This window comes from Pseudarthrobacter sp. TE3704, from assembly GCF_056279405.1.
In genome coordinates this window covers 57,672-115,342 of sequence record NZ_JBWCCJ010000005.1, presented here as the reverse complement: position 1 = coordinate 115,342, position 57,671 = coordinate 57,672, and the positions used below count along the sequence as shown (strand labels likewise).

Annotated in this window: 43 protein-coding genes and 1 pseudogene (2 of these 44 cut by a window edge); 16 read left to right on the top strand and 28 right to left on the bottom strand. The window is 60.6% G+C overall.

Going from position 1 to position 57,671, the window contains the following annotated elements; genetic code table 11:
- The 6 genes from ACZ9BC_RS14730 to tkt all read right to left on the bottom strand — a co-directional run.
- Positions 1-2,244, bottom strand: the 5' portion of a protein-coding gene (locus tag ACZ9BC_RS14730; protein WP_476246811.1) for a UxaA family hydrolase. It extends 483 nt beyond the left edge of the window; 2,244 of the gene's 2,727 nt are visible here — the first part of the coding sequence; its start codon is at positions 2,242-2,244; its stop codon lies off the left edge, out of view.
- Between the two features lie 189 nt (positions 2,245-2,433).
- On the bottom strand, positions 2,434-3,180 hold the full coding sequence (locus ACZ9BC_RS14725) for a GntR family transcriptional regulator (RefSeq protein ID WP_476246588.1): 747 nt from the start codon (positions 3,178-3,180) through the stop codon (positions 2,434-2,436).
- A gap of 1,067 nt (positions 3,181-4,247) precedes the next feature.
- Positions 4,248-5,060: a triose-phosphate isomerase gene (gene tpiA, locus ACZ9BC_RS14720; RefSeq protein ID WP_476246587.1), complete on the bottom strand. Its 813-nt coding sequence runs from the start codon at positions 5,058-5,060 to the stop codon at positions 4,248-4,250.
- A gap of 84 nt (positions 5,061-5,144) precedes the next feature.
- Complete coding sequence (locus ACZ9BC_RS14715; protein WP_476246586.1) at positions 5,145-5,381, bottom strand: hypothetical protein; 237 nt, start codon at positions 5,379-5,381, stop codon at positions 5,145-5,147.
- Positions 5,378-6,487 (bottom strand): transaldolase, encoded by a 1,110-nt coding sequence (gene tal / locus ACZ9BC_RS14710; RefSeq protein WP_476246585.1) that lies wholly within the window; start codon positions 6,485-6,487, stop codon positions 5,378-5,380. The genes ACZ9BC_RS14715 and tal overlap by 4 nt, the downstream gene beginning before the upstream one ends.
- A gap of 29 nt (positions 6,488-6,516) precedes the next feature.
- Entirely contained in the window at positions 6,517-8,664 is a 2,148-nt protein-coding gene (gene tkt / locus ACZ9BC_RS14705; protein WP_476246584.1) for a transketolase, read from the bottom strand.
- Positions 8,665-8,863: 199 nt separating this feature from the next.
- On the opposite strand from tkt, the pseudogene ribB reads away from it, so the two are divergent.
- Positions 8,864-9,451: pseudogene (gene ribB, locus ACZ9BC_RS14700) on the top strand (3,4-dihydroxy-2-butanone-4-phosphate synthase); the annotation flags it as partial.
- Positions 9,452-9,522: 71 nt separating this feature from the next.
- Here the strand turns inward: ribB and ACZ9BC_RS14695 are convergent.
- The 9 genes from ACZ9BC_RS14695 to ACZ9BC_RS14655 all read right to left on the bottom strand — a co-directional run bounded on the left by ACZ9BC_RS14695 (position 9,523) and on the right by ACZ9BC_RS14655 (position 19,197).
- The gene (locus ACZ9BC_RS14695) at positions 9,523-10,293 is read right to left on the bottom strand and encodes an SDR family oxidoreductase (RefSeq protein WP_476246583.1); all 771 of its coding nucleotides are present in this window, start codon (positions 10,291-10,293) and stop codon (positions 9,523-9,525) included.
- Entirely contained in the window at positions 10,265-11,296 is a 1,032-nt protein-coding gene (locus ACZ9BC_RS14690) for a sugar-binding transcriptional regulator (RefSeq protein ID WP_476246582.1), read from the bottom strand. Before ACZ9BC_RS14690 ends, ACZ9BC_RS14695 begins: the two co-directional genes overlap by 29 nt.
- 62 nt (positions 11,297-11,358) lie before the next feature.
- Complete coding sequence (locus ACZ9BC_RS14685; protein ID WP_476246581.1) at positions 11,359-12,849, bottom strand: sugar ABC transporter ATP-binding protein; 1,491 nt, start codon at positions 12,847-12,849, stop codon at positions 11,359-11,361.
- Positions 12,850-12,917: 68 nt separating this feature from the next.
- Positions 12,918-13,874, bottom strand: a complete 957-nt coding sequence (locus ACZ9BC_RS14680; RefSeq protein ID WP_476246580.1) for a substrate-binding domain-containing protein — start codon at positions 13,872-13,874, stop codon at positions 12,918-12,920.
- 76 nt (positions 13,875-13,950) lie between these two features.
- The gene (locus ACZ9BC_RS14675; protein ID WP_476246579.1) at positions 13,951-14,967 is read right to left on the bottom strand and encodes an ABC transporter permease; all 1,017 of its coding nucleotides are present in this window, start codon (positions 14,965-14,967) and stop codon (positions 13,951-13,953) included.
- A gap of 28 nt (positions 14,968-14,995) precedes the next feature.
- Positions 14,996-15,805, bottom strand: coding sequence for an SDR family NAD(P)-dependent oxidoreductase (locus ACZ9BC_RS14670; protein ID WP_476246578.1), 810 nt, complete (start codon positions 15,803-15,805; stop codon positions 14,996-14,998).
- A complete protein-coding gene (locus ACZ9BC_RS14665) occupies positions 15,802-17,361 on the bottom strand; it encodes an FGGY-family carbohydrate kinase (RefSeq protein WP_476246577.1) in 1,560 nt (519 codons plus the stop codon). Before ACZ9BC_RS14665 ends, ACZ9BC_RS14670 begins: the two co-directional genes overlap by 4 nt.
- Positions 17,354-18,322 carry a transketolase family protein gene (locus ACZ9BC_RS14660; RefSeq protein ID WP_476246576.1) on the bottom strand — a complete coding sequence of 323 codons (969 nt, stop codon included), beginning with the start codon at positions 18,320-18,322 and terminating at the stop codon, positions 17,354-17,356. Before ACZ9BC_RS14660 ends, ACZ9BC_RS14665 begins: the two co-directional genes overlap by 8 nt.
- Complete coding sequence (locus ACZ9BC_RS14655) at positions 18,319-19,197, bottom strand: transketolase (RefSeq protein WP_430228549.1); 879 nt, start codon at positions 19,195-19,197, stop codon at positions 18,319-18,321. The genes ACZ9BC_RS14660 and ACZ9BC_RS14655 overlap by 4 nt, the downstream gene beginning before the upstream one ends.
- A 147-nt stretch (positions 19,198-19,344) precedes the next feature.
- Here ACZ9BC_RS14655 and ACZ9BC_RS14650 point away from each other — a divergent pair, with 147 nt between their 5' ends.
- The 3 genes from ACZ9BC_RS14650 to ACZ9BC_RS14640 all read left to right on the top strand — a co-directional run bounded on the left by ACZ9BC_RS14650 (position 19,345) and on the right by ACZ9BC_RS14640 (position 20,950).
- On the top strand, positions 19,345-19,839 hold the full coding sequence (locus tag ACZ9BC_RS14650; protein WP_476246575.1) for a ribose-5-phosphate isomerase: 495 nt from the start codon (positions 19,345-19,347) through the stop codon (positions 19,837-19,839).
- A 34-nt stretch (positions 19,840-19,873) separates the two neighbouring features.
- Complete coding sequence (locus ACZ9BC_RS14645; protein ID WP_476246574.1) at positions 19,874-20,359, top strand: 6,7-dimethyl-8-ribityllumazine synthase; 486 nt, start codon at positions 19,874-19,876, stop codon at positions 20,357-20,359.
- A gap of 162 nt (positions 20,360-20,521) precedes the next feature.
- The gene (locus ACZ9BC_RS14640) at positions 20,522-20,950 is read left to right on the top strand and encodes a universal stress protein (RefSeq protein WP_476246573.1); all 429 of its coding nucleotides are present in this window, start codon (positions 20,522-20,524) and stop codon (positions 20,948-20,950) included.
- Between the two features lie 221 nt (positions 20,951-21,171).
- On the opposite strand, the gene ACZ9BC_RS14635 is transcribed toward ACZ9BC_RS14640, so the two are convergent.
- From ACZ9BC_RS14635 to ACZ9BC_RS14585, 11 genes are all read right to left on the bottom strand, one after another.
- Positions 21,172-21,471: a hypothetical protein gene (locus ACZ9BC_RS14635; RefSeq protein WP_476246572.1), complete on the bottom strand. Its 300-nt coding sequence runs from the start codon at positions 21,469-21,471 to the stop codon at positions 21,172-21,174.
- Positions 21,472-21,520: 49 nt separating this feature from the next.
- A complete protein-coding gene (locus ACZ9BC_RS14630; protein ID WP_476246571.1) occupies positions 21,521-21,943 on the bottom strand; it encodes a hypothetical protein in 423 nt (140 codons plus the stop codon).
- Between the two features lie 550 nt (positions 21,944-22,493).
- Entirely contained in the window at positions 22,494-24,647 is a 2,154-nt protein-coding gene (locus tag ACZ9BC_RS14625; RefSeq protein WP_476246570.1) for an amylo-alpha-1,6-glucosidase, read from the bottom strand.
- A 576-nt stretch (positions 24,648-25,223) separates the two neighbouring features.
- Positions 25,224-26,405 (bottom strand): aspartate aminotransferase family protein, encoded by a 1,182-nt coding sequence (locus ACZ9BC_RS14620; protein ID WP_476246569.1) that lies wholly within the window; start codon positions 26,403-26,405, stop codon positions 25,224-25,226.
- 70 nt (positions 26,406-26,475) lie between these two features.
- Positions 26,476-26,871: a RidA family protein gene (locus tag ACZ9BC_RS14615; protein ID WP_476246568.1), complete on the bottom strand. Its 396-nt coding sequence runs from the start codon at positions 26,869-26,871 to the stop codon at positions 26,476-26,478.
- Positions 26,868-28,196 carry an aspartate aminotransferase family protein gene (locus ACZ9BC_RS14610; protein WP_476246567.1) on the bottom strand — a complete coding sequence of 443 codons (1,329 nt, stop codon included), beginning with the start codon at positions 28,194-28,196 and terminating at the stop codon, positions 26,868-26,870. Before ACZ9BC_RS14610 ends, ACZ9BC_RS14615 begins: the two co-directional genes overlap by 4 nt.
- Before the next feature lie 40 nt (positions 28,197-28,236).
- Positions 28,237-29,580 (bottom strand): MFS transporter, encoded by a 1,344-nt coding sequence (locus tag ACZ9BC_RS14605; protein WP_476246566.1) that lies wholly within the window; start codon positions 29,578-29,580, stop codon positions 28,237-28,239.
- A gap of 53 nt (positions 29,581-29,633) precedes the next feature.
- Complete coding sequence (locus tag ACZ9BC_RS14600; protein WP_476246565.1) at positions 29,634-31,289, bottom strand: hydantoinase B/oxoprolinase family protein; 1,656 nt, start codon at positions 31,287-31,289, stop codon at positions 29,634-29,636.
- A complete protein-coding gene (locus ACZ9BC_RS14595) occupies positions 31,286-33,319 on the bottom strand; it encodes a hydantoinase/oxoprolinase family protein (RefSeq protein WP_476246564.1) in 2,034 nt (677 codons plus the stop codon). Before ACZ9BC_RS14595 ends, ACZ9BC_RS14600 begins: the two co-directional genes overlap by 4 nt.
- Positions 33,320-33,357: 38 nt before the next feature.
- Positions 33,358-34,083, bottom strand: a complete 726-nt coding sequence (locus ACZ9BC_RS14590; RefSeq protein WP_476246563.1) for an IclR family transcriptional regulator — start codon at positions 34,081-34,083, stop codon at positions 33,358-33,360.
- 2,185 nt (positions 34,084-36,268) lie between these two features.
- Positions 36,269-36,949: a TetR/AcrR family transcriptional regulator gene (locus ACZ9BC_RS14585; RefSeq protein WP_476246562.1), complete on the bottom strand. Its 681-nt coding sequence runs from the start codon at positions 36,947-36,949 to the stop codon at positions 36,269-36,271.
- A 393-nt stretch (positions 36,950-37,342) separates the two neighbouring features.
- Here ACZ9BC_RS14585 and ACZ9BC_RS14580 point away from each other — a divergent pair, with 393 nt between their 5' ends.
- The 10 genes from ACZ9BC_RS14580 to trpB all read left to right on the top strand — a co-directional run bounded on the left by ACZ9BC_RS14580 (position 37,343) and on the right by trpB (position 52,631).
- Positions 37,343-39,139: a sigma-54-dependent Fis family transcriptional regulator gene (locus ACZ9BC_RS14580; protein WP_476246561.1), complete on the top strand. Its 1,797-nt coding sequence runs from the start codon at positions 37,343-37,345 to the stop codon at positions 39,137-39,139.
- Between the two features lie 223 nt (positions 39,140-39,362).
- A complete protein-coding gene (locus ACZ9BC_RS14575; protein WP_476246560.1) occupies positions 39,363-40,310 on the top strand; it encodes a C-terminal binding protein in 948 nt (315 codons plus the stop codon).
- Between the two features lie 19 nt (positions 40,311-40,329).
- On the top strand, positions 40,330-41,622 hold the full coding sequence (locus ACZ9BC_RS14570; protein WP_476246559.1) for an aspartate aminotransferase family protein: 1,293 nt from the start codon (positions 40,330-40,332) through the stop codon (positions 41,620-41,622).
- A 2-nt stretch (positions 41,623-41,624) separates the two neighbouring features.
- Positions 41,625-42,524, top strand: a complete 900-nt coding sequence (locus ACZ9BC_RS14565) for a fumarylacetoacetate hydrolase family protein (RefSeq protein WP_476246558.1) — start codon at positions 41,625-41,627, stop codon at positions 42,522-42,524.
- Between the two features lie 33 nt (positions 42,525-42,557).
- Positions 42,558-44,648: a hydantoinase/oxoprolinase family protein gene (locus ACZ9BC_RS14560; RefSeq protein ID WP_476246557.1), complete on the top strand. Its 2,091-nt coding sequence runs from the start codon at positions 42,558-42,560 to the stop codon at positions 44,646-44,648.
- A 2-nt stretch (positions 44,649-44,650) separates the two neighbouring features.
- Positions 44,651-46,411 carry a hydantoinase B/oxoprolinase family protein gene (locus ACZ9BC_RS14555; protein WP_476246556.1) on the top strand — a complete coding sequence of 587 codons (1,761 nt, stop codon included), beginning with the start codon at positions 44,651-44,653 and terminating at the stop codon, positions 46,409-46,411.
- Between the two features lie 84 nt (positions 46,412-46,495).
- Positions 46,496-47,629 (top strand): Gfo/Idh/MocA family protein, encoded by a 1,134-nt coding sequence (locus tag ACZ9BC_RS14550; RefSeq protein WP_476246555.1) that lies wholly within the window; start codon positions 46,496-46,498, stop codon positions 47,627-47,629.
- Positions 47,630-47,817: 188 nt separating this feature from the next.
- Positions 47,818-49,767 carry a 3D-(3,5/4)-trihydroxycyclohexane-1,2-dione acylhydrolase (decyclizing) gene (gene iolD, locus ACZ9BC_RS14545; protein ID WP_476246554.1) on the top strand — a complete coding sequence of 650 codons (1,950 nt, stop codon included), beginning with the start codon at positions 47,818-47,820 and terminating at the stop codon, positions 49,765-49,767.
- A 94-nt stretch (positions 49,768-49,861) separates the two neighbouring features.
- Positions 49,862-51,217, top strand: a complete 1,356-nt coding sequence (locus ACZ9BC_RS14540) for an aldehyde dehydrogenase family protein (RefSeq protein ID WP_476246553.1) — start codon at positions 49,862-49,864, stop codon at positions 51,215-51,217.
- 133 nt (positions 51,218-51,350) lie between these two features.
- Positions 51,351-52,631: a tryptophan synthase subunit beta gene (gene trpB, locus ACZ9BC_RS14535; RefSeq protein ID WP_476246552.1), complete on the top strand. Its 1,281-nt coding sequence runs from the start codon at positions 51,351-51,353 to the stop codon at positions 52,629-52,631.
- A 91-nt stretch (positions 52,632-52,722) separates the two neighbouring features.
- On the opposite strand, the gene ACZ9BC_RS14530 is transcribed toward trpB, so the two are convergent.
- Both ACZ9BC_RS14530 and ACZ9BC_RS14525 read right to left on the bottom strand, forming a co-directional pair.
- Positions 52,723-54,540 carry a flavin-containing monooxygenase gene (locus tag ACZ9BC_RS14530; RefSeq protein WP_476246551.1) on the bottom strand — a complete coding sequence of 606 codons (1,818 nt, stop codon included), beginning with the start codon at positions 54,538-54,540 and terminating at the stop codon, positions 52,723-52,725.
- 44 nt (positions 54,541-54,584) lie between these two features.
- Positions 54,585-55,373 (bottom strand): SDR family NAD(P)-dependent oxidoreductase, encoded by a 789-nt coding sequence (locus tag ACZ9BC_RS14525; RefSeq protein WP_476246550.1) that lies wholly within the window; start codon positions 55,371-55,373, stop codon positions 54,585-54,587.
- A 129-nt stretch (positions 55,374-55,502) separates the two neighbouring features.
- On the opposite strand from ACZ9BC_RS14525, the gene ACZ9BC_RS14520 reads away from it, so the two are divergent.
- On the top strand, positions 55,503-56,249 hold the full coding sequence (locus ACZ9BC_RS14520; protein ID WP_476246549.1) for an SDR family NAD(P)-dependent oxidoreductase: 747 nt from the start codon (positions 55,503-55,505) through the stop codon (positions 56,247-56,249).
- A 105-nt stretch (positions 56,250-56,354) separates the two neighbouring features.
- A protein-coding gene (locus ACZ9BC_RS14515; protein WP_476246548.1) for an aldehyde dehydrogenase family protein crosses the window boundary here: on the top strand, positions 56,355-57,671 show its 5' portion. Its footprint extends 213 nt past the window's final position; only the first 1,317 of its 1,530 coding nucleotides appear in the window; the start codon lies at positions 56,355-56,357; its stop codon lies off the right edge, out of view.

Genomic DNA, 57,671 nt, shown 5'->3' with positions numbered 1-57,671 from the left:
CATTCCAACGACGGATTCGCTGGGTGCGGCCGCTGTAGCTATGCCGATAATGCGGCCGGCCGGTTCACCTGGCATGTCGCTGCTGGCTGCATGGATATGATCCTGAATAAGGTCACCGACTATGTTCGACACTGCCGTGATGCCTCCGGAATTCTGGATCCCTGCCCATCCGAAATGTTTTGTATCAACGCCACGGTTCCTCAAACTGTCTTTGAAGAAGTCGTTGTGGGTCTTCTCGCATCCATGCTCAAGGAAAATGGTGTGAGAGACAGCCGGATGCATCGCGTAGCCAAGTATGGTCCGGGTGTAGATCTCCTCCGCGTCACCTCCAGAGACGCCGCATCCCTCCGTATGAGGCAGGGCGACCACTTGCCATGCGTTTGATGACCCGGCGTCCGTGAGCGAGGCGTTCATTTTGGCGGCGATCTGCTCGGCGACCTGGCCCGAACACAGGCTCGTCGGCAGAATCTCGATAGTCCTCCTGCGCTCCGCGCCGGAGTCGTAATCCTTCGAGAAATGTGCTGGTACTGCGCTTCGTTGCGCTGCGGGGAGCAGGGGTTTCCCGGAGCAGATGGTGGAATGGCCGAGATTTGCGTCCGTGCTCCGGGTGCCATCCTGGCGCCAATCTCTCCAAATCTGGACTTGAGACTGTCCGGTGTACTCGCCTTTGCTCTTTTCACCGGAGGCGATGCGGCAAGTGAGCTCCAGCAACTGTTGCGCGCTGTCTTCTTGTCCCAGCCCATCAAGGAGCAGGCCAGCGTTGAAGTCCATGTCCGTTTCGAGCAGTGCGAAGCGTTCGTTCGTGGTCACGATCTTGATCGTTGGAACGAACGGAAAGTTAGTGATCGAACCGTTCCCCGTGGTGAAAAGGATCAGGTTTGCTCCCGCTGCCACCTGACCTGCGATGCTTTCCAAGTCGTTGCCGGGGCTGTCCATGAAGTAGTAACCGGGCAGCTCCATGCGTTCTCCGTACGCGATGACGTGCTCAAGTGCGGTGTTGGGGTCCTTTTTTCGTCCAGCGCCCAGCGATTTCAGCGTGATGTTATAGAGACCGCGGTAGAGGTTGCCTCCTGAAACATTTCCTTCAGCGGTCTGGCCGTGGCGTTGAGCATAGTTTTTGAAGGCATTGAGCTTGGCCAGGAATTCTTCTGCGATGCTTGGCTCAGCTACCTTGGCCAGCACGTGCTCTTCGGCGCCGATAAGTTCGTCGGTCTCGGCTAGATTTGCCGTCGCGCCGCCCTGCAGCAGCTTCTCGACCACGGCGCCGAGCAGCGGATTGGCCGTTACCCCGGAGAACGCATCTGAACCGCCGCACTGCAGCCCCACCTTCAGTCCTTCAAGCGGCGCCGGCTCACGCACGCACTTTGCGGCACCATCCAGGAGCGGCCGGACGAGTGCTGTCAGCGCCGAAACCGATTCACCGGAATCACCGCCGCTGACGAAGTACCGGATTTTGCTTTCAAGATGGGCATTCCCGAGAGAATTCAGCTGGTTAAGCAGTTCGCCGTTTGAAACGGGTGAGTCCGGGTCGTTCACGAATACAGCTGCTGCGATATTCGGGTTTACAGCAAACCCTGCCAACGTCCTGAGCAGCAGGGCCTTGTTGTGCATGGCTCCGGAGCTGCCGCCTTCAGTGTGGACGACGGGCGTAAGGGCATCGACATTCTCCAGGCCGCGCACGTACCGCTGAAGATCCTCCGTAGCCGCCAGTACCAGGGACCGGGCGCGGGAAGTGACGCCAATAATTGCGACGTCATTCCTGGTGCCCCAACCGCGAGCTGGGCCTCGGTAGTATCCCATGAATGCCGGACCGGAATCCTGCTTGCGCTCGTTCTTGGCGAGGGTCTGCCTTTGCGGGAGCGCCTGTTCCTTGGTGCTGTCCCGATCTATGAAATTTACGCTTAGACCGCGGGGGTAGTCCTGGGGGTTTCGCATCGTCAGGACATCTTTCATCCGTTCGTTGCAGAGATAATCTCCAGGGTTGATATCAACGGATGCGTAGCCGAACGGATAACCCCAGGAAAGCACCTCTTCATCCTTCTGGATCCTCTTCACGCACAAGCGGTGGCCCTTGGGAATGGCCGTCTTGACGGCGAGCAGCTGACCTTCAATCTCGATGAGATCGCCGGCTTCAATTCGTTCAGTTGCGATGGCTGCGTTGTCCCCGGGCGCGGGCAGAAGGAACCGCGGCGTGGTGTTCTTCTGCTGGGCGTTTGTGGGGCCTGACTGGCCGCACGTATTCATGCTCACGCTTCCTCCATTGGAATGTCATCGCGTTGTCTTAGCTGGCCCGGCTCGGGCCCTCGTCCTGAGGGCAGGAATGAGGGGGTAAACCTAGACGCTTGGTAATCACTGGAAAATTGGCTTGCCGACCCTGATCGCTGTTGCGCTGGTGAACCAGTTGCGTAGTTCTGACCCGGCTGTGGGGTGTTGTTACTGCTGGAATCGGAGGCTGATAGCCATCGTCACGGCGGCATTCATCAACTCAGGGGTGTATCCGGCGTCGATGGCCGCGAGCACGCCCTTGGCCGTGTGTGAATAGTGCGCGGCGAGTAGTTCTGCTGCACCTGCAGGGCTTCCCTCGACTAGGGCATCAAAAATGCTCTGGTGATCCACCTGGCTTTGGTTCCAGTTTGTATCAGACTCATTGACGTAGATCCTGCGGTATCGCTCAGCATGGTCGAAATTCTGACGAATGGACTTGCAGAACCGATCACTTACGCCATCGACCAAGCTCATGTGAAAGATGCGGTGATGCTTGGCCCAACGCATATAGTCGTGGTCGCCAATTGCAGACTGCATGCCCTCCAAGTGCTCGCGCGAACGGTCAAGGCGGTCCTGGTCGGCTTTCTGTACGGACTTGAAAATTGCAAGTGATTCCTGCTGGATCCGCAGCGCATAGAGGGCATCCAAATCCTCGGGCGAAACCTTGGCCACCGTCACCTTCTTATTCACTTCCACGGTGGCGAGGCCCTCATGCTCCAACAGCCGGAGCGCCTCACGCAGCGGAGTCCGGCTCACCCCAAGATGCTTGGCAAGCTGGACCTGGCTAATCGTTGAGTCCGCCGGAATCGCATTGGTAAGAATCGCCTCCCTTAGCTGGCGGTGGGCGAACGAAACCAGCTTCCGGGGTTCAGCAGCCGTGTCATCGGCTACTGCTTCTATTGGTGTTTCAACCATCTCGACCTCGCCACATCCCGACGAAAGCCGCATACCATGCGAGCCGTCCGTCTAAACTGTATACACTTTCTATGCTTCGAAGTGTGGCACATCACTTCTCGAGGCGCAAGCCCTGGCTGCTGCAGCAGCTGGGGCACCGTCACGACTAGGGTAGTCGGGGACGCAACAGGCCAGCAGCGTAGGCCAATGGGTCGGCTATCGCGAGAAGGTCCCGGAGGTTGGGGTAGGCGTGACAGCCGCTATCTTCCTCGCGCACCGTTTCGCAAATAGAAGTCGAGAAAGTACCGTTTTGACCGGTAACAGCTCGATGATCGGCTTCCTTTCCGTAGTTGGCAGTCGAGGTCATGACCCCCTGATATTCCCGGGCCGCGGTAGATGGAGCGATGGGCGTGTCAAGGAGAAGCTGCTGCTAATACCTCGGTCTATTGGCAGCTCGTTCTCGGACTAATCGCTAGATGCAGCCAGCATCATCTAATCAATCAAAGTGTATGCAGTTTTCCTGCTTCAAGGTGCAGACGAGGACCTGCTCGCCGACGTGAAGGTGCGCCTTCGCCTGTTTCCGGGCCGGCAGTTAATCAACGAATTCCCCGGCCTTAGCTGTTGGAGCTTGCTTTTGATGTTGTTTCACTGGACCGGGCGTTTCCGCCGTTCCGCGAGTTGGACGCTGACGCCGTCGTCACCGGTATGGATGTGCAGTAGCTGTTGCTGACGGTCCTGCGTTCTGGATGAAGCAGGCCCGCGACCTGCTGACCCGGAGCAAGGACTTGGACCAGACGCTTGGGGATTCAAACCGTCGGTCGCGAATTGTTCTGTATGCGGAGAGGTTGGTGCTGCGTATAGGGCGCTGGACCGGGGCCTGGGGAACGACCGCAGCTATCCGGTGGCGATCGAATTCGAAGGCGAGCCTTGGGGATACCCGCACCTACAACTATGCCAGTTGACCGAGAGGTGCAGAAGTTGGCCAATGTCTTCGATTTCATCGGCGTTGTAAAGGGTGGTGCAGCGTGAGGCTGGCTGCACCACCCTCGAGGTGCGACGGGTCAGGTGCGCGGGGTAACTTAGTTGGGTCAGTTAGCTGGCTGACGTTCGAAACCTGCAATGTTTGCAAATTCAACTGCATCCAGGCTGGCGCCGCCTACCAGGACACCGTCAACATCAGGCTCGTTGAGAATGGCGGCGGCATTGTTTGCTTTGACGGAGCCTCCGTAGAGGAGCCGCGCTGTCGCTGCCACGTCGGCGTCGAAGAGTTCTGCCAGTTCGGCGCGGATAGCGGCGCACATCTCCTGGGCGTCCTGCGGGCCAGCGACTTCCCCGGTGCCGATGGCCCAAACGGGTTCGTACGCGACCACCAGCCGGGATGCCTGTTCTTTCGTCAGCCCTTCAACGCCTGCCCGCAGCTGGGCCAGCGTATGATCAATGTGCGTTCCGGCTTGCCGGATTTCCAGGCCTTCACCGACGCAAAGCACCGGGACGATGGAGTGACGGTAGGCGGCCTTGACCTTGGCATTTAGGATGTCGTCGGTCTCGTTGTGGATGGTCCGGCGTTCGCTGTGTCCAACGAGAACGTACCTACAACCGAGCTTTGCCAGGAACTGGGCGCTGGTGTCGCCGGTGTACGCGCCGGAGTCGAAGGGAGAAAGGTCCTGACCGCCACAGACCAGATTCAAACTATCGTCCTGGATAAGAGCCTGAACGGTGCTAAGAGTCGTGAACGTCGGGAAAACGGCAACCTCAACCCGCTTTGGATCATGCTTGGCTTCGGACAGGGCCTCAGCCAGATGCTGCAGCAGGTCTGTGCCCTGAACATGGTCCATGTTCATCTTCCAGTTCCCAGCAATCAGGGGTTTGCGCGGGCTGGAACTGTTGGTAGATGTGGTCATGACTTCCTCTGCTTCTTTTTGCTAGATGCTGATGGTGCTTTTTGTGGTCTGTCTTTACCGGACTGTTCCCGGGCAGGGGATTGCCTAGGGCTTTTCCCGGCGGTGCAGCTGGGTTCCGTCGAGTTCGTGCAGCAGATGCCGTGTTCCGAAACCCCATGCCTTGATCCAGACGATGTCCGATTTTTCGCTCATGGTCTCGATGCAGGCCGTATAGGTGTAGCCTCCTGGCTCGATAACATCAACGAAGTCGCCGGCCTGAAGTGAGGTCCAGTCCTGGGCGATTGCCTGGTCGCCATCCCTAAGCTGCTTGGCGCGTTTCATTGCCGTGCTGAGGCGAGGGCGCCTTCGACGTCGGCCAGGAGTTCCTTCCAGCTGGCCACGAACTTGTCCAGGCCCTCGGATTCCAGGATTGCGACGACGTCGTTGTAGGAGACGCCGAGCTTTTCGAGCGCGTCCAAAGTGTTGTTGGCTTCGGTGTAGGTCCCGGTGACGGTGTCCCCGGTGACCACGCCGTGGTCGAAGGTGGCGTCGAGGGTCTTTTCCGGCATGGTGTTCACGACGCCGGGGGCAACGAGCTCGGTGACGTAAAGGGTGTCCGGGTAGGCCGGGTCCTTCACGCCGGTGGAGGCCCAGAGCGGGCGCTGGGGGAGTGCGCCGGCGTCAGCCAGCAGGGCCCAGCGTTCGGTGGAGAAGAGCTCTTCGTAGACCTGGTAGGCCAGGCGGGCGTTGGCGACGCCTGCCTTGCCCTTGAGGGCCTTGGCTTCGTCGGTGCCGATGGCGTCAAGGCGCTTGTCGATCTCGGAGTCCACACGGGAGACGAAGAATGATGCCACGGAGTGGATCTTGGAGAGGTCGTGGCCGTTCTCCTTGGCCTGTTCCAGGCCGGCCTGGAAGGCGTTGATGACGTCGCGGTAGCGCTCCAGGGAGAAGATCAGGGTCACGTTGACGCTGATACCCTCGGCCAGGGTGGCGGTGATCGCTTCGAGGCCTTCGAGGGTGGCCGGGATTTTGATCAGGACGTTGTCCTTGTTGACCTTCTTGTACAGGTGCTTGGCCTCGGCGATGGTGCCGGCGGTGTCCCAGGCGAGGCGCGGATCAACTTCGATGGACACACGCCCGTCCACGCCGTTGGTTGCTGCTGCCACGGGGGCGAACAGGTCGCAGGCGTCGGCGACGTCGGTGGTGGTGATTTCGAAGATGGTGTCTTCGACGGACGCGCCGGCTGCTGCCTGCTTGGCGATCGTGGCGTCGTAGTCGGTGCCGGTGGTGATGGCGGCGTGGAAGATGGAGGGGTTGGTGGTCACACCAACCACGTTCTTCTCTTCGATGAGCTTGGCCAGGGTACCGGTTTCCAGGCGTCCGCGGGAAAGGTCATCAAGCCAGATGGAAACTCCGGCGTCGGAGAGCTGCTGGGTGGGAGTAGTCATTGTCTTTTTCTCCTGGAAATTTTGGGTTTTCAGGCCTGAAGGCCGGCGAGGGAGTCCTTGGCAGCGGCCGCTACTGCTTCTGCCGTGATGCCGAACTCCTGGAAGAGGCGCTTGTAGTCAGCGGAAGCGCCGTAGTGCTCGAGGCTGATGGAACGGCCGGAGTCGCCGACGAATTCCTTCCAGCCCAGGGCCAGCCCTGCTTCGACGGAGACGCGGGCCTTGACCGCGGACGGGAGGACCGATTCGCGGTAGGCAGCGTCCTGCTTGGTGAACCATTCGACGCAGGGCATGGACACAACCCTGGTGGCGATGCCTTCGGCCTGCAGGGCTTCACGGGCCTTGACGGCCAGCTGGACCTCGGAGCCGGTGCCGATCAGGATCACATCCGCCGGGACGGTCGCGCCGTCCTTGGAAGCCTCCGCCAGGACGTACCCGCCCTTGGCGACGCCCGCGACGGAACCGAACGTGTCGCCGTCGGCCGCTCCCTCGCCGCGTTCCCACGTGGGGATGTTCTGGCGGGTCAGGACGATGCCGGCCGGGTTGGCGTGGTTTTCGAGCATGGTCTTCCAGGCAACGGCAACTTCGTTGGCGTCACCGGGGCGGACCACGTCCAGGCCCACGATGGCGCGCAGCGAGGCGAGCTGCTCCACCGGCTGGTGGGTGGGGCCGTCTTCGCCCAGGCCGATGGAGTCGTGCGTCCAGACGTACAGGGACGGGACACCCATCAGTGCACCGAGGCGGATGGCGGGGCGCTGGTAGTCGCTGAAGATCAGGAACGTGCCGGAGAACGCGCGGGTCCGGCCGTGCAGGCTGATGCCGTTCACGATCGACGCGGCGGCGTGCTCGCGGATACCGAAGTGCAGGACACGGCCGTAGGGGTTGCCCTTCCACGCGTCGGTCTGCTTGGACGCCGGAACGAACGACGGCGAGCCCTCGATGGTGGTGTTGTTCGACTCGGCGAGGTCAGCAGAGCCGCCCCAGAGCTCGGGCAGGACCGGGCCCAGGGCGTTCAGGACCTTGCCGGACGCGGCGCGGGTGGAGACGTCCTTACCGGCGGGGAAGACCGGAAGGGCCGCGTCAACATCATTGGGCAGTTCCTTGGCCTCGATGCGCTGCAGCAGTGCCGAGCCCTCGGGGTTGGCAGCCTGCCAGGCGTTGAAGGACTCTTCCCACTCCTTGCGGGCAGCAGCTCCCCGATCCACCACGGAGCGGGCGTGGGCCAGGACGTCCTGGTCCACCTCGAAGGACTTGGCCGGATCGAAGCCCAGCACTTCCTTCAACGCCGCGACTTCCTCTGCACCAAGGGCCGAACCGTGGATCTTGCCGGTGTTCTGCTTCTTCGGGGCAGGGTAGCCGATGATGGTGCGCAGCGACACGATGGACGGCTTGGACGTCTCGGCCTTGGCAGCAAGCAGTGCCGAGTAGAGCTCCTGCACGTCTTCCTTGTACTCGCCGGTCTTGGTCCAGTCCACGCGCTGGACGTGCCAGCCGTAGGCCTCGTAGCGCTTCAGGACATCCTCGGTGAACGCGATGTCGGTGTCGTCCTCGATGGAGATGTGGTTCTCGTCGTACACAACAACGAGGTTGCCCAGTTCCTGGTGGCCGGCCAGCGAGGAAGCCTCGGCCGTGACGCCTTCCTGCAGGTCGCCGTCGGACGCGATGACCCAGATGGTGTGGTCAAATGGGCTCTCGCCGGCGGCAGCATCGGCGTCGAACAGGCCGCGCATCCGGCGCTGGGAATACGCGAAACCTACCGAGGAGGCCAGGCCCTGGCCCAGCGGGCCGGTGGTGATCTCCACGCCTGACGTGTGCTTGTACTCAGGGTGGCCCGGGGTCAGCGAACCCCAGGTCCGCAGCGCCTGCAGGTCCTTCAGCTCCAGGCCGTAGCCGGAAAGGAACAGCTGGATGTACAGCGTCAGCGACGTATGCCCGGGGGACAGGATGAACCGGTCACGGCCCAGCCACTCCGGGTTGCGGGGATCATGGCGCATCAGCTTCTGGAAAAGAAGGTACGCAGCCGGCGCCAGGCTCATGGCCGTTCCGGGGTGGCCGTTGCCCACCTTCTCCACGGCGTCCGCAGCCAGCACGCGGATAGTATCCACGGCGCGCTGGTCCAGGTCGGTCCAAGGGAGTACTGGCGTGGGCGTTGCGGCGATCTTGTTGGCCGATGTCGACATCTGAGGTCACTTTCTGAGCTGGTGGTTCTGTGGAAAGAGGCCAGCTTGCAGGTCGCTGGCAACGGTGTCCGTGCAAATGCGTTGTGGGGGAGTTGCAAGGGTACGATCGAGTCGGGAAGACACTGCCTGAATAAACATTCAGTACTGCATTATCATGAAATTATATATCGGCTTCCCCTCCGAAGAATCTAGGATTGACATGTCTCTTGCTGAAATTGATGCCGCCGTTGAAGCCCTGAAGGCTGGCCTGCCTGTCATCGCCGTCGACGATGAAGATCGTGAGAACGAAGGTGACATCATCATGGCGGCCGAGCATGCTACCCCTGAGTGGTTGGCCTGGATCATTCGGGTGTCCAGCGGTTTCGTGTGTGCTCCCATGACTAACGAGCGGGCTGATGCGTTGTCGCTGCCATTGATGACTGAGGACAATAAGGATTCCCTGCGTACCGCCTACACGATCACGGTGGATGCCGCCGGGCAATCCTCTACTGGTATTAGTGCCACAGACCGGGCCCGGACTCTAAGGGTTCTTGCCGACCCGGCCTCTGGCCCGTTGGATCTCATTCGCCCTGGACACATCCTGCCGCTGCGTGCAGTGGACGGGGGAGTGCGCCAGCGGCCGGGCCATACCGAGGCTGCTGTGGATTTGCTGAAGCTGGCCGGTCTGGTACCGGTCGGCGTCATCGCCGAGGTTGTGGCTGATGATGGGGAGATGATGCGTCTGCCGGGGCTTCTGGAGCTGGGCCGGGAGAAGGGGCTCCCGGTGATCAGCATCGCGCAGCTCATTGATGCTTTGAACTAAAGATGCGTAGTCTGCTGGAGCCCCGGGGTTTCCGGGGGCTCCAGCAGGGCTTTGTGTTACTGGGCGCAGAATCCGCCGTCAACAAGCAGGTCGATCCCCGTGATGAACGAGGCGGCGTCCGAGAGCAGGAACACGGCCGGTCCGGCCATTTCTGAAGGGTCTGCGATGCGTTTCATGGGGGTCTCCTGGGCGAAGACCTCCATCTGGTCGACCATCTCGGGACGGGAGTTCATTTTGGTCATGGTGTAACCGGGGCTTAGGGCGTTGACGCGGATGCCTCGCTCGGCCCATTCCATGGCAAGGGACTTGCTGAGGTGGATGACGGCAGCTTTGGCACTGTTGTAGTGAACCTGCAGAAGTCCCCGGTTGACGATGGACCCGGACATGGAGGCGATGTTCACGATGGACCCGCCCCCGTTTTTGAGCATGGCACGGCCTTCAGCCTGACAGCTAAGGAACACACCGGTGACGTCAATGTCGTACACCTTCTGCCACTGCGCCAGAGGCATCTCCTCGGCGGGGGCGGCGTTGGCGATTCCGGCGGAATTAACGGCCATGGTGAGCGGTCCCAGGTCGGCCTGGATCTTCGCGACGGCCTCTTCCATCTGTTCTGCACTGGTGACATCAGCCTGAACGAAGGTAGCCTTCGCACCAGCTGACCGAATCAGGTGCAGGGTCTCTTCCGGGCCGTCTCCTGGCAGATCAACGATGCCGACGGATCCGTTCTGCTGGGCAATGCCCAGGGCGATGGCTTGCCCGATGCCCGATCCGCCTCCGGTGATCAGTGCGGTGCGGCCGTCAAGAGAGTAGGACAGTGCGTTGTTCATTGTGTTCCTCTGCGAATGGTCTTGTGGGCGCTTTTTCTGATTCCAGTTTCTGCGCAGTGTCTTTGTCTGTAATGAGTACGTTGACCCAGCTGCCTTCAACTGCAGCCTTGATGGCCGGGTATTTCCTGCTGCCGCCTGCAACGCCGATCCGGCGGCCGATTTTCAGCATCTGCTCCGGGCTGATCCCCAGGACGCGGTCATTCAAGCCGGACTGGATAAGGGAGCCGTGTTCATCGAAGAATCTCAGGCAGACATCTCCGACGGCTCCTGCCTTGGCGAGGCTCCTGAGGTCTTCTTCGCCCAGTGAGTTCCCCGAGTCACGCAGCAGGGGCGAGGGCTGGATGCTGCCGATGCCCAGCAACAGGGTGTCCAGCCGTTCCCATTCGGCTGCAACTTCCGCAACGAACGGGTCAGCGAAGAGCGCGTCCCTGCCTTCCCTGCTGGACACGATGCCCGGGGCGGCAAGATAACGGGGAGTTGCCTTGGTGACGCTTGCGAGCCTGTCAGCCAGATGCGTCGCCCGCACTTGGACGGTGGGGTTGCCCACCCCGCCGATGACCTGGATGACGCTTTCGGCGGTTTTGACGTTCTTGGGCGTCATGGCATCAACGGTGGCCAGCAAGGTCGATGACCAGGAGGACAGTCCCACCCTGTTCGCACCTGTGAGAGTGACTTCGAGGTAACCTGCTGCGGCTGCGCCCAGTGACCTGATGACCGACGCTTCGTCGTCGGTGCCGGGATCGGCCACGATGACGGCCTGTAGTCCGTACTTGGCTGCCACGGCTTCTTCCAGGTCTGACTCTGTACCTGGAGGGGCCACAACGATGGTTCGGACAATCCCCTGCTTGATAGCGTCAGACAGCCACCGGGACACCCGTGACTGGGACACGTGCAGCTGCTCGGCGATCTCTGCCTGGCTGAGTTTCTGCTCGTGGTACATCCGGGCGGACTTGACCACCAGTCCGAGCTGCTCGGAGGAAAGGGGCTTGTTTCTCGAGACCAACGACTGTCCTTCGGTAGGGCTGCAGGCTAGGGATCGAATTATTTCACGTCCTCCTTAATCTTCTACCTTGTTGCCAGTTCCATGACCCTGGTGGGGGAGGCCTCGTGCGCGTCGAGGATGCCCTGGTTTTGCCCGCGGGCCAGGACCATCACCCGGTGTGCCAGGCCGAGGACTTCTTCCAGGTCGGAGCTGACGACGATGACGGCATCACCGTTGCGTGCCAGCTCCGCAATGACCTCATAAATTGAGGCGCGCGCCCCGACGTCGATACCGCGAGTGGGCTCGTCCAGGATGACCAGACGCGGGTTGCGTTCGAGCCATTTACCAATGACAACCTTTTGCTGGTTGCCGCCGGACAGGGACCCTACGGGCAAAGCGACATTGCCTTTCATCCCGACGCTCTTGGCAACGCCGGTGGCGAGTTTGCGGACCTTCGCCGGAGCAATCCAACCGCCGGAGCTGATTTTGGCCATGTTGGGCAAGGCGATGTTGTTCTCGATGGTGTCAGACACCACCAGCCCCTGCTGTTTACGGTCCTCAGGAATCAGGACGATGCCAGCTTTGATGGCCGCCATCGGATCGTCGGCCTTCAGGGTTTTCCCGTCCAGGACGACGCTGCCGTTATGACGGTGCTGGGCACCGGCAATGGCACGGACGAGTTCGGTGCGTCCAGCACCGACGATTCCGGCGATCCCGAAGATTTCGCCTTCGCGGACGTTGAAGGACACGTCAGTAAAGTTGCCGTCCTTGTCGTGCAGGTCCTTGACCTCCAGCACGACTTTATCCCTGGGAGGGGGAACCTCGGGGAACAGCCGCTCTACGGGGCGGCCCACCATTTCCTCGACCAGCTGCTTCGGCGAAACTTCCCCGGAGGCATGCTCGGTGATCTTCTGTCCGTCGCGCAGGACGACGATGCGGGTCGCGATCTTGGCAATTTCGGCAAGCCGGTGGCTGACGTAGATGAACGAGACGCCTTCGGCCTGAAGCGAGCGGACGCATTCGAACAAGGCGTCAGTTTCAGACTGGCCCAGCGCCGCCGTCGGTTCATCGAGGATGAGTAGGGAGGCATTCAACATCAAGGCCTTGGCGATCTCCACTTGCTGTTGCCCGGCTACGCTGAGGTCCCGGACAAGTGAGTCAACGCTGCCCTTGAAACCGAGGCGCTGAAGCTGGGCTTTGGCTTTTTCGCGCATGGTCCGTGCATCAAGCATGCCGCTGCGCATGGGCCAGCGTCCGATCATGACGTTTTCGGCGACGGTCAGATCAGGCAGGAGGCGCATTTCCTGGTGAATAAGCCCGATGCCGGCGGCAATGGCATCACCAGGAGTCGCGGGCGCATAGGGCTCGCCGTTCCACGTCATTGTCCCGGTGGTGGGCTGGGTAACGCCGGCGATGATGCTGGAGAGGGTGGACTTTCCTGCACCGTTTTCTCCCAGAAGTGCTACGACCTCTCCTGGGTAGATGTCCAGGTCTACGTCCTGGACAGCGATGGTGCCGGGGTATTTCTTGGTGACGCCGCTGACTCGAAGGCCGCGATTGTCCTCGGTAGGCATTTTAGGCTCCATTGACTAGGGAATGGCCGGGCGGGCGGCGCCGTTGTCAGGCGCCGCCCGCTGTTGGGTTAGGGGTGGTTGGCGATGAAGCCGTCGACGTTTTCCTTGGTTGTCAGGACGCCCTCCTGAAGCTGCTCGGAGGGAACTTCTTCACCGTTTGCCAGCTTGATTGCAGATTCCAGGGCGAGTTTGCCCATTGCCTGGGTGGGCTGGGTGATGGTGGCTGCCAGTGTTCCGTTCTTGACAGCTTCCAGGCCTGCCTTGTCGCCGTCGAACCCGACGATGGTCGCACCTTCGACGCCCGCGTTGCGGACCGCCTGGGCAGCTCCCAGGGCAAGCGCGTCGGCGCGGCCGAAGAAGATGTTGATGCCGGGGTTGGCCTGAATCATGTCGGTAGCGATTTGGTAGCCCTCATCCTGTGCCCACTGCTGCGAGGCCTGGCGTGCTACTTCCTGGATTCCCGGGAACTGGGCGACGCCGGCCTTGAAGCCCTCGTCACGGGCCTGTTCGGGGGTGGTACCGATCTGGCCCTGAATCACGCCCAGTTTGCCCTGGCCGTTGACCGTCTTTCCTACCCATTCGCCCAGTTCCTTGGCGGCGGCGACGCTGTCGGTTGCGATGAAGGTGTTACCGGGTGCTCCTTCCGGGTTGCGGTCCACGGCCACGATCGGGATGTTAGCGGACTTTGCGGCACGGACCGGGACGGTGGCCGCGGTGGCGCCGGCGGGAATGTAGATGATCGCGTCGACCTGCTGGGTGATGAAGTCCTGGATCTGGGATACCTGGGTGTTGGAATCGCCCTTGGCGTCAGCGACGACAACCTTAACGTTTTGTTCCTTGGCTGCTGCTTCGACTGACTGGCGGATCTGGTTGAAGAAGTCTGCCTGCTGGTTGGCTACCGCCAGGCCGATCGTCTTCTGCTCGTTTCCGCCGCCTCCGCCGGCTCCTGCATCCCCGCCGCCGCAGGCGGCCAGGGAAACGCTGGTCGCGACGGTCACGGCCATGAGTGCTATTTTTTTGAACATTTTGAATATCTCCTTTGATAAAACAGGGTGTTTGGGCCCTCCGGGGCGTCTGACGACAGGGCGCCCCGGAGGGGGACTAGGAGCGCTTGCGGCGGAGCACGTCTGCCATCACGGCGATGGCGATGACGAGGCCGATGACAATCTGCTGGATGAACGGTGAAACCCCCAGGAGGTTCAGGCCGTTGCGCAGCACGCCGATCAGCAGCACGCCGATGATTGTTCCGCCGATGCGCCCGACGCCGCCGTTGAGGCTCGCGCCGCCGATAACGACGGCGGCGATGACGTCCAGCTCATAGCCGACTCCGGCACTGGGCTGGGAGGAGTCAAGTCGGCTGGCCAGGGCGATGCCGCCGAGGCCGGCCAGGGCGCCTGCAAAGACATAGACCCAGATGGTGACCTTCTTGACATGGATTCCTGCCAGGCGAGCCACTTCGGCACCGCCGCCAATGGCGTAGATCGAACGTCCCGATGCACGGTACTTCAACCAGGCCCAGGCCGCGAGGTATAGGGCTGCGACGACTATCAGGGTCACCGAGAAGAAGCCGAGGTACCGTTCGGAGGAGAGGTTGAAGAACCATTCGGGGTATCCGACGATCTGCTGGCCATCGGTGATCAGGTTCGCCAGACCGCGGGCTATGGAGAGCATGGCCAACGTGGCGATGAACGGCGGCAGTTTGGCGTAGGTAATGCCCAGGCCGTTAAGGGAACCGGCGAGGGCACCCACTGCGATGGCTGCCAGCATGGAGGCCCACATCGGCCAGCCGCCCTGGTGGGAGAGCCAGCCCAGGACCATTGTCGAGAGTCCAAGGATGGCACCCACAGACAGGTCGATGCCACCAGTGATGATGACCGCAGTTGCTCCGACGGACAGGATGCCAAGAACGGTCACCTGGTCCAGGATGTTGATGAGGTTGCGGCTGGTCAGGAAGAAGGGCGAGGCGAAGCTCAGGACGATGAACAGGGCGATCAGGCCGAGCAGGGCGCCGCCGCTTCCGGAGAACAGACGTGCGCTGAGGTTGGAGAAAAGAGGTGCTTTGGCGTCGGTTCCCGCAGGATCCACTCCGCCCGGGCGGTGTGCTACTTGTTGACTCATGATTGACTCCGTTGGCAGTTGAGATGGGCTAGTTCATGAACATTCCGCCATCAATATTGATGGCCTGTCCGGTGATGTAGCTTCCTGCGTCGGAAGCCAAGAAAAGCAAAAGGTTTGCCACGTCGGTGGCTTCGGCGGGCCGTTTCAGTGGAATACCGTCAATCCATTCCTGAATGAGCTCACCAGGCTTGTAGTTGCCCAGCCGGCTGCCCCATTCGCGGTCGTTGTACTCCCACATCTCGGTCTTGACGATGCCGGGGCAGTAGCTGTTGACCCGGACCCCGGACGGAGCGAGCTCCTTGGCCAGGGACTGGCTTAGTCCTATGACTCCGAACTTGCTCGCTGCGTAGTGCGGAGTGAAGATGAAGCCCTGACGTCCCTGCCCGCTGGAAGCGTTGAGGATTACGCCGTTGCTGCTTGCCTTCAGCAGTGGGGCTGCTTCCCTGCAGCACAGGAAGACGGCCGTGGTGTTCACGTTGAGCACCCTGTTGAATTCATCAACGCTGAGATCTTCGAGGTTGGAGATCGTAATGATCCCGGCGTTGTTGACCAGGATGTCCAACCCGTCCCATAGTTCGACGACCCGTGCGAACGCTCCCTTAACTTGTTCCTCGTTGGTGACGTCGGCTACTGCGTGTTCAACGTCGTATCCTGCCTCGCGGAGCGCCGCGGCTGAGTCAGCGACTTTCGGGCTGCGGTCAACCAGGAGCACGGACGCGCCGGCCTCGGCGAACGCCTGGGCGATTCCCAGGCCGATGCCGCTGCCTCCGCCCGTGACCAAGGCGCGGCGGCCTTTGAAGTGTCCGGCGAATATTTCCGACCCAATCAGGTTTGTCACTTACCTGCTCCTTTCACTGTGGCCACTAACGTGGCGTCCTGCCGTTCATCCCCGCCGGTTTCGGCAGGAGGAGTCCAGCGGGCGCGTGCGACAGCTCGTGACCAGCTCAGTTTCCGTGCAGCGGCCTCTCCGGCAGTTATCTCCGGGCGGACCTCCGTTCGATTGCGTGGCACGGCCTTAATATCCTCAGCGGTGCACAGGCCGCTTTGAATGGCTGCCATGTGGGCGACACCCAAAGCGGAAAGGTCAGGTACCGTACTGCGCAAGACGGTGCGCTGGCTCAGATCCGACTGCAACTGCATCAACCAGCTGTTTGACGTAGGGCCGCCATCGGCGAGAACGGACCGGATCGGTGTGGAGATCGACTTCTCCGCCGCCGTCAAAACATCTTCAATCTGCAGGGCAATCGACTCGAATGCCGCCCTCGCCAGGTGAGCGGTTGATGTACCGAGATTGAAGCCGCTGATCGCAGCTTCGGCACGTTCGTCCCACCATGGCGCTCCCAGCCCAGCGAAGGCAGGAACGATGTTCACCCCGCCGCTGCTCTCCACGGTCCTGGCCAGGGAGTCCAGGTGCGCGACGTCGGCATCGAGCACCTGAGCGAGCCACATGGCGGTGGCTCCAGTGGCCAGAATGTTGCCCTCGAAGGCGTACCGTGGGGATCCGTCGTGCCATGCCAGCGTCCTGACCAGCCCGGCCAACGGCGCCGACTGTGCAGCTTCCGTCAACAGACCCATGATGGAACTGCCCGTACCGTAGGTGGCCTTCACCGTTCCGGGCTCCCGTACGCCGTGGGCGTACAGCGCGGAATGGGAGTCACCCAGTACTGCGCAGACGGGTGCACCGGCAGCGTCGGAGACGGTCAGCGGAGAGCTTGGCTCGTTGGAAGCCACGATCTCCGGCAGTACCTGCGCCGGGATGCGGAAGAGATCGAGGAGTTCGGTGTCCCAGTCCACGCTGTCCAGGTTCATGAGCTGGGTGCGGCTGGCGTTACCAGCTTCGATGCGGTGCTGGCCCGTGAGGGAGAAGACGAGCCATGAATCGACCGTGCCCGCCGCGATCTTACCGCCCAGGCTAAGCCGGCGATCGGGGTCAACGCTGTCCAGCAGCCACTGAAGTTTCAGGGCCGAGAACATCGGGTCAATCGGCAGTCCGCTGACACGCTGCACCAACGGGCCGGCACCATCGTTGATCAGTTCCTTCGCCCGCTGGGCGGTCCGGCGGTCCTGCCAGCCAAGGATCGGACCAAGCGGCTGTCCGGTGGCCCTGTCCCAGATCATGATTGACTCGCGCTGGGTGCTCAGACCGATACCCAGCACCGACTTTGAATCAAGGGGCTTCAGGCTCTGACCAATGGCGGAGAAGACGCTGTCCTTGATGGCCAGCGGGTCCTGCTCCACCCAACCCGGCTGCGGGTGCTGCTGGGTCAGGCTCACATGGGCGCGGCCGAGGATGTCACCGGCCGCGTCCATGATGAGTGCCTTGGTTGCGCTCGTACCCTGGTCCACTGCAACGACGACACAGGACCCGGCGGCGGCACGGTTCTGGCTAGACACGGTTCAAAGCTCCACGTACTGCTTTGGCAATGTCATCAGCCTCGAGACCGAAGTGTCCCAGCAGGTACTGGGTGCTGCCGGTAGGAGCGAAGTCCTTGAGCCCCAGGATACGGAGGGGCACACGGGCGCCGTCCTCAAGCTGACCGACTACGCTGGCAACTGCCGCGCCCAGGCCGCCGGCGACATTGGCTTCCTCCGCGGTGACAATCGCACCTGTTTCACGGGCCGCAGTGACAATGGCTTCCTCATCGAGCGGGCTCAGGTAGGTAGCGTTCAGCACACGGGTCGAGATACCCTCTGCATCCAGCGAAGCTGCTGCCCACAGGGCGCGGGAAACTTCGGTGCCGGTGGCAATGATGGTCGCGTCTGAACCTTCGCGGGCGGTGACGAACTTGCCGCGTTCAAAGCTCGAATCATGGTCCGATACCTTGGGGACCTTGAAGCGGCCGACACGGATGTAGGTGGGGCGCGGGTTGGTGACGGCGTTGCGCACAGCAGCGCGGGTTTGGTCACCGTCGGCCGGGACGACAATATCCAGACCCGGGAGGGCGCGGAGCCAGGAGAAGTCCTCAACGGAGTGGTGGGTGGGGCCGAGTTCGCCGTAGGCCATGCCTGGGCTCATCCCGCAAAGGATGACGTGGTGCTGGCTGTATGCGACATCAGCTTTGATCTGCTCCAGGGACCGCCCGGTTAGGAAGGGGCCGGCAGCGCAAACGAAGGGGATGAGTCCGGCGTTAGCCAGGCCGGCGCCGACGCCGACCATGTTCTGCTCGGCGATGCCGACGTTAATCAGCCGGTCCGGGAATTCGTCCCGGAACTTCGTGAGGTTGCTCGACCCGACCGAATCGTTGCAGACCGCGACGACGCGTTCATCCGTCCGGGCCAGCCGGATCAGCTCATCGGCGAAATCCTGCCGGTTGTCGAAAGTGGGTGCTTCTTTGAGCACAGTGGTCGTGGTCATGAGAGCTCCTGGAATGCCTGGGTGGTCTGTTCTGCGGACGGCACCTTGTGGTGCCATTCAACGCGGTCCTCGATGAAGGACACGCCTTTGCCCTTGGTCGTATTGGCGATGACACCGACCGGGGAACCGGTGGTCGAAGGAGCCATTGCCTCAATGAGGGCGTTGTAGTCGTGGCCGTCGATAACCCTGACCTCTAAACCGAAAGAGGCGAGGCGGGCATCGAGCGGATCAAGTCCGTTGGTGTCCTCGGTCCGTGCGCCCTGCTGGAGCCGGTTGCGGTCAACGATGACGTGAAGGTTGTCCAGTTTCTGGTGTGACGCGGACATCAGCGCCTCCCAGTTGCTGCCTTCCTGCATCTCACCGTCGCCCAGGACGACGTAGACGTTGGCGCCGTTCCCGCGGAGCTTGGCGCCGATGGCAGCACCCACAGCTACGGGAAGGCCGTGGCCCAGGGGTCCGGTGTTGGTCTCAACACCAGGGACCTTGACGCGGTTTGGGTGCCCGTTCAAAGCCGAGAGAGGTTCCATGAACGTCTTCAGCTCATCGGCGGAGAAGAAGCCGCAGTGGGCAAGGGTGGAGTACAGCGCTGCTGCGCAGTGGCCCTTACTGAGAACGAACTGGTCGCGGCCGTCCTTGCGGGGATCTTCGGGATCAACATTGAGAACCGCATCGAAAAGGACCGTGAGGATATCGGTAACGGAGAAGTCTCCACCGATGTGACCCTGACCGGCCGTGGCAATCATCTCAAGGATGGAGCGCCGCGTTGCCTGCGCCCGCTCGTGCAGTTTCTCGGCGCGGAAGGAGGCGTCACCCGCCAGTAGATCTTCTCGAAGAGACCGCCACGCCGCGGCCTGTGAAGCATCTGCAGTAAGCATTGTGCATATCCATTCAGTAGTGACTGTATGTGAATATGTTACGGATGCCACAGTTGCAAAGTCAACCCCTCGCGCTTGTAGGGTGGGGACATCCTGCTCTTAGATCCCTCTGCACCAGGGGGGGCAACTACTGAACGGAATTCTCCTATGTCCTCAAATACCTCTCTGCTGCGCGTCCATATAGCTACCGATCACGCGGGGATGGAGCTGAGTGCCCACCTTGTTGGCCATTTGAAGTCGCAGGGCTATGAGGTGATTGATCACGGGCCCAAGGAGTACGACCCCTTGGACGACTACCCCCTCTTTTGCATCAATGCTGCCCAGGCTGTGGTAACGGATCAGGCAGCTGGTCGTGCGGCTTTGGGCATTGTTCTGGGAGGGTCAGGAAACGGCGAGCAGATAGCGGCCAACAAGGTCAGGGGCATCAGGGCGGCCCTTGCCTGGAATCCGTCCACGGCGAAGTTGGCCCGGCAGCATAATGACGCCAACGTGGTAGCAGTTGGAGGCCGCCAGCACAGCGTGGACGACGCAACCGCCCTTATTGACGCCTTCCTGCAGGAGCCCTTCTCAGAAGACGAGAGGCACTTGCGCCGCATTGCGAAGATCGCCCAGTACGAAACCACGGGCACTGTCCACGAATAAACCAAGGCCAGTATTAGCGTGAAAGAATCCTCCAATGACTTCCCAAAGAAAGGACCTTTCCGTGTCACCTCAGGCCACCTCCTCCTCCCGCGTAGCGATCGTCAGTGCCCGCTGGCATGCTGACATCGTTGATCGTGCCGTCGAGAGCTTCCAGGCGCGTCTCCAAGAGCTCGGGATTACCAACGTGGATGTGCACCAAGTTCCTGGTGCCTTCGAAATTCCGCTGCTCGTCCGACGGCTGGCAACGTCCGGTCAATACGACGCTGTTGCTACCTCCGCCCTCGTAGTAGACGGTGGAATTTATCGCCACGAATTTGTCGCACAAAGCGTCGTGGACGCCCTCATGAGGGTGCAATTGGAAACGGATGTGCCGGTATTTTCCGGTGTCCTGACTCCCCACAATTTTCACGAGCACGAAGAGCACCGCAACTACTTTTCCCAGCATTTCGTGACCAAGGGGAAGGAATTGGCAGACGCTCTCGCCTCAACTCTCACGACGCTGGGCTCCCTTCACGCCTGACACTCATCTCCTCGCCGCCTTCCGAGAGCCACTGATAACTCTTCGTCAAGTGATTTTCGCGAAGCAGGAGAGAAGGGGCCGTTGGCAGGTACACGAACCAGAAGCACTAAAGCCTTGTTTTGTCTTACTAATGCCGCAGAAACTGAGCAAAGGAACATGCACATGAGTGGAATCATCGTTGTAGGGGTCGACGAGAGCGGGACAGCAAAGAAGGCAGCCGAGTCGGCGCGTGACCTGGCAGCGGCCCTAAACGCATCGCTCCACGTGGTGTCGGCCTTTGACACTGACCGGACCGAAGTGGTCGGCAGTGGCAGTGACAGATTGACCGTCACCGCTTTCGATGCAGCCGAGCACATTGCAAGGACTGTCGCAGAGTCCCTCGGCGAACACGTCAAAGTGACCTACTCCGCGGCCAGGGGCCGGCCCGCGGATGCCCTCATCCAAGAGGCCATCCGCGTGGAGGCCCGCGTTATCGTTGTTGGCAACCGCAGGATGCAGGGAATAGGACGCGTCCTGGGCAGTGTGGCAAACAGCGTGGCGCACAACGCACCATGCGACGTTTACATAGCCAACACCTACGACGCCGACTAACAGTCACCAGCCGGCATTCCTTAACTTTTGGCGGCGCGCTCCCGGTGCTGGGGTGACGGCGCCAGCGACGCCGAAAGTGAAGGCCTGCAACCGCCCCACTCACAGGGGATATAAAGCGCCGATACCGGATATGCCGTCAACCTGCCTCGGCCGGCAAACCCGTTGCTGATCACGAGGCCGGAACTGGGGGCGGCTCTGATCCGGCAGGGCCGGGGTTCAATTCAGGTTATCCACGGCTTGAAATCAGCCTTCACGGCTTGGCTCCATTCCCGGCGAATAGGACGAACCTGCCAGCCGGCTTCCCGGCGGTATGTTCGTTCACTTCTCCCATAGGAGAGCCTGAGCCGGATGATCCCTTGATCGGAAGCCAACTCTTCGATTACTCCACGTGCAATGACCAGACCACCATCGAGCGCCTCAACCTCATCACCGGGTCTAAGCCTGTTCCAGTCGAAGATTTCGAAAGACATTGGCGTCAGGGAGCCCTTCCTTGTTTCCTTCGGTGGGGACTTGTTGGTCAAGGAGAGTTTTAAGTAACATCCGAGAATGATGGCAGTCGAGAGCAAGCGACTACTCGCGTTTTCTCCACGAAAGCAACGCCAGATCGCGGGCAACAGCGTTCTGGGCCTGGGTGGGATTTGCGTAACCATCGCCCTTGGACTTCCTTCGATACTTCACGGCTAGGGGTACCTCGTCACCGTTCCAACTAGAAGACAGCGGGTCGTAAAAGACAACGTCCGTGCTTTGCCGGCCGGCGGTCAAGCCGGGAGGTAGAAGTACCAGGTCAAGGTGGGTGCTAACAGCGACAAGCTGTGGGAGGACATTTGGATACAGCACGCCAAGGACAACCACTACACTTTCCGACTGGAAGGGCTGCGCCGGTCCAACCATGACGAAGCAGCCTTCCGGCTCTCCCCACTCCCTGATTGGAAGATCGTCGCCTTTCTTTGAGCTGCGGGGCATGGACTTCCTCGCCTCAAGCTGCTGCTTCATCGTGGTGGTTAGACACAAAGGTTCCGTTTCGTCAGGTTGGGTGTGCCCTAGCAGGAGGAACACTCGACCACGCGTGCAAGTATCCGACCATTGATCGTTCCAGCTACTCGTGGGGGTGCAGCAACGAGTGACTTCAGCGCGTGTTATCGGCAGACTCAATAGCCCATGCTGCCCGGTGCAGTGCAGTAGCAATGCGCGCTCTCAGATTCCTTGACCACGGAAACAGAAGCTGGTCTTGATCCGTGATAGTCGGCGCATCCGGAAGAGCGCTCCGAGCGCCGTTAACGTCTCGACCCGCCAGAAGAAAAGCGAGCGAGTAATGGCTATCCAACAACTATCTTCTCCTTGATTCCGTTTGCGCAGGGTCGAGTGGTTCGGCTCGCGCTGAAGTAGGCAACAGCAGCGTCAATTGAGTATGCTTGCCGCTGATCAAGGCGCATTGTGCCAAATTGGGACACGGCATGCGTGAATGTGCGGCGCGCCCGGGCAACCGCTGTCTTCTGTCAGCACACGCGCCTCGGCATGTAGGCGGAAAAACCTTATGCGCCGATTATTTCTCTGACTGAGGTGCAGCCTGTTCCATCAGGTCACCCACCCACGGGAGGTATCCTCGATGGAACACCATTCCCTCAGGCAGTCCCTGAATCGATACCGCTGAGCCGGAGATATCGATAGTCACACGACTGGACCCCATAGGGGCGTTCGTGATGTGCAGGTCGCCGTAGGATTCCGGGAGGACAGGGTCCATCCAGACGCCGCCGGAGGAAACGTCGGGATCATAGCGCATTAATGTTGTCACGAGCATTATGGGTGTCGTGGCCGCCCACGCCTGTGGGGAACATGCCGTGGGATAGGGTACGGGCGAGGAAAACTGCTCCCGGCTGAAGCCGCAGAACAATTCTGGAAGGCGCCCCGCCGAAAACTCCGCGGCCTCCAGGAGTGCCGTCGAGATCCGTTGCGCCTCCGTCACGAATCCGTAGCGCATGAGACCGACTTGGATAATCGCGTTGTCGTGGGGCCATACCGCCCCATTGTGGTAGCTGGCCGGGTTGTAAGCGCCCATGTCGGATGCCAAGGTGCGCACCCCCCAACCGCTAAACATCTGGGGGGACATTAGCCGTTCCACGACCAGTGGTGCTTTGACTTCGTCGACGATACCGGTCGTCAGGCAGTGGCCCATGTTGGACGCGCAGGCATCGACTGGTCGCTTGTCGCGGTCCAGTGCGACGGCGTAATAGCCTTTGTCTGGCAGCCAGAACTGTTCGTTGAATTGCCGCTTCAGCCGAGCCGCACGATCCCGTAGGTCAGCTGCCTTTTCCCGGTCGCCGGCCTCGAAGGCCATCCATGCCGCCGCCAGACAGGCGCCGTAGACGTAGCCTTGGACCTCGCATAAGGCGATCGGCGGCTCAGCGAGGGTCCCGTCGGCAAAGTTGATGCCGTCCCACGAGTCTTTCCAGCCTTGGTTGATCAATCCCTGGTCGTTGAGGCGAGCATACTCGACAAAGCCATCTCCATCCCTGTCCCCGTAATTACGGATCCATTCCATCGCACGATCGGCGTGGGGTTGCAGCGCGGCGATGGTCTCCGAACCGAAACCCCACCGGCTCACCTCCCCAAGTACCATCAGGAACAACGGCGTGGCATCGACGCTTCCGTAATACGCGGACTTCCCGCCCAAGGCCAGCCCACTGGACACGTCCATTCTGACTTCATGCAATATTTTGCCTGGCTCCTCCTCGCTCATCAGGTCCACCACGCTGCCCTGGCGGTCAGCGAGCGTCTGCAGCGTGCCTAAGGCCATAGAAGGATCAACCGGGAGGGCCATGAGGGATGACCACAGAGAGTCTCGCCCGAATAAAGTCATAAACCAGGGAGCCCCGGCGGCAACCACTACCCGATCTGGGTGGTTCGGATCCTCAATACGCAAGGAACCCAAGTCGTCGTAGCTACGCCGTAAGGTCCGCTGAATTGAGCGGTTTCCCATTTCTAGCAAGGGAATTCTTGCCACCCATTCCTGCCGACGGCGGTCACGTGGGGACAAGCCGTCCACATCGGGATGAATAGTAGGCGCAAGTCCTCTCGTCCCGTCCAGGACGGGCGCCACGCTCAATAGCGTCGTCCAGCGGTCATGCGGCGGAACGCTCTTCTTGTAGATTATTGCCTCTGCGGTGACGGCGCCGCCGTCGGCCTTGACGATGACCCCCTTGCGGACGTCCTTCCAAGTTGCCTGGATGATTAGGGAGTCCCCGTCCACCTGCCGTGTCTCGTTCCACTGTCTCTGGATCTTGGCTCCCTTGACTTCGAAGATGTCTGCGAAATCCGATTCGACAGTCAGGGCAACCACGCACTCGGCGGGCTGCCTCGAGTAGTTCAGAACCGTTATTTGCTCCAGAAGCCCGCCCCCGATTTCCCTCACCCGCTCGACGATGAGCGAACTGTCCGGGCGCCCGTCCGAGTGCGGCACACGTCCGGCCAGCAGGGCCCGGTAGGGCTCCTTAGTCTCCGCCGCCAAGGGCTCCAGCATTTGTCCGTTAACAGTCAGGTTCCAGCGAGACAGGATGCGTGTGTCCTCGTAAAAAACCCCGTGAGGGTACTCGGGAAAGATGTCACCATTGGCGGAGGAAATGCAGAAGTTCGGTCCTTCCACCAGCGTGACCGTCCCGCCCAGCGGACCGGCTGCTGTGTCAGCATTCCATCCAGCCATCCCGGCTCCTTCATGCTTCCGACACTGGAGGTGTTGTGGCTTGGCTCTTCGTGTTTGGCTGGTGGCCGCTGCCTTCACCGATATTGACGCTACTCTCGTCCCATGCGGGGCGCCACCCCCGCTTTCACTAATGGGAAAGTCGCGAAGTGGCCAGGCGTGGACATCATGAGGATGGGGCTGAGGATGAACCAGCGCAAGGGCCATCACGTGTTGAACGCTCGGGTCTGTGCGCGCGGAGCCGGCTGGCCAAGGTGCGGATCGTTCATGAAAGAGTAGAGCTGTCGGATTGGAACCGCTACGCGTGGCGACCCACCTTTCTTGTGCCAATTCAGCCGCTCGAATCGTTGCTGCTGTTTGACGCAGCGTTTCGAAAGGATCGAAGTTGCGGAATTTCGGCGGTTGAAGGCTGCCGCTTACATCTTTTGAATGATGATCAGTGGTCCCGGATCTGGCCGTGATTATCCGTTCCGGGACCACCGAGTTCTGGCCTATTCCAGATGAAGGTCAAAAGCAGCAGAGCCGCTTTGGTTGTGGTTGTCTGCACTGACCGGCCAGCTCTCTCTATTTAAAGCAGGTTCATTTGACTGATAAGTCAGCGGTACTGCAAACGACCGCTTCTGCGACTTGTTGGATGTGGTCATCGGTCATTGCTGTTGAGAGGGCAAGGAGTCCATTGGAGCCGGCCAGGACGCCCTTATCGTAGAGATTCCACCATAGGGATTCGATGTTTGGGGTGACTATGCGCATCAGTGATCCGAAGCCGTTGACCGGAATTCCCGCGGATTTCAGTTGACGGCGCAAGTGGTCGCCTCGGATGTTCAGATCTGATACTGCTTCTTCGTCATATAGGCGAAGGGCAGTGAGGCCAGCTGCCATAGTCACGGGGTTGGCGGTGAATGTACCACCCCACATGACGTTGCCACTCGTTGTTGGGCTGAACGTCTTGAGAATGTCGGGGCTTCCGCCGATCGCTCCGGCGGGAAATCCGCCTCCGATGATCTTCCCTACCGAGATCAAATCCGGCTCTACCCCATAATGTTTATGAAACCCTCCCCAGCTAAGGCGAAGGCTGATCACTTCGTCTACCGCTAACAGCACGTCGTAGTGCCGTGTGAGTGCCCTCAGCGCTTGGACGAATTCATGGGTTGCTGGTTGCAGCCCCGCGCGGTTAGGCATCAGGTCGATAAGAACCGCTGCAGTTCTGTGGCTGTGGTTTTGGAGTGCATCCGCAAGGGCCTGGAGGTCGTTTTGGGGGAGCACAAGAACAGATTGTCGTGTCGAAGCCGGGACGCCCAATGATTTTTGGTCCACAACTTCATCGCCGGTGCCGTGGTAACTGCCCTCGAAGCGGATGATGATGTCGCGACCTGTGTGGGCTCGCGCTGCGCGAAGCATCATAAGAACGGCTTCAGTTCCCGAGTTGCAGAAGCGCCACTGCTGGATACCGGTGCGTTCTGCAAGAGACTCAGCCATGTCGACTTCGTACCTGGTCGGCAGGCCGAATGCAGTTCCCTTTTTCGCGGCATCAAGAGCGACGTCAAGGACTTCTTCATGGGCATGCCCATGAATCAGGGATGTGTAGTTGTTGTTGCAGTCGATGACCGATCGTCCGGTTTCATCGGTGACAAGGGCGCCGGAACCTTCGACGGCATAGGGTGGACGAGGGGGGACGAACACGGTCGAACGAGTGTTGCCGCCTGGCATGACCTTCTTGGCTCGATCGAAAATGTCCGGCAAGTGTTTGGTGGACGTTGGCATTGTGTCAATTCTCTTCAGCTGGGGCGTTGGGGCAGTCCCTGGCCTGCTTGTGTAGGCCAGGGACTGCGGGTCAGCGTACGGCGACGGCATCGATTTCGATGACGGCGCCTTCGGCGGCCAAGTCACTGACTTCGACAAGGGTGCTGGCCGGTTTTGTGTCTGGCCAGCGATCAGCCCGCAGCCTGTTCACTGCGGAACGTTCACTGATGTCGGTGACGTAGACAGTGAGCTTTACCAGGAAGGCTGGAGAAGAACCTGCTGCAAGAAGGATCGACTCGAGTGAGTCCAATATTCTCGCTGTCTGGGCTTCGATGTCCCCCGGTTCAGGGAGCTGTCCTGAGGCGTCAAAGCCGAGCAGGCCGGAGACGTGCACAAGATTTCCGGCGATTACGGCGTGCGAAAAGTGACCGCGGGGGCTCGGTACGTCAACGCACAACACTTCCGCCCTCTTTATTGGAGGTGTCATACGCTGGCCTCCTGCAATGTATCTTTCTGTGCTCTCGAAATTGCAGTGAGAGTCGAGGTGAAGGCTTGGACGGCAAATTCGAGATCTTCATCAGTCCAGACAGCATTCGGACCAAAGGTCCTGCTGGTAAGGCCGAGCCCAGTGTTGGCCAGTCCCAAGCACATTAGGCGCCACAATCGATGGTCTGCACGTTGGGCTGACGCGAAATCAACGACTTCTTCACTGGTAAAGTGGAGGCCCACGCACGGGCCGTCACCAGTGACTGCCAGCGGAATTGCAAGCCTTGCCGAGAGGCCTCGTAGGGCCTCGCGCAGCTTTTCGCCCTTAGCTGCCGCTTCTGCGAATACCTCCCTGGTTGTTATCCGCATCGTAGCTACGGCTGCGGCAAGGGCAACAGGATTTTGAGCATGCGTGTTTGATGCGCTAATCGGTTGCTCAAGAATATCGGCCCGCCCGGTCACTACAGCGACAGGCAGGCCGCCCCCAAGCATTTTGCCCATGACGATCAGGTCCGGCGCTTCAAAGCCGTAGTACTCACTTGCGCCGCCGACAGCGAACCGACATCCAGTGATGACCTCGTCAAGGATGAAGAGAGTTCCGTGGCGCTGTGTGGCCGAGCGGAGGCCTTTGAGGAACCCGTTTCTCTGGTGCACAGCGCCGGGGATTGTCATCATGGGCTCAGCGATTACTGCCGCGACTGACCCCGAATGGAGGTCCAGGGCCTCGTTGACGGCTGCGAGATCATTGAACGGCACGGTGATGATGTTGTTGTGTGCAGTTGGTGAGATACCCGCTTTTGATGATTGTTCGCCGAGGAGGGCGTCGTGTTGGCCATGGAAGCCACCAGCTACCCTGATGACGGTCTGGCGTCCTGTAAAGGATCGGGCGAGACGTAGGGCGTATGTATTCGCTTCCGAGCCGGAGGGGGCGAAGACGACCCGTTCCGCACCCGGGACGCGTTCGCACAACTGTTGCGCGAATTCATCCCGAATGGGGGAGGGGTGCATTGCGCCTCCAGGCGCCCCCAGTTGGTTCATTGCGTCGTGCACTGCGGCGGTCACGATCGGGTGGGACCGTCCAACAAAGCTTGCGTTCCACCCAGCGTTGCAGTCCAGGATGTCATTGCCATCTACGTCGGTGAAATGGGAACCCGATCCTTGCTGAATGTAGACGGGATACGGCATTCCTGAGTTGAACCGTGTTCGCTGACCTTTGGCAATAAAACTCTGTGCGGACTCATTCGCCGCCTTCGATCGGGCATTTCGCTGGTGATACGTATCCATCCACTCATCCTCGAGTGCCTTCAGCGTGCTTGTGCTGGTCATAAGTCTTCCTAATTCATTTGGTGTGGCCGGCGGCCGGACACTAGGCGCGGACAGATGTTTCCGCAGCTTGCTGTTCCTCGTGGTCATGCATCCTCACTCCCCGGGTTTCCCGGGTGAAGGCAGCCGTCATCGCGACAATGGCCAGAGCGATGCAGACGTAGACGATGATGGCAGTTGTGGAACCGAAGATCTGCAGAAGACCGATCGCGATGGTAGGTGCCAGGCTGCCGCCAACGATGCCGGCGAGCTGATATCCCAGCGAAGCGCCGCTGTAACGGTGTTTGGCGTCAAATAGCTCGCAGATCCACACTGCCTGGACGCCGTACATCGCAGAGTGGAAGACGAGACCGACCAGCACGGCAAGGATGATCAAGCCGACGGATTTGGTATCGACCAGCGGGAAGAAGGCGACGACCATCCAGATGATCGCCCCGACAGCGCCGAAGATGGTCACGGGTTTGCGACCGAAGCGATCGCTTAGCGCGGCGAAGGCCGGGTACGTCAGGAGTTGCATGCCCGCTCCAAGCATCGCCGCGGTGAGGCCAACCGTAGCGGGCAAGCCCAGGGTTTTCGAAATGTAGGTCAGGAGGAAGGTAATGAGCAGGTAGAACATAATGTCCGCGCCGGCCCGGATCCCAATCACGCGAAGGACGTCGAGGGGCTGACGCCGCAACAGCTCGAGCACGGGGGATTTGCTGACGGTGCCGCTTTCCTTCAAGGCATCAAAGGCAGGTGTCTCCGTGACTTTCAAGCGAATATAGATGCCGACAACAACTACTACTGCCGACAGCAGGAACGGTACCCGCCAGCCCCAAGAAACGAAATCGTCACGTTCGAGGGCTGCGGACATCAGCAGCAGGATTCCGGTGCTCAGAAGGTTGCCGATGGACGCACCGACCTGTACGAAGCTTGTTAGGAAGCCTCGCCGTTCCTTGGGTGCGCGTTCGGCGATCATCAGTGCCCCGCCAGCCCATTCACCTCCAAGTGCAAGACCTTGAATGAGCCTAATCGTGACCAGCAGAATCGGAGCGATCACTCCTGCGGTCGCATAGCTTGGGAGGAGTCCGATACCGATAGTTGACACTCCCATCACCATGATGGTGGCCAGCAGAACTTTTTTGCGTCCGATCTTGTCGCCGAAGTGACCAGCTATCACTGCGCCAACGGGGCGGGCAGCAAAGCCCACGGCGAATGTTATGAATGATAAGAGCGTTCCGGTAAGAGGGTCATACGACGGGAAAAATACGTCGCCGAAGACGAGGGCGGCGGCCGTCCCGTAGAGGAAGAAGTCGTACCATTCCAGGGACGTGCCAACCAGGCTTCCCATAATGGCACGCCGCAGAGATTTTGTCCGTCCGTGCGTTGCTTGTCCAATGTTTTCCATGATGCCTCCAGATGATGGTGCCGAAGCTGTCGATGCTTTGAGGTGGTTATGTGTCACAGGGCGGAGGACGCTGCCCGGACGTAGCCTGACTCGACATCCGCCCTTAGGGCTTTGCCGGAGCGGGCTGAAGGGTTGCCGTAGCCGCCCCCTCCAGGGGTAAGCATGCAGATGAGGTCACCCCGCGTGAGTGGGATGTTCTCTCCCTTGCTGATCATGGGCAGGATGACTTTTTCGCCGCGGAGGCGGAACCAGGGTGCCGACGCCGCCCCCGGACCTCCACCAGCGCGACCAATTGGAGCGGTTTTCGATTGGTCTCCCAGGAGGCTCGCGCGTCCTCGATCACCGGTGTACTCGAACTCGAAATGCACGCCTAGTCCGCCTCGGAATTCGCCTTCACCGAATGAGTTCTCACGGAGCGAGTACTGGCGGACGAGAATGGGATAGCGCTGTTCCAGTGTTTCGACTGACTGGATCAGGCCAATGCTCATGAGCGAGCAGCCGTTTGAAAGCCCATCTCCAGCTTTGTGGCCCCCGTAGCCGCCGCCGAGGAAGATGTACATGACAAAGGGGTCTCCTTCCTCGTCAACACCGCCAATGGACAAGTTGTTGGAGGTAGCCGAGGAGCCGGCGGGTACTCGGTCCGGAAGCGCACCGGCCAACGCGCCCATGACCGCCGTGATGATCCGCTGGCTTGTTTCCGCGGCGCATCCAGCGACGGGCCGGGGCATCTTGGCATTCAGGAAGACAGTTTCGGGGATTACGAAAGTCAGGGGTTCAAAGATCCCGGAGTTGATGGGCACGTCGGGGAAGACGTGTTTGATCGCAACAATGGCGCTGGACACAGTCGCCGCGTAGACGGAGTTCATCGGCCCTTCGCAAGGGGGTGAGGATTTGCTGAAGTCGACCGTCATTTCCTCGCCGGAGACCGTCAGCTCAACTGCGATGCTCAAGGCCTTGTCCACGATGCCGTCGTTGTCCATGTCCTCGGTGAACTGGTACGTGCCATCAGGGATGTCCTTGATATAGCTACGCATTTGAATTGAGGAACGTTCGCGCAGTGTATCGATCACCGCGGAGACAAGGTCGGCACCGTATTCATCAAGGAGCTCGGTCAATCGTGAATCCCCTGCTCGCAACGCCGTCGCCTGTGCCTGGACATCGCCCAGGACATCGTCCGGCAACCGGGAATTAGTCTGCAGGATTGCGAGGATATCCCAGTTCAGTGCCTCGTCACTGAATAAACGAACAGGCGGGATGCGCAGGCCCTCTTGGTAACAGTCGCTGGCTTCTGCTGCGAAGCCTCCGGGGACGCGTCCGCCAAGGTCTGTCCAGTGGCCTGTGTTTGCGAGCATCGCGAATAATTTGCCACGGTAATAGAACGGCCGCACCATCTTGGTGTCCATGATGTGAGTGCCGCCGGCGAAGGGGTCATTCACCAAGTACATGTCCCCGGGCTTCGGATCCTTGATCGCGGACAAGACGCTGGCAACCGTGTATTGCATGGTGCCGACGAAGATGGGCAGACCGCGGACGCCCTGCACGATCATAGATCCGTCAACCGCTGAATAGATTCCGTCGGCCCGGTCCCATGCGTCCGAGATGACCGGCGAGAACGCCATGCGTTCAAAGACGGTGTCCATTTCGTCTGCGATTTGCTCGAGTCGGCCGCGGATCACGGCCAATGACAGGGCATCTACTTCGGGCCTCATCGGGCCACTTCCACGAGAAGAGAGCTATCGTTCTGGACCACCGACGTTGTGCCTGGCGGCAGGATGATGGTTGTATCTGTTTGTTCAATCACTAGAGGTCCTTCCAGAGTCTGTCCCACGGTTAATGTGTCCCGGGAGAGCACGTCGACCATGACTGTCATGCTGTCGAACGTTATGCTTCGTTTTGCCAGCGAGTGAGCGGTACTTGCGGGTAGAGCTGACGCCATTTGGAGTGACCGTTTTCCGGTGGCGACGGTACGGAGGTTTATCAGTTTGATATCCCGTGATGGGTGCTTGCCCCCATACGTAGTTGCGTGCTGATCGAGGAACGCCTGGATGAGGCACCCTGCTGTCCAGTTGCTCTCTTTGTCTCCGAGGGGAATCCGCAGGGTGTACCTCTGCTTGCTGAAGCTCATTTCAGCGAAGTGTTCGACTGTTATGGCGGTGCTGCCGAAGCCGTCGTTGGTCAGCAGGGCATCACCCGCGATGCGATGTTCGGCGAGTATTTCCTGCACTGTTTCGGCAAAGCTGCTGCCTTCGACGGTGGCATTAAGTGCGGTTACGTAGTCGTACTTTGCATCCGCGATCAGGCAGCCGTAGGCGCTTAGGGCCCCTGGGTGAGGAGGGATCAGAACTGAGGTGGCGCCGACAGTCCGGGCAAGTTCGACAATGTGCATTGGGCCGGCGCCGCCGAAACCGACGAGGGCGAAGTTGCGCGGGTCGTAACCTTTGTCAACGCTGACGCTTCGAATAGCAGCGGCCATCTTTTCGTTGGCGATGCGGATGACTGCCAGCGCAGCTTCGTCAACCGTGAGTCCAAGGGGTTCTGCTATTTCATTGCGGATGGCTTCTTGTGCGGCGTTAAGGTCAATCTTGAAGCCCTCTTGTGTCCCCAACTGCTGTTTAGGGGCGATTCTGCCGAGGACGACGTTGGCGTCTGTCACTGTGGGGCGACTGCCTCCACGGCCGTAGCAGGCAGGTCCGGGGTCAGATCCTGCACTCTCAGGGCCGACTTGCAGTATGCCTCCTCGGTCGACGGAAGCGATTGATCCTCCGCCAGCGGCAATGGTGGTGATATCAATCATCGGCAGTTTGATCGGAATGCCGTAGTCGATGTTCTTTTCGGAAGTGATGGCCGGGCTGCCGTCAGGGATGAGCGCCACGTCAAAGCTGGTGCCGCCCATATCGCAGGAAATGACGTTGGCAAGGCCTGATGCGGCCCCGAATGCCGCCGCGGCAACGGTGCCCGCGGCTGGTCCGGACAGTAGGGTTCGTGCGCCCAAATGCCCCGCTCGGCTGGCGGGTGTCAGCCCGCCGTTGGACTGCATGACCTGAACTTCTTGCCTGAAGCCCTGGGAGTTCAAACGTTCCTGGACGCTGTCCAGGTATCGGGTCATCGTGGCGCTCACATATGCGTTGACAGCCGTGGTGTTGGCCCGTTCGAATTCGCCGGCCTCGGGGCAAAGCTCATAGGACGCACTGACCGCAACGCCCGGGAGTAGTTTCGTCAGGAGTTCGACAATTCGTTGTTCGTGAGTGGGATTGACGTAGCTGTTGAGCAGACATATGGCTACGCTTTCGATGTTCGCCGTTCGTAGCCGTCTTCCCAGCTCATGTACTTCGTCCTCGTTAAGGGCAGCGTGAACACGGCCTTTCGAGTCGATGCGTTCATCGATCTCGAAGGACAGGCTTCGAGGCACGATTGGGGTGTAACCAGTAGTCAGCCCGTACGTTGTTGGCCGGTCGCGGCGGCGAAGCTCCAGTACGTCCCGGAATCCTCGGGTCGTTACAAGGGCGCAGCGGTCACCCTTGCGCTCCAGGACAGCGTTGGTGGCAACAGTCGTTCCATGGACAACTGCGCCAAGGCGCTCGAGCGGTACTTCCAGTTGGTTGAGTCCGGACACGAGCCCCTCTGCCTGATCCCCGGGTGTGGAGAAGACTTTGGCTATCCTTAGTCTTCCCGTATCTGCATCGTGGAGGACCACATCGGTAAATGTGCCTCCGACATCGATCCCAGCGATATATTCCATAAGTTTTGTTCCTTTGTCGGCTTCGTTAGATACGTGTTTCACTGCTGAGTGCGACGGCGGGCTGCAAGAAGTGCAGTCATGTCGTCTGCGGCCTGGAGTAGACTGCTCACCCATTTGTCTGTCGAGAATCGACTGCTCGGTCCCGCCACGCTTAGTGCCGCTACCAAAGAACCCGTGGAATCGACGACTCCAGCAGCGACACCGTCAATTCCTTCTGCGTATTCGCCTTCGGTCACCGCGTATCGTTGCCTCCTCACAGTTGGGAGGGTCACGGATTTAAGTAGGTCTTTGGAACGGATGCTGTGTTGCGTGACGGGGGGCAGGTCATCCTCCGGGTAGAGATTGTCGATCTCTGCATCCGAAAGGGAGGCCAACATGATTTTTCCGGACGCGCAACTTATGAGTGGCATGCGAGTCCCGACCTTGATGTCCAGCCTCAGGACGTGATTGGTCTCGAAGCGCTGGACGATAATTGCATCCCGGTTCCACGGGATTGCAAGTGATACGGCCTCGCCGGAAAGATCTGCGAGCTCGCGCATAGGTCCAAGCAGCTCACCTCCGAAGCGGGCAGCGTCCGGTACGGCTGCCCCGACCTCAAAAGCCGTTATGCCCAAGACGTACTGGCTCTCCTCGTTCTGAAGGGCGAACTCTTGTTCGACGAGCGTGGCGAGGAGCATGTGCGCTGTGCTGCGCCCAATTCCCATCCTTCGGGCTACGTCGCTTACGCCAATACCGTCAGGGTTCTCGCTCAGCAGCTTGATCACGCGTAGTGCCATCGCCACTGTGCTGGAGGTCCTGGAGCTATTTGACATATGCGAACACCCTTCGTAAAATGCGAATGCCCGTAGATCATGCCCGGCGCCTTGAGGCCGGTCAAGAGTCTTTTCCGTATTGGGTAGATGTGAGAGCAGGGTCTCTAAATCCCCTGGCACCCCCTGCAGACCGAACGTGCTGACGGTGGCGTGGGCCAGTGACGAAGCCATAGATCCTCATACCTGAGCGGGCCTTAGCGTGTCTTCCCATACGTCAGCGAAGCCGCCGAGGACCCTCGGTAACGCGGCCAAAAAAGGTTTGCGTCTCCCCTCTGATACCGCCCCGGACGCCGAGATTCGGCAACAGCAGGTGCTTTTCGAGATGTCGACGCCCTCACCGCGGGCAGCCGTCCAGCCTGGAGTCCGTCCGGTCGAGAGAATCGAAAATGTCCCCACACCGCTTGACAGCATTTCGGCGGCCGACGCCGCTTCTACCACTACGAATGCAGGGTGATAAATGTTTAAGCACCTGATTGCCAACGCACCTGGTCGTAGGCGGCAGGTATGGGTATCGGCAGCTGTCTCAAAGTGACACGTTTTGTTCCTTGCCCCCGGTCCCATGCTGGAGGAGACCCTTTAGTTCTACAAGCATGGTGAGTTGATCAGAATGATGAACCGGAAGCTTGCACACGGTCGGCACCTCGAGTGGGGGCTACGCGTGAATGAGCAATGCAACCCTCAGGTGGCCTTCGACGGCGAGTCGGGACAGCGTAAGCAGCGCTCCGAGTTGAGAGAGCCCACTGGGCATTGGTTGCCTGCTTCCAACGACTCACTGGTTTCGGTTGTCCGTCATACCATCGATGGCATTTGGCCTGACACCATGGCCACGATGGCCTGACAGGGTGCAGCGAGGACGTGGAACAAAGTAATGCTGAAGGGGCATGGCTACTTCACCCGCTATTGAGCTTGACACTCAGATTTTATGAACCAGGCTGCTTAGGGATGACGGCGCGTACCGCCACAAGTTCTTGCCGCCTGGGCAAGTCCGACTAGCCGCTTTCGCGATCTAGGTCATTGGCGACGTCGATCCTGCCAAGCTGCTGCACAAACAATTCCTATTACCAGATCAAGGTGAAAGTAATGAAGGCTCGAGAAGCTCACAGGAGACGAAAGCACGCTGTGCTTTCGGATTGGCGAGAACTGCAACAAGGTGAACGAGTAAACATTTTGCGGAATGCGAGGATCGTCGCCCAAGGTCTAGTAGAAGAAATATCGGAAAGTGGGGGAGTGCTGTGGATCGTGAATGACCAATCCGAAAACCAGGCATTTCTCAAATCGGACGGGGTTCTTGTTCACAGGCATTGACGGGAATCGAAATGATGCGCACCACCGCGCGACGGCTGCCCGACAGGGTTACTCGCGAGGTGGCGGAGATGTTCGAGGACGATGTAGTCATGAACGTCGCAAGCGTCGATAGCCCGGCATCGTCGAAGAGGCCGGTGCTGTTGCCATGGTGGAAAGCTCACTAAACTGCTCTGCCGCAAAACAGTTCGCGGTGTCGCTGTGACTTTGAGGATCTCAGCCCAAACGTGACTCAAACTGACACGGTCGCTTGGTGTATCCACAGTCGATGCTTTAAGCAATCCAGACAATCATTAGAGACCACGGAACATAAAGGCCGGATCCGTCGATACAAGACTCGCTCCGTGCACAAGTTATTCAGACACGGCGACATGATTCCGACAGGCAGTTCATAAAGGAATGGTGCAAAACCTATGACGAGAATTTCTAGGACGCGTTGGGACAAGGTAGCTCGACGTGACGTAGTAGAAGTAAGTTTCGACGGGAAGTTCGTGCAGATGGGAATCGTCGATGAGTGTACTTCCGACGGTGAGTTCGTTTGGCTTCTGGACAGTCTCGGCGAGCGGAGGCTTTTTCATGAACACGACGGTTACAACCTCGAAAAACTGGATCGTTAGGGGATTTACTTCCAATTTGAATGCGACGTGTCGAACATCTGGATACCTGGTAGGCCCCGGCCCGCTCTGACGGCTGTCTGTCGAAACAAGTGCGCTTTCTTCATATTTTGCTCCTCGTACCTGGGAGCTTCCTGGCTACATCTTGCGATACAGTGGCGGCCAGTCTTTCCGGGAAGTGTCGTGTCGGCTCTAGCAACAAATGTCAGTAGTCAAACTGCTCAGCTTTGTAGCGGTCGCGCTGCGGCATGGAGATGGAGGTCCAGCTTGAGAACGGCGCGTGAGAGCAGGACCGCCCGGTCGGTCAGCTTATCCAACTCTTCGTCGTCGCAGTCTGGTGATGCCCAGCGCGTCGCACCTTCAAGCAATGTCATGACAACTTTGACTCGATCTTCCGCTTCGGTATACCGCATATCCGTGGCGGCGGCCACATACATGTTTTGGTGCATCCGCACCCAGTCATCGACCTGGGTGCGGAGTTCGGCTGGAAGTATGTGTGCCGCTCTGTCCGTGGCAACCAGCAGATCCCACAGATTGCTCTCCGGGAGTCGCACCTGACGGGTGAAATGAAGCCTGACCATGGCATCCCAGAACTCCTCAGCTGATGCGGCCTGCCGAACCGCTTCCAGCAGTGCGACGCCGAAGCGATGGAAGTGCCACCTGAGAGACTCTGCGACTATCTCATCCCTGCCATTCGGAAAGTGTGAGTAAAGGCTCGGGGGTTTGATGTTGACGGCATTCGCGATGGTCCGCATCGAGACTGAGTTGAACCCGTTTGCTATGGCCAGCTCAAGGAAAGCCTCCAGAATATGCCGCCGCGAAGCCGACTGCCCAGTCCAACCCCACTCCTCCAGGCGGTCTGAAAAAGCGTCCCGTGCAGCTACATACGATGTACCACTCATAGCTCGACCCTAACAAGCGACCAACGGGACAAAAACCCTTGGCTAACGTTCATTAGTTAGGTACGCTTGGATTGGCGCGAAGAAGCACCCGCTTTTGGCGTTTCCATAGATGCTATTTTGAGCAGGAAGAGCGGAACATGGTCACCGAAAAAACAATCCGGGGGACAAGCCAGAACTGCAACCTCTTTGGAAGCGGCCTTTCGGGCATGATTGCCGCGCATATCAGCGCCCAAGCCCTGGAAACTAACGCGCGCCAGGACGATGCCTGGCAGGCACAGCAGGCCTTCCGTGCCCGGTCCCGCGGTTGGTTTGCAAGGCGTGCTGCCTCCCACCCCCACGGGACTGCCGCTGTCTCCTAGTCCGCCTCATTTTCTCCAGAAAGACAGTTCTTCCATGGCCGCTGAAATGCTGTCCCCTAGGCCGCATAACTCGTTGCGCGAAACTAATCGCCTCCGAGAACTTTTCCTCATGCAGCCTCATACGGATCTCCGGGGAATCCGGCCGATCGTGGCGCGCTCTTGGTACCGCAGCAGGGCCGCTGGAGTCGATGCCGTAGCCGATCGAGGCTTCTTTGACGAAGGCCGGGTGGACGAATATACAATCCAAGCTGCCGGCCCACATTTGCAGAAGCTGGACGAAGTGGCTGCCGACATGGGTGGATACGTCAACCTGACGGCACCGAACGGCGTACTCGTAAAGGCCGATTTCCTTCGCGACGACGGCTTCCCGGCCGGATATTCGCTTCTGGAAGAAAGTTGCGGCAGCAACGGTGAAGGCTTGGCGCTGGAGGAAGGCCGTGGCGTCTGGCTGGCCCCGGAGGAACATTTCCGCGAAGACATGCGAGGGAACTGGTGCTTTGCTTCGCTGGTTCGGGACCCGTTCCACAACCGCGTGCGAGCAGTCGTTGGCCTGACACTCCCCGCCAACCGCGTTTCTACCTTGGAACCCTCCTCTACGCTGCTGATGCTTGAGGGCGTAGCCTCGCGGATCGAGCGCGATATCGAAGTGCGGACTTCTTCCAGGGAGCGGGCGCTTCTGAATGAGTACTTGAAAATCTCGCGCCGAAGGGGCAACCGCGCGGTGATAGCACTTGATGGGAAGAACTCCCTCCAGAACGCCACCGCAACGGCTTCTTTGCAAGACAGCGACTTCTCGATCATATCCGGCTACGCCACGGTGGTAATGTCTTCCGGTCGCGGCCTGAACTGTGAGGTGATGCTCCAAGGGCCTGGACTATCCACTCTGGAAGTTTCCCCCGTAACCCTGTCCGCTGCGAATGTCGGCGCAATTGTTGTCGTCCGGCCCCATGCTCCAAACAATGAGCGGGCCGTCACTGCTGCAGCCATACCCCCGCAACGGGAGTCTTCACCGCAGGGAACCGCTGAGCGACTGATGAAGCACCTGGATGGGACCAGCACCGAGTTCAAGCGCACCCTTAACCTGGCCCGCAAGGCGGTAGACGAGGGCAGGTCCGTGATGATGATCGGTGAACTTGGCAGCGGGAAACACCGCGTGGCCAGTGCCATCGCATCGCTGCGCGGAGGGCACATGGCGGTTGATGCACGCAGTGGCGCTCTCAAGAACCCTCAATTCAGGGACGTGCTCCATAGGGTGGCTACAGAACTGCCTGCGACGCTGATTATTGAGCACGCCGACGAGCTTTCCCAGAACGAAGCCAGCGAGATCGCCCGCAATCTCAGGGGAAATTCGGCTACCAAATTGATCTTCACGATTGCACGGCCAACAGACGCCACCCTGCTGCTCTCCGAGTCTTTTGACGCCCTTGAGGTATCAGTAGCGCCGCTGAGGAACAGACGGGAAGACATCCCGCAACTCGCCACTGCCATTGCGGAGGAACTGGGGGAGCGCAGGCTTTCCCGTAGGCTCGTCTCAACGCTCACACAAGCCGACTGGCCGCGGAACATAGACCAGCTCCGGTCCGTCGTTTCCAACGCGGTGGAGCGGTCAGAAGGTGCCGAAGTGACGGTCGACGACCTGTCGCAGGGCTTCCACCGCGTCTTGACCAAGGGGCGGCTTTCCCGGCTGGAAGACGCCGAACTCAGCGAGTTGCGCACCGCCCTGCAGGAGGCGAAAGGCAACCGCAGTCTGGCAGCGGAAACTCTGCAGATTGGCCGCTCCACCCTGTATCGGCGCATGGACTACTTCCGCAGTCGGGGCATCGACCTCTGATTCCACCAGGCAGAAATAGCGGAGCCGGCCATCCTTGATGGCCGGCTCCTGCGTGCTGCCCTACAACTCTGACCCACGGGATAGGTGTCCCGCTCTTGTGTCTCGATCTGGCACGGATAGAGGCTCGGATATCGCGTTGTACTTGAAATCACCCGACACCGGCACTCGTCCCATGGAGTGTTTGGCAGCGAACGAGGGTACGACACGAACAGGACGACACACTATGACGCGCGATGCCCAGGGAACCATTCTTGTGGCCCCTCACCATTTCCCAAATTTGGACCGTGAGCATGCCCTCGCGGTGGAGTTCGGTTACGCACTCAAGCCTGCGGCGGACGCCGATGCCTTCCGTGAAGGGCTTCCCGAAGCCGACATTGTCATGATCACCCCCTATGCCAAGCTCACTGCTGAGGACTTCCCCGTGATGTCCAAATGCAGGGCAGTCATCAGGTACGGAATTGGCTACGACAACATCGATGTTGCTGCTGCCACCGAGGCCGGCATTCCGGTTTCGATCGTCCCGGGGACAGCTTCGGAGGAAGTGGCTTCACACGCTTTCGCTATGGGCCTGGCGTTGGCACGCAGGCTGCCTGCAGGTGATGCGTCGATCCGAGATCTCGGCTGGGCCGGGACCATCGGATACGACACGCCGGTTCTGTCCGAGCTCGAGGTCGGTGTTCTTGGAATGGGGCGTATCGGCCAGCATGTCGCCCGGATGTACCAGGCTGTGGGCGCCCGTGTACGGGCCTACGATCCGTTCGTGACGGACAGCTTCGTGGAGCTGACCGGGCTGGACGACATCCTGGAGAACTCCGACGTCGTCTCGTTGCACCTGCCGCTGACCGCGGAGACGGGCAACCTCCTTTCCGAGGATGTCCTGGCACGGATGCGCAAGGGGGCAGTAGTAGTCAACGTCTCTCGCGGCGGCCTCATCGATGAAGCAGCACTTGCCGAAGCGCTGACCTCGGGACACATTGCCGGTGCTGGTATCGACACCTTTGCTGAAGAGCCGCTGCCTGACGGGCACCCGCTTCGCTCAGCACCCAACACCATCCTGACTCCCCACATCGCATGGCGTTCCAACCGCTCGACGGGCGCACTGCAGGACGGCGCCGTGGAACGGGTCCGGCTGGCACTGACCGGGCAACCGCTGATCGACCTCGTGAACTGAAAGACTGGAGAAAAACCAATTGGGAACAAGAAACCACCTGGAAAAGGTCGCGGAGGGTCACCCCGCGGAGGATCCACACCTGCGCAGGGGACCCCGCGGCTTCCCCTTGCTGCCGGGCGGCTACGGCCGATCAACGTACTACACCGGAGCCCCAAGCCCCTATGCCATCCGAGGCGAGGGCTACCGCGTCTGGGATGACCGTGGCCATGAACTGATCGATGCAAACAATAACTTCACCTCGCTGATCCATGGCAACGCGCACCCCGAGATCACCGAGGCCGCAACGAAGGCACTCAGCGCCGGCGCCAGCTGGGGAATCCCGAACCTCTACGAGTGGGAACTGGCAGACCTCCTGCTGTCCCGCCTGCCTGATCTTGACCAAGTCCGATTTGCCAACTCCGGCACCGAAGCCGTGATGTCCGCAATCCGCATAGCCCGCGCAAGCACTGGGCGCGAACGCGTCATCGTCACTAAGGGCGGTTACCACGGAACGTCCGAAGTGGCCCTGGTTCCTGGCGGACCGGCATACCAGCGCGGAGTGACCCGTGGTGTAATAAACGACGTCACCGCGGTGCCGCTCAATGACGTCGACGTCCTGCGTCATGAAGTTGAAGCGGCACCGGACTCATACGCGGCAATCATCTTGGACCTGCTGCCCAACAGGGCCGGTCTTCTCAAGATTTCCGAGGATTTCGTACACGCTGCCCGTGAGCTCGCAACGCGGTACGGGATTGTCCTGATCATTGACGAGGTCATCAGTCTGCGCCTCGGATTCAACGGCTTCAGTGGCGAATACGGCGTTTCCCCCGACTTGCTAACCACTGGAAAATTGATCGGCGGCGGCTTCCCCGTCGGCGCCGTGGCCGGCCGGGCTGAACTGATGGCCGAAGTGGATCCGACCCATCCGGGCAGCTTGCCACATGGCGGCACCTTCTCCGGGAATCCGGTCAGCATGGCTGCCGGGGCAGTCGCCTTGCGCCTCTTCACCGAAGAGGAAGTAAAGAGGCTGAACCACCTGGGTGACACCACGCGTGACACAGTGAACCTAAGGATCGCCGACGCCGGCTGGGAAGTGCGCGGCCGGGGTTCTCTGCTCCGCGCGGTTCCTGCCGGCGCAGAGAAGGTCGACGAACAGACCCAGCACCGGCTCTGGTGGGCCTCCTACGAGCGGGGATTGCTCGGTTCGCCCGCCAACTTGCTGTCCCTGTCCACCCCCATGGATGAGAAGGTCGCGGGGGACATCGCCGAACGACTGGCTGATGCCGTGCTCGCAATTGCAGGCGGAACCCCGAAAACGGAAAACGGAAAGTAGCCATGAAGATTGTTTCCTACCACCACGAATCCGGCGTCCGCGGCGGGGTGCTGATTGACGATGCTGTCTATGATCTCGAACTGCTCCTCCAAGGCTCCACAGATGCAGTTCACGGCGCAACCACCTCGGTCCGTGAGTTCCTGAAGCTCTACGGCGACCGGATCCCCGCGATCTCAGCCGGGATCACCAGCGTCGCCGCCCAGGACCTGGTGGCCCGAGTCGGCGCATTGACCGAGGTTCGCTTAACCACACCGGTCACGGACCCGGCCAAGGTGCTCTGCATCGGTCTCAACTACAAGGACCACGTCGCCGAAACCGGCCGGGCCTTCCCCGAGTACCCGGACGTTTTCGCGAAGTTCGCCTCCACCATGATTGGTCCTGAAGAGGAGATCGGGGGTGCCCGGGTCTCAGACAACCTTGACTTCGAGGGTGAGCTGGCAGTGGTTATCGGACGACGTGCCAGCGAAGTATCTGAAGAGGACGCGCTGGAGTACGTCGCCGCACTCGCCCCGTTGAACGATGTCACGGCGCGCGACCTCCAATACCGCGGCACCCAATGGCTGGCCGGCAAGGCCGTAGACGGCTCAACCCCTTGGGGCCCTGCGCTGGTCACCCTGGATGAAGTGGGTGATCCGCAAAGCTTGGAATTGGCAACCCGCGTTAACGGCAACGAGGTCCAGCGCTCCAACACGGGCTACCAGATCTTCCCCATCGCCCGCATCGTCTCCTACCTCTCGAGCTTCCTCACCCTGGAACCGGGTGACGTCATCGCGACGGGTACCCCGCAGGGCATTGGTGCCAAGCGGAACCCGCCTGTCTGGCTTGAGCCCGGAGACATCGTGGAGATCGAAATCGAAAAGGTCGGACTGCTTCGCAACACCGTCGGCCAGCCCCGGCTCTAATTCCCTTCAAGTTCTACGAAAGTAATGAAACCCATGAGTGAAGTACAGACACAACCAGGCGAGGCCAGGTATCGTATCGCCGTCGACACCGGCGGTACGTTCACTGACGTCGTAGTCGATTCCAACAGCGGCGACATGGCGGTCGGCAAGGCGCTGACCACCTACGACCGGGTGTTCACCGGCTTCGAAGCCTCAGTTCGCCGTGCGGCGGAGTCGGTCGGCTGGAGCGGTGACGAGGTCCTCCGCAACGCGGACGTCATTGTCTACGGCACCACCCACGCCACCAACGCAGTGCTGACGGGCAAGGTTGCCAAGACTGCACTACTAACCACGGACGGGTTCGCCGACACCCTGCTGCTGCGCGAAGGCGGGCGCCGGGACGCCTTCGACTCCAAGGCCGCCTACCCGCCGCCCTATATTCCCCGCCACCTGACCTATGAGATCACAGAACGCATTTCCGCTGAAGGCGACGTCCTGGAGCCGCTGGACGAAGAGCAGGTACGGGAAGTCCTGGGTTCCTTCAAGGAACAGGGGATTGAAGCAGTTGCCGTTTCCTTCCTCTGGTCGATCATCAACGACGTCCACGAGAAGCGAGTTGCCGAACTGATCGAGGAAATCCTCCCCGGCGTTCCCTTAACTCTGTCCAACCAGGCCAACCCCACCATCCGGGAATACCGCCGTTCCTCTGCAGCCTCGATCGACGCTTCTCTGAAGCCGTTGATGGCTGACCACCTGGGCAAGCTGCGTTCCGACCTCGAGGAGTACGGTTTCGCCGGCGACCTCCTGGTGGTGACCTCCGAAGGTGCGGTGCTCGACGTCGCGGATGTCCTGGACCGTCCCGTTCTGCTGCTGAACTCCGGCCCGTCCATGGCACCCCTTGTGGGCGCGGCGGCTGCTCCGGACCGCGACACTGTTGTTGTCTGCGACATGGGCGGTACCACGTTTGACGTGTCCCTCGTTGAAGAAGGCGTCGTCCGCCACACGAGGGAGGCCTGGCTGGGTGAGCCATTCGTAGGACACCTCACCGGCCTGTCCTCCGTTGCCGTTTCCAGCATCGGTGCCGGTGGCGGCAGCATCGCGTGGATCGATGGCGGCGGCTTGCTCCGCGTGGGTCCGCAGAGCGCCCGCAGCACCCCCGGACCGGCAGCTTACGGCCGGGGCGGTGAAGAGCCAACGGTGACGGATGCATGTGTGGTACTTGGCTACCTCGATACCGAGGGCTTCGAAGGCGGGTTCACCTTGGACCGCGAGGCGGCCGTGCGGGCCATCGATACCCGCATCGCCGGACCGTTGAAGATGGGCACGCTGCAGGCTGCACAGGCCATCCTCGACGTCTCCGCCAACCACATGGCCACGGCTATCCGTCAGGCGGCCTTGGAACAGGGCGTGGACCCTCGGGGTGCTCTCATTGTTGCGGGCGGTGGAGCCGGTGCCATGGTTGCCGCAGCGATCGGTGTCCTCCTCGAAGCTGAGACCGTCCTCATTCCGGCCACCGCCGGTGTGCTAGCGGCCTATGGCGCCCACCGTGCACCTATCGCCACGGAGTTCCTCTCGCCACTGCACAACGACACCCGCAGTTTCGACGCCGTTTCGGCCTCCCGCGCCGTTGAGGACTTGACCGCCAAAGCCGAGCTCTTCCTGAAGCGTTTCGATGGCGTGGGCGAGGCGCCCAGCGTCACCTACTTCGTCGACGCCCGCTACCCAGGGCAGGCCTGGGATCTGCGCGTGTACCTGGATGCCGCTCCCGACACCTCCGGCGATGCCGCTGGACTCATTGAGCGGGCCTTCCACGAAGAACACGACCGACGCAACGGCACACACGACCCCGACAGCCGGGTGGAGATCATCTCCTGGGGCGCACGTGTAGAGATACCGCGGCCGGAGCACCCGAAGGACGAGGGGGGCAACACCGGCACCACCGAGATTCATCGCACCGATGACATCGTCTTTGGTGGCGAGCCCTTCAGCACCCAGCGGTACCGGGGCGTCACCCTGGCGCCGAGGGACAAGATCCTGGGGCCCGCGGTCATTGACCAGCCCACCACGACGATCGTCGTGCCGCCTGAGTGGAACGCAACCCTCGACGAACGATCAAACATTTACCTCACCCGTAAGGAGGCGTAACCGTGACGCGCGAATTTGATCCTGTAAAGCTTTCGGTACTTGCCAATGCATTCGACGGCATCGTCCGTGAAATGACCAGCGGCCTGCTCCGCTCGGCCCGTTCCTCTGTCATTAACACTGCCCGCGACTTCTCCTGTGCCGTGCTGACGGCTGACAACCAGCTTCTCGCAGCAGCAGAGGGTGTCCCCGTCCACGTCTTCGGCGCTGGCCCGCTCGGCGAAGACATGGTGAAACTCCATGACGACATTCGAGAAGGGGACGCGTTCCTCCACAACGACCCTTACATGGGCAACTCCCACGCCGCCGACCACGTCATCCTGGTTCCAATCTTCCTTCGGGGACGCCACCTCTTCACCGCCGTCACCAAGGCCCACCAGGCCGACTGCGGCAACTCGCTTCCCACCACGTTCTTTGCCACAGCCCGTGACGTCTACGAGGAAGGCGCCCTGATCTTCCCCTGCGTACGTGTCCAGCGCGATTACACGGATATTGACGACATCATCCGCATGTGCCGGTCCCGCATCCGTGTCCCGGACCAGTGGTACGGCGACTACCTCGCATCGGTAGGTGCTTCCCGGATCGCCGAGCGCCGCATCCACGAACTCGCCGAAAAATTCGGCGCCGATGATCTGGTGGACTTCGTTGACGCCTGGTTCGACTATTCGGAACGCCTTACCGCCAGCGCCATCGAAACGCTGCCCGAGTACATCCTCCACGGCACCTCGGCCCACGATCCCTTCCCCGGCACCGGCCCGGACGGGGTGCACCTGCAAGCCACCGTCGAGGTGAAACCCAAGCAGGGCAAGATCGTTATTGACCTCCGCGACAATCCGGACAACCTCCCGAATGGCCTGAACCTCACAAGGGCAACGGCAACGGGTGCAGCTCTTGCAGGCATCCTCTCCGGTATTCCGGAGAACCTGCCGAGCAACGCCGGAACCTTCCGGAGGGTGGAGGTGTTGCTCCGTGACGGTTGCGCCGTCGGCGTCCCGAAGCACCCCTACTCGTGCTCGTCCGGAACCACCAACCTCGCTGACCGAGTGGTCAACATCGTCCAGGCCGCCTTCTCCCAGATTGATGACGGGTACGGCACAGCTGAGGGAGCAGCCGGGCAAGCCCCTGCCAAATCGGTTATTTCCGGCATCGACGAACGCAATGGCAACGCCTACGTGAATCAGATTCTGGTGGGAGGCGTCGGTGGCCCGGCTACCCCCTACGTTGATGGGTGGCCGACCTATCAGCGTCCTGTCTGCGGTGCTCTTCTCTACCACGACAGCGTGGAGGTGGACGAGCAGCGTTATCCGATCCTGATCCACGAACGCACTTTGGTAGCGGACTCCGGCGGAGCAGGCCGGCAGCGAGGCGGACTCGCAACCCGGGTCACCATGGAACCGCGTGGGGAAAGTGTCACCCTCACATACGGCATCGAGGGTAAGCTCAACCCGCCCAAGGGCGTCCGCGGCGGCCGTGATGGCGCTGTACCGTCGGCGTGGGTTGAAGACCTCAAGACCGGCGAACGCCGCGAGATTCCCGTGGTGGGCCGCTACGACCTGCAGTCCGGTGAAAAGGTAGTCTCCATCACCCCGGGTGGTGGCGGATACGGTGACCCGCTCGAACGTGAAGTGCTGGCGGTCCTCGACGACTACCGCGAGTCACGGGTTTCCCTGGAAGCAGCAGCTGCCGAATATGGCGTCATCATCACCGACGGCGCAATCGACGAAGCGGCCACGGCAAAGACCCGCCAAGAGCGTCTGGCCATCTAGAAGTACCAGCCATAGCAACTGATTCCGGGGCGGGGTATATTTCCTCGCCCCGGAAGGTTTCACTAACTAATGACGGAGATTCACATGGAACCCATTCGAGTCGGCATCATCGGCGTCGGAAACGTTCTCAACCAATACCTGGACAAGATTGGCGTCCACCCGGACGTCGACATCGTGGCACTGGCAGACGTCAACGCGGAGGCCGTGAAAGCACGGGCAGCAGAATACGCGGTTCCCAAGGCCCTCTCGCCGGACGAGTTGCTGGCCGATAACGAGGTAGAGCTGGTTCTCAACCTCACCCCGCCAAAGCTCCACGCGCCGGTGACGCTCCAAGCCATCGCCGCAGGTAAGCACGTCCTTTCGGAAAAGCCGTTTGCAACCTCTCTGGATGAGGCACGCCAGATCCTGGACGCCGCCCGCGAGGCTGGGGTGAAAGTGGGCTCAGCACCCACCACCTTCCTCGGCTCCGGCATGCAAACCAGCCGCAAGCTCATCGATGACGGTTGGATCGGAGAACCCGTGGCCGCTTTCGCGTCCTTCGCGTGCCGCGGCTATGAGCACTGGCACCCGAACGTCGACCCTTTCTACAGTCCGGGAGCCGGCCCCATGCTGGACATCGGGCCGTACCTGATCACCAACCTTGTAAACTTCTTCGGCCCGGTCAAGCGGGTCTCCGCAACAACACCACGTTCATCGGAGACCCGGCCCCGTCCCGGCAAAGAGGGCGGAGTCATTCAGATCAAGACCCCGACGCACGTCACGGGCACCATCGACTTCGAGTCGGGTGCATCCGCAACGGTGATCGTCAGCTGGGACATTTGGAACCACAACCTGCCGCATTTGGAGATATACGGAACAGGTGGCTCGCTGGCGGCGCCAAACCCTGACCACTTCTCCGGGGCACCTGTGCTGCGCCGAGGCGAGCCCGGCGACCTGGCGCTGGACATGACCCCTCCAGGCGGTGGTGACTGGCGGGAAACTCCAATCACACACCGCGACGATGCCTACCGGGGCATCGGCCTGGCCGAGTTCGGCTACGCCATCCGCAAGGGCCTGGAGCCGCGCACCGGTGGCGACTTCGCCTACCACGTGCTGGAAGTCCTCCTCGCCTTTGAAGCATCCTCGGAGCAGGGCCGTCACATCGAGATTGAAAGCACCTGCGAGCGGCCTCGGCCGCTGCCTTCGGTGGGACCGCAGGAGCCCTACCGTTTCGACTAGGGGAACGTAGGCAACAACAACAGCAGCCGACGGCGGTACTTGCGTGCCGCCGTCGGCTGCTGTTTTTCGTACCCCATAGCAAGCGTGCGTATCAAACTGGGACACAACATTGCTTCCCCACAGTGAAAACCTGAAGTTCGGGCGAATCGGTTGCAAATGCCGACGCACCTACGAATTTAGGAGATCGCATGACTAGCACAGCCGCTGCTGACATCGGCACAGAGGTCGACGTCAAGGCCGTCCGTCGCCGCACTGTCGCACAAGCAATCGTTGAATACCTTCAGGTCCAGTACAGCGAATTAGACGGTGAACGGAGGCGCCTGGTTGCCGGAATGTACGGCATCTTCGGACACGGCAACTCCGTTGGACTGGCGCAGGGAATCGACGAGTATGGCGTGGACTTCCCGCACTACCAGGGCAAGAACGAGCAATCGATGGTCCACGCCGCCATTGGCTTCGCGAAAGCCTCAAACCGCGCCGCGACCCTTGCCTGTACCGCCTCCGCCGGCCCGGGATCGACGAACATGGTCTCAGGTGCCGCCACGGCAACTACCAACCGCCTTCCGGTGCTTCTGTTTCCCGCGGACATCATCAATAACCGTTTTGGTGATCCCGTGCTGCAGCAGATCGAGCACCCGGTAGAACGGGATGTATCCGCCAACGACTGCTTCCGCCCGGTCAGCCGCTACTTCGACCGGATCACCCACCCGGCCCAACTGCTGTCCACACTCCCTGAAGCGATGCGGGTCCTCACCGATCCAGTCGAAACCGGCGCCGTAGTAGTTTGCCTGCCCCAGGACATCCAGGGCGCGGAATTCGACTTCCCGGAATCCTTCTTCACACCGCGGGTGTGGCACATCCGTCGTCGTCCTGCTGTGGAGGACGAGTATCGCGATGCTGCCGAAATCATTGCGAACGCCGAACGCCCCCTGCTGATCGCAGGTGGTGGCGTCCGTTACTCGAAGGCACAGGAGGAACTGGCACGCTTCAGCGCCGAGTTCGGCATTCCGGTGGCCGAGACGTACGCCGGCAAGGGAAGCGGCCCCATCAGTGAACTTAATCTGGGCGCCCTCGGCGTGACCGGCACAGTGGGGGCAAACGAAATCGCCGACGCCGCGGATGTTGTCATTACTGTAGGCTCACGCCTCCAGGACTTCATCACTGCATCACACTCACTGTTCCAGAACCCCAACGTGAAGTTCGTGAACCTCAACGTTGGCTCATTCGACGCCCACAAGATGGGCTCATTCCCCGTCATTGGCGATGCCAAACTGTCCCTTGCCGCGCTGCGTGAACGCCTCGGAGCCCGTCAGTACGGCACATCCGAGGACTTCCGCAGCGACATCGCGGACGCCCGGAAGGCCACCTTCGAGGTACGCAAGCACGACCTCCAGGCATTCCCCGGTGAGAACATGAGCCAGGCCCAGGTAATTGACGTGCTGAATCGCACGGCCACCAGCCAGGACGCCCTGATCCTGGGATCCGGCGGGGTGGTTGAAGGCATCCACAAGGCCTGGGATCCGTCCAACGGCACCGAGATCCACTTCGAGTACGCCAACTCCTGCATGGGCCATGAAATCCCGGCAGGCCTGGGCTACCGGATCGCCCGCGGGGACACCCCTGGCGAGGTGTACGTGCTGATCGGTGACGGCACCTACTTTATGCAGCCCACCGAGCTGGTCACTGCGGTGCAGGAACACAAGAAGATCATCACCATCGTGATCGACAACCGCGGGCACCAGTGCATCTGGCCGCTTCAGGTGTCGAAGGGCGGCCCTGGCCGCGAGTTTGGTACCCAGTACCGGGAACGCAGCAACGAGTCCGGTCGCCTCGACGGAGCAATCCTGGACTTCGACATTGCGGCCAACGCTGCCAGCATGGGCTGTGCAGCCTGGTCCACGACCACCATCGAGGAATTCGAGGCGGCGCTCACCGAGGCCAGGGAAGTGAACGGCCCCGCAGTGATTGTGGCCCGTGTGGAGCGCGCGCGCTACCTGTCCGGCAACGGTGCTTTCTGGGATGTCGGAGTTCCCATGACGTCGGAGCGCCCGGGCAGCCAGGAAGGGACTGCGAAGCACCTGGAGGGCCGTGCCCGCCAGCGCTTCTACGCAGCCACCACCGCACCTGACGCCCGCTAAACGCGCCGGGCGGGACCGCGCTGCAGCGCGGTCCCGCCCGGCGTTTTACGGGGCAACCCCGTTCTTTCAATTTTCTGACAAAGGAGCATCCACCATGAGTGCATTCGCTGTTGTAGATCCGGCCACAGGAACCACCCACGCGCAATACCCTGCGGCTACCGACGCAGAGGTCGAGGCAGGCCTCAGCGCAGCGCAGAGCACCTACCAGGACTGGTCACGAACCACTACCGTGGCTGAGCGGGCAGCGTTGGCAAAGCGACTGGCCGACCTGTTCGTGGAACGCAAGGACAAGCTTGCGGCCATCATCAACCGGGAGATGGGCAAGCCCCTTCCGCAGGCGGTGGGGGAAGCAGAGTTCTCCGGCGCCATCGCCGCAGCATTTGCCGAACACGCGGAAGAATGGCTCGCCGATGAAGAACTTGAGGTAGCCGACGGCTTACGGACCTTCTTCCGCTACCAAGGCCTGGGCGTGGTCCTCGGCATCATGCCGTGGAACTACCCCTACTACCAGGTGGCACGCTTCGCGATTCCCAACATCATCCTGGGCAACACCGTAATTGTCCGCCATGCGAGCCAGTGCCCTGAGTCAGCCCTGGCCCTTGAGGAACTCTTCCGCGACGCCGGTTTCCCCGAGGGTGCCTACGTCAACCTCTTTGCCACCCACCAGCAGATCTCGGACATCATCGCCGACGACCGCCTTCAGGGAGTATCACTCACAGGTTCGGAGCAGGTAGGTGCGATTGTGGCAGAACAGGCCGGGCGTGCCCTGAAGAAGTGTGTGCTGGAACTCGGCGGCGCCGATGTGTTCATTGTGCTCGACACCGATGACATTGACCTCGCAGTGAAGAAGGCTGTTATGGGCCGTATGGGCAACACCGGCCAGTCCTGCAACGGCTCCAAGAGGATCGTCGTGCTGGACAAGTACTTCGACGAGTTTTCGGAGAAGTTCAAAGCTGCTGTTGCCGGTCAGTCATACGAGAGGGGCGATTTCGGTCCACTCTCCTCAGACTCCGCCACCAAGTTCCTGAAGGAGCAGGTGCAGGGCGCCCTCGATCAGGGCGCCGAAATCCTGGTGGGCAACAACCAGCCTCAGGGCAACGTGTTCACACCAACGGTAATTACAAACATCTCTCCCTCCATGGACGTCTACAGGGAGGAACTCTTTGGCCCCGTGGCGCAACTTTACAAGGTCAGCAGCGACGCAGAAGCAATCAAGCTTGCGAATTCCTCGCCTTACGGCCTTGGTTCCGTGGTAGTTTGCGACGACCTTGAGCGGGCTGAGCGCGTCGGCAACCAGCTCGACGTCGGCATGGTCTTCATCGGCGCCTATGACCTCAGCGGTGCTGACGTTCCCTTCGGCGGCGTCAAGAAATCAGGCTACGGACGTGAACTTGGCAAAGTTGGAATGCTGGAGTTCGCGAACAAGAAGCTATTCCGGTTCGCAAAGTAGCGCACCTGCGCATCATGCAAGGGGAGGTCCCGGCGGACGGACCTCCCCTTGACCTTTTACTTGGCACAGAGTGGCTGCATGCCGTACGGACAGATCGTGCCAGACAACTGGAAGGATCAGGATGGTAGGACTTATGACTGAACCAGCAGCCGGCTCTGGCGATGGTGCGGTGAGCGAAGGAGCCTCGCTCCTCTACGCCCCGGGACCCTACTTCGGTGCCTACGGTGGACGTTGGATGCCTGAGGCGCTGATCCCCGCCCTTGACGAGCTGGAGGCGACCTTCGAAAAGGCCAAGGCCGATCCTGAGTTCCGTGCCCAGATAGATGACCTGAACAAGAACTATTCGGGCCGACCCTCGCTGCTGACCGAAGCCAAGCGGTTCTCTGTCCATGCCGGGGGCGTGCGGGTTTTCCTCAAACGCGAGGACCTCAACCACACCGGCTCGCATAAGATCAATAACGTGCTGGGCCAGGCGCTTCTTGCCAAACGCATGGGCAAGACACGTGTAATCGCCGAGACTGGCGCAGGGCAGCACGGTGTGGCAAGTGCAACGGCGGCTGCCCTGCTAGGCCTCGAGTGCGTCGTCTATATGGGTGCCGAGGATTGCCGCCGTCAGGCGCTGAATGTGGCCAGGATGGAACTACTGGGAGCGACTGTCGTTCCGGTCGCAACGGGTTCCCAGACGCTCAAAGACGCCATCAACGAAGCCCTCCGGGACTGGGTAGCCAACACTGATAACACCCATTACATGCTGGGCACGGCAGCGGGTGCCCACCCGCTTCCGGCGATGGTCCGGTATTTTCACGAGGTTATCGGTGACGAAGCCCGCAGGCAGATACTGGAGCGGACCGGCCGCCTGCCCGACGCGGTTTGCGCCTGCATTGGCGGTGGGTCAAACGCCATCGGCCTCTTCCATGCCTTCCTCGACGACCCTTCCGTGAAGATTTACGGATTTGAGGCCGGCGGCGCCGGCATAGAGAGCGGGCGCCACGCGGCCCCGATCACGCTCGGCCTGCCGGGCGTACTGCACGGTGCCCGGTCCTACCTGATGCAGGACGACGACGGACAGACAATCGAATCGCATTCAATTTCTGCAGGACTTGATTACCCCAGTGTCGGGCCGGAGCACTCGCACCTCGCTGACATCGGGCGGGTCAGCTACGAAGCGATCACCGACACCGAGGCCATGGAAGCCTTTCGGCTGCTCTGCCGCACTGAGGGCATTATTCCTGCCATCGAGTCGGCACATGCACTCGCCGGTGCCATAAAAGTGGGCCAGCGGCTGTCCGCCGGAAACGGCGCCACGAGTGATGCCACCGACAAAGTGGTGATCGTAAACCTGTCCGGCAGGGGCGACAAGGATGTGGGAACTGCAGCGGAATGGTTCGACCTCCTGCAACAGCGACCTCGCTGAGGCCGCCTGCCATCGAAGGCCGAGGGCTGTGAAGGTAGGCCGGTCCAGCGATGATCCGGCCTACCTTTGCCATGGTTTCTACGAGACAGGCTCAGCCATTCGGCTCCGCGACCGGCATTGTGCCGGCTTCGATGGCGGCCAGCTGCAGCGCGAGTAGTTTTGAGTAAAACCTGCCATCGCCAATGCCGAGTGAAACCATGAACCACAGCTGGTCCACTCCAGTGCGTCGCCACAGGCGGCCGTATTCACGGTCTGGCCCCACCATGGCGAATTCACCCACTCGATCAGCGATGTCATCACCGAGGACCTCACGGACCACCGACGGCGCACCCTGGTAACCAGTGGCGAACACAACGAGGTCGGCGTTTACGGAGCGGCCCCCGTCCAGCATGATTCCGCTGGGGCTGAGGCCCTCCACACTGCCATGGAGCAGCTTAATAGTTCCATCGATAATAAGCTCGGAAGCACCAGCGTTGTAGTAATAGCCGGTCGCGTTGAGGCCAAAAATCAGCCCAAGAACACCTTGGCCATCCGGGCCGTCGCTCAGCTCGAAACCTGCCTCGACCAAACCCTCCAACAGTTCCCGGTCCATCGCCTTGACCAACTCCACATGCTTTGGGCCGTGGGCAGGAAGTGCACCGAAGGGAGTTGAAGCGTTGACCAAGTCGGCTTCCTCGATGCTGTATCTCCCGCTGACGTGGTTGGCGTGCATCACTTTGTGGAAGGTGGAGGTATTCATAACAAACGTTCCCGACCGCTGAATCATAGTGACGTCGACGCCATGCTCGGCCAGGTCCTGCGCAATGTCGTGCCCACTGACGCCGGAACCCACAACCACCACACGCTTACCCCGCCATTCTGCGTGGCCCTTGTAATCCACGGCATGCATCACCGTTCCTTGGAACTCAGACCGTCCGGGTACATCCGGAATGTTCGGTGCAGCGTTCATGCCGGTGGCGAAAATTAGATGCCTCGGGTTGATCTTGCGGTGTTTTCCGTGCCGGCTGACATCAACGATCCACCGCCGGGACGACTTGTCGAACTCCGCGGCGTTTACTGTCGTGCCGGTCCAAACGGTCAGATCCAGGAGTGTCGCGTAGCTCTCGAGGAAATCGCCCAACTTGTCCTTGGGAGTGAAACGAGGCCACGTTGACGGGAACGGAAGATACGGCAAATGATCGGACGCAAGTGGGGTGTGGAGTGCCAGCGAACTGTACCGCTTACGCCAGTTATCACCAACGCGCTCGTTGCGTTCCAGGACAAGGGCAGGAATGCCCAGGGCACGAAGGCGGGCCGCGAGCATGAGTCCGTTGTGTCCGGCACCGAGGATGACAACGTCCGGCTCCTGCTGCGTGAACTCGGGGTCGAGTCCCTCCTGCCAACCAAGGCGGTTCCGCACCGGACCGTGCGTCTTTCCACTCGGGCGGCCGTCGAGATGGCGCTCCGGGTGGCTGTCCACGGCGTCGAGGGCCAGGACCAGGCTGGCCGCCAGCCAGGTTCCGTCGTCTTCCTGCACTAAGCGGACGTGGCCAAGACCCCTTCCAGCGCTGTTCCTGAACTGAAGGAAAGCGGAGATGTTGCGGGGAGTTCCGTCTTCGACAACGATGGACTGTCGGCCAGGCTTTACGTCGATCGACGTTAGTCGGTGCGCCGGCGGAACCGTGAACAGCTCGGAGATCTCCTCGTATCCGATCGCATTGCGGAAATCCCAGGACAGCGCCAGAAGGTCGCGGACAACTCCATCCGGTCGGAAAAGAGCAGCGGCGACCCCGTCCCTGGAGGCCAAGGTCTTGGCCAACCGTCGTGTCCACTCATGCACGACCAATCCGTACAAGTTGATCGAATCCGGCTTCACTGCCGGGGGTACGGCTACATCAGTCACGTCCACCGATTCCTTTGTGTGTGTCATGTGTATGGTTTCCTTCATTCTTTGAGTCGGCTGGCTGTCCACCCCTATTGCGCGGTGTATCCGCCGTCGATCAGGAGGTCCGCGCCAGTGACGTAGCTAGATTCGTCACTGGCCAGATACAGGACGCCGTAGCTCACTTCGATAGGCTGGGCGGCGCGTTTCATGGGAGTTGCATTATTGAACTCGCGGTTGGACTTTTCGCCCTCTTCCTCAGCCATCGGAGTCATAACCAAGCCCGGCGAAACCGAGTTCACCCTCACGCCGCGGAGTGCATATTCCATAGCCGCGGCGCGCGTCATCATCTTCACGGCCCCTTTCGAAGCCTGATAGGAGAAGCCGCCGGGGTTGCCGACGGTGCCATTGATGGAGCACGTGTTGACGACTGCGCCGCCGCCGCTTCGCTCGATCGCGGGTGCACCATGCTTGAGGCCAAGAAAGACGCCTTGCTGATTGATGGCGGTGGTGAGGGACCAACCCTCAAGGCCCTCTTCTTCAACGGGCTTCATTGTGCCGACGATTCCCGCGTTGTTGACTAGGATGTCGATGCGCCCCCAGCGCTCTTCTGCCGCTGCGATGACGGTTTTCCATTCGTCTTCGGAGGCAACGTTCAGATGCATGTAGTGCACATCGTGCCCGGAGTCCCTGAGCTCACTGGCAACTGCCTCGCCCTTTTCATCCAACATGTCGGTGACAAGCACCGAGGCACCCTCTTGCGCGAAAAGGCGCGCGTGGGATTCGCCCTGCCCTCTGGCGCCGCCGGTGATGATGGTTACTTTGCCTTGAACACGGCCCATGAGTGTCTCCTTCGTGATGGATGGGGTGAAGTGCTTCACGCTTTGGAAGACGCTACTGCCGCCTCTTGACGGGGTTTGTGCCAGAAAGAGACATTTTTCACCTCATGGTCCGGGCAAACATTAGTCAGGAGCGCGGCACCGGCCGCGCCGGATCAAGGGGGCCCAACAGTGGGTGTGCGACTCGAAGGCAAGACAGCAATTGTGACCGGTGCAGCTTCTGGGCAGGGTTTAGCTACCGTACGGGCGCTGGTAGGGGAAGGGGCCAGTGTCATGGCGGCGGACATTGATGAAGCCGGGCTGGAGCGGCTCGCAACCGAGAGCGGGCAAATTACGACGCGACGCTGTGACGTGAGTAAGGCAGCCGAGGTGGAGCGGCTGGTTGCCACGGCCGAACAGACCTACGGGGCCGTCCATGCCCTGCTGAACTGCGCCGGATATTTGCGAGCGGCATCCGTGCTCGAGACCGATGACGATGTGCTCGACCGGATCATCGATATCAACCTGAAGGGCGTGTTTTACGGCTGCAAATATGCCATCCCCGCCCTGCAACGGGCCGGCGGCGGATCAATCGTCAATTGGGGCTCGGTCAACTCGTTGGTGGCCGAACCGGATATCGCGGCCTATTCCGCCTCAAAAGGAGCGGTCCTGATGCTCACCAAATCCGTGGCCGTCGAATATGCCAAGGACAATATCAGGGCAAATTGTCTGTGCCCAGGCGGTGTCCTTACGCCGATGGTGGCAAATTTTTTCGATGAGGGGTTTCTCAAGGATGAACAAGCCCAGCGCGCTTACCAGCCGCTCGGCCTGATCAGCCCGGAGGAAGTAGCTGACGTCGCGGTGTTCCTGGTTTCGGACGAATCACGCAAGATGACCGGTTCCGCTGTAATGGTCGATGCGGGATACACGGCGGTCTGAACAGATGTCCCACCTTGGGACAGTAGTCCCCTTCCCGGCTGCGTAATCTCGACAGAACCATCGCGCCACGTCCGGCGCAACAATTCACAGAGGAGTTACTTGGCGATGACTATTGACGAACAGCAGGCCTTCGCAGCCCGGGTGGCGGAACAACGGCGCACCCGCCATACAACTGTTCCCCACGTCATCGCGGGCCAGGAATATTTCGAAGGCGCACTCCTGCAACGGGAAGACCCCAGCAATCCCCGTGCGGTGGTCAGTGCCTGCCACGATGCGCCCGCTGAACTCGTGGAGCGGGCCGTCCAGGCGAGCCGTGCGGCCCAGCGGGCCTGGTCCCGGGTTCCACCTAAGGAGCGCATTGAACGGGTGCGCCGGGCAATTCCTTTCATTGAGGAGCGTCTGGAGGAGTGGGCGGTCCGTGTGGCCCTGGAGATTGGCAAACCCTATGCCGGTGCCCGGGCTGAAGGGGCGGAAGTTCTTGAAATTGTCCGCCAGTACACCGAATACGCGTCGGCTCCAGGAGCTTTTGAGGATCAAAGAACAGACGACCCGACGGGTCTATCGAATGATTCCGTGCTTCGGCCCTACGGTGTTTTCGGCGTGATCACACCGTTCAACTACCCGATTGTCCAGGCCGCAGGCCCTGCCATCGCTGCACTGATCGCGGGCAACGGAGTAGTCGTCAAGACATCGCATGATGGTCCGTGGTCCGGGCATGCCGTTTATGAACTCTGCGAGGCAATGGGGCTTCCGGAGGGACTGGTGAATGTGGTCCACGGAGGCGACGGCCCGGGCCGGGCTTTGGTCGCGTCGGACATCGATGGCATCTGCTTCACTGGTTCCGTCGCTGTGGGCAAGTCCATCCTGGGCGATTTCGCCTCCGGGCCGTATCCCCGCCCGGTCATTGCCGAAATGGGCGGCAAGAACCCGGTGATCGTCACTGATACGGCTGATCTCGAACAGGCGGCCGACGGCATTGTCTTTTCGGCCTTTGACCTCAGTGGACAAAAGTGCAGCGCACTGTCCCGGGTGTTGGTTACGCCCGCCGCCCACGACAGGCTGACGGAACTCGTCGCGGAGAGGGTCAGGGACCTGAAGGCCGGCGACCCCATAGACGCAGATGTATTCGCGGGTCCCGTTGTTTCTGCCGAAGCAGTGGAACGGTATGACGAACTGTTGGCATCCGCCCGCAGAGAGGAGTTCCGTATAGATACCGGCAAGGCCCACGACGGCGGCTACTTTGTTCCGGCCACCGTGGTCTCCGGGGTGCCGGCCACACACCGGTTAGCCACTGTGGAGCATTTTCTGCCCTTCCTGACCATCAGCAAGCTGCCAACTTTCGACGCGGCCCTGACTGCCGCTAATGACACAGAGATGGGTCTGACCGCCGGGCTCTATACCGGGGACGAGAGCGAAGCAAGG

Excerpts from the sequence above, each read along its gene's own strand:
- ACZ9BC_RS14540 (WP_476246553.1), top strand. The coding sequence starts at position 49,862 with ATGAGTGCATTCGCTGTTGTAGATCCGGCCACAGGAACCACCCACGCG.
- ACZ9BC_RS14580 (WP_476246561.1), top strand. The coding sequence starts at position 37,343 with ATGGCCGCTGAAATGCTGTCCCCTAGGCCGCATAACTCGTTGCGCGAA.
- ACZ9BC_RS14685 (WP_476246581.1), bottom strand. The coding sequence starts at position 12,849 with ATGCCTACCGAGGACAATCGCGGCCTTCGAGTCAGCGGCGTCACCAAG.
- ACZ9BC_RS14615 (WP_476246568.1), bottom strand. The coding sequence starts at position 26,871 with ATGACACCTCCAATAAAGAGGGCGGAAGTGTTGTGCGTTGACGTACCG.
- tkt (WP_476246584.1), bottom strand. The coding sequence starts at position 8,664 with ATGTCGACATCGGCCAACAAGATCGCCGCAACGCCCACGCCAGTACTC.
- ACZ9BC_RS14530 (WP_476246551.1), bottom strand. The coding sequence starts at position 54,540 with ATGACACACACAAAGGAATCGGTGGACGTGACTGATGTAGCCGTACCC.
- ACZ9BC_RS14650 (WP_476246575.1), top strand. The coding sequence starts at position 19,345 with ATGTCCTCAAATACCTCTCTGCTGCGCGTCCATATAGCTACCGATCAC.
- ACZ9BC_RS14715 (WP_476246586.1), bottom strand. The coding sequence starts at position 5,381 with ATGAAACGCGCCAAGCAGCTTAGGGATGGCGACCAGGCAATCGCCCAG.
- ACZ9BC_RS14680 (WP_476246580.1), bottom strand. The coding sequence starts at position 13,874 with ATGTTCAAAAAAATAGCACTCATGGCCGTGACCGTCGCGACCAGCGTT.
- ACZ9BC_RS14605 (WP_476246566.1), bottom strand. The coding sequence starts at position 29,580 with ATGGAAAACATTGGACAAGCAACGCACGGACGGACAAAATCTCTGCGG.
- ACZ9BC_RS14565 (WP_476246558.1), top strand. The coding sequence starts at position 41,625 with ATGAAGATTGTTTCCTACCACCACGAATCCGGCGTCCGCGGCGGGGTG.
- ACZ9BC_RS14595 (WP_476246564.1), bottom strand. The coding sequence starts at position 33,319 with ATGGAATATATCGCTGGGATCGATGTCGGAGGCACATTTACCGATGTG.
- ACZ9BC_RS14600 (WP_476246565.1), bottom strand. The coding sequence starts at position 31,289 with ATGAGGCCCGAAGTAGATGCCCTGTCATTGGCCGTGATCCGCGGCCGA.
- ACZ9BC_RS14610 (WP_476246567.1), bottom strand. The coding sequence starts at position 28,196 with ATGACCAGCACAAGCACGCTGAAGGCACTCGAGGATGAGTGGATGGAT.
- ACZ9BC_RS14625 (WP_476246570.1), bottom strand. The coding sequence starts at position 24,647 with ATGGCTGGATGGAATGCTGACACAGCAGCCGGTCCGCTGGGCGGGACG.
- ACZ9BC_RS14695 (WP_476246583.1), bottom strand. The coding sequence starts at position 10,293 with ATGAACAACGCACTGTCCTACTCTCTTGACGGCCGCACCGCACTGATC.
- ACZ9BC_RS14560 (WP_476246557.1), top strand. The coding sequence starts at position 42,558 with ATGAGTGAAGTACAGACACAACCAGGCGAGGCCAGGTATCGTATCGCC.
- ACZ9BC_RS14660 (WP_476246576.1), bottom strand. The coding sequence starts at position 18,322 with ATGACCACGACCACTGTGCTCAAAGAAGCACCCACTTTCGACAACCGG.
- ACZ9BC_RS14630 (WP_476246571.1), bottom strand. The coding sequence starts at position 21,943 with ATGAAGCAGCAGCTTGAGGCGAGGAAGTCCATGCCCCGCAGCTCAAAG.
- tpiA (WP_476246587.1), bottom strand. The coding sequence starts at position 5,060 with ATGACCACATCTACCAACAGTTCCAGCCCGCGCAAACCCCTGATTGCT.
- trpB (WP_476246552.1), top strand. The coding sequence starts at position 51,351 with ATGACTGAACCAGCAGCCGGCTCTGGCGATGGTGCGGTGAGCGAAGGA.
- iolD (WP_476246554.1), top strand. The coding sequence starts at position 47,818 with ATGACTAGCACAGCCGCTGCTGACATCGGCACAGAGGTCGACGTCAAG.
- ACZ9BC_RS14655 (WP_430228549.1), bottom strand. The coding sequence starts at position 19,197 with ATGCTTACTGCAGATGCTTCACAGGCCGCGGCGTGGCGGTCTCTTCGA.
- ACZ9BC_RS14575 (WP_476246560.1), top strand. The coding sequence starts at position 39,363 with ATGACGCGCGATGCCCAGGGAACCATTCTTGTGGCCCCTCACCATTTC.
- tal (WP_476246585.1), bottom strand. The coding sequence starts at position 6,487 with ATGACTACTCCCACCCAGCAGCTCTCCGACGCCGGAGTTTCCATCTGG.
- ACZ9BC_RS14645 (WP_476246574.1), top strand. The coding sequence starts at position 19,874 with ATGACTTCCCAAAGAAAGGACCTTTCCGTGTCACCTCAGGCCACCTCC.
- ACZ9BC_RS14640 (WP_476246573.1), top strand. The coding sequence starts at position 20,522 with ATGAGTGGAATCATCGTTGTAGGGGTCGACGAGAGCGGGACAGCAAAG.
- ACZ9BC_RS14675 (WP_476246579.1), bottom strand. The coding sequence starts at position 14,967 with ATGAGTCAACAAGTAGCACACCGCCCGGGCGGAGTGGATCCTGCGGGA.
- ACZ9BC_RS14550 (WP_476246555.1), top strand. The coding sequence starts at position 46,496 with ATGGAACCCATTCGAGTCGGCATCATCGGCGTCGGAAACGTTCTCAAC.
- ACZ9BC_RS14725 (WP_476246588.1), bottom strand. The coding sequence starts at position 3,180 with ATGGTTGAAACACCAATAGAAGCAGTAGCCGATGACACGGCTGCTGAA.
- ACZ9BC_RS14585 (WP_476246562.1), bottom strand. The coding sequence starts at position 36,949 with ATGAGTGGTACATCGTATGTAGCTGCACGGGACGCTTTTTCAGACCGC.
- ACZ9BC_RS14620 (WP_476246569.1), bottom strand. The coding sequence starts at position 26,405 with ATGCCAACGTCCACCAAACACTTGCCGGACATTTTCGATCGAGCCAAG.